At 70.0% G+C, this 56,898-nt stretch carries 51 protein-coding genes and 1 pseudogene (1 of these 52 only partly in view); 16 read left to right on the top strand and 36 right to left on the bottom strand.

From position 1 onward, the window contains the following. The 12 genes and pseudogenes from DFR72_RS43905 to DFR72_RS47805 all read right to left on the bottom strand — a co-directional run. Positions 1-336 carry the 5' portion of a sigma-70 family RNA polymerase sigma factor gene (locus DFR72_RS43905; protein ID WP_090064657.1) on the bottom strand. The gene continues 174 nt to the left of window position 1, outside the view, so 336 of the gene's 510 nt are visible here — the first part of the coding sequence; its start codon is at positions 334-336; its stop codon lies beyond the left edge, outside the window. Positions 337-348: 12 nt separating this feature from the next. Further along, positions 349-1,122 carry an enoyl-CoA hydratase/isomerase family protein gene (locus DFR72_RS43900; RefSeq protein ID WP_090064656.1) on the bottom strand — a complete coding sequence of 258 codons (774 nt, stop codon included), beginning with the start codon at positions 1,120-1,122 and terminating at the stop codon, positions 349-351. A gap of 10 nt (positions 1,123-1,132) precedes the next feature. Continuing rightward, positions 1,133-2,365: a ferredoxin reductase domain-containing protein gene (locus DFR72_RS43895; RefSeq protein ID WP_090064655.1), complete on the bottom strand. Its 1,233-nt coding sequence runs from the start codon at positions 2,363-2,365 to the stop codon at positions 1,133-1,135. Further along, positions 2,362-3,900, bottom strand: a complete 1,539-nt coding sequence (locus DFR72_RS43890; protein WP_211335790.1) for an amino acid adenylation domain-containing protein — start codon at positions 3,898-3,900, stop codon at positions 2,362-2,364. The genes DFR72_RS43895 and DFR72_RS43890 overlap by 4 nt, the downstream gene beginning before the upstream one ends. 548 nt (positions 3,901-4,448) lie before the next feature. Next, entirely contained in the window at positions 4,449-5,534 is a 1,086-nt protein-coding gene (locus tag DFR72_RS43880) for an aldose epimerase family protein (RefSeq protein WP_090064652.1), read from the bottom strand. Between the two features lie 13 nt (positions 5,535-5,547). Beyond that, positions 5,548-8,622 (bottom strand): family 43 glycosylhydrolase, encoded by a 3,075-nt coding sequence (locus DFR72_RS43875; RefSeq protein ID WP_090064651.1) that lies wholly within the window; start codon positions 8,620-8,622, stop codon positions 5,548-5,550. Between the two features lie 37 nt (positions 8,623-8,659). Then, a complete protein-coding gene (gene mmsB / locus DFR72_RS43870) occupies positions 8,660-9,874 on the bottom strand; it encodes a multiple monosaccharide ABC transporter permease (protein ID WP_090064650.1) in 1,215 nt (404 codons plus the stop codon). Then, complete coding sequence (mmsA, locus tag DFR72_RS43865; protein ID WP_090065190.1) at positions 9,874-11,376, bottom strand: multiple monosaccharide ABC transporter ATP-binding protein; 1,503 nt, start codon at positions 11,374-11,376, stop codon at positions 9,874-9,876. The genes mmsB and mmsA overlap by 1 nt, the downstream gene beginning before the upstream one ends. 26 nt (positions 11,377-11,402) lie before the next feature. Then, positions 11,403-12,488 carry a multiple monosaccharide ABC transporter substrate-binding protein gene (gene chvE, locus DFR72_RS43860; RefSeq protein WP_090064649.1) on the bottom strand — a complete coding sequence of 362 codons (1,086 nt, stop codon included), beginning with the start codon at positions 12,486-12,488 and terminating at the stop codon, positions 11,403-11,405. A gap of 399 nt (positions 12,489-12,887) precedes the next feature. Continuing rightward, positions 12,888-15,458: a glycoside hydrolase family 9 protein gene (locus tag DFR72_RS43855; protein ID WP_090064648.1), complete on the bottom strand. Its 2,571-nt coding sequence runs from the start codon at positions 15,456-15,458 to the stop codon at positions 12,888-12,890. A gap of 91 nt (positions 15,459-15,549) precedes the next feature. Next, on the bottom strand, positions 15,550-15,993 hold the full coding sequence (locus DFR72_RS43850) for an RICIN domain-containing protein (RefSeq protein WP_090065189.1): 444 nt from the start codon (positions 15,991-15,993) through the stop codon (positions 15,550-15,552). An 87-nt stretch (positions 15,994-16,080) separates the two neighbouring features. Then, positions 16,081-16,298 (bottom strand): annotated as a pseudogene (locus DFR72_RS47805) (arabinofuranosidase catalytic domain-containing protein); the annotation flags it as partial. A gap of 88 nt (positions 16,299-16,386) precedes the next feature. Here DFR72_RS47805 and DFR72_RS47370 point away from each other — a divergent pair. Together DFR72_RS47370 and DFR72_RS47365 are read left to right on the top strand one after the other, a co-directional pair. Further along, a complete protein-coding gene (locus tag DFR72_RS47370; RefSeq protein WP_245984066.1) occupies positions 16,387-16,536 on the top strand; it encodes an MGH1-like glycoside hydrolase domain-containing protein in 150 nt (49 codons plus the stop codon). Further along, the gene (locus tag DFR72_RS47365) at positions 16,533-16,694 is read left to right on the top strand and encodes a hypothetical protein (protein WP_245984053.1); all 162 of its coding nucleotides are present in this window, start codon (positions 16,533-16,535) and stop codon (positions 16,692-16,694) included. The genes DFR72_RS47370 and DFR72_RS47365 overlap by 4 nt, the downstream gene beginning before the upstream one ends. On the opposite strand, the gene DFR72_RS43835 is transcribed toward DFR72_RS47365, so the two are convergent. The 4 genes from DFR72_RS43835 to DFR72_RS43820 are packed head-to-tail and all read right to left on the bottom strand — an operon-like array spanning position 16,678 to position 20,893. Beyond that, the gene (locus DFR72_RS43835) at positions 16,678-17,859 is read right to left on the bottom strand and encodes a mandelate racemase/muconate lactonizing enzyme family protein (RefSeq protein WP_090064647.1); all 1,182 of its coding nucleotides are present in this window, start codon (positions 17,857-17,859) and stop codon (positions 16,678-16,680) included. The genes DFR72_RS47365 and DFR72_RS43835 overlap by 17 nt on opposite strands. Before the next feature lies 1 nt (position 17,860). Continuing rightward, positions 17,861-18,688 carry a carbohydrate ABC transporter permease gene (locus tag DFR72_RS43830; protein WP_090064646.1) on the bottom strand — a complete coding sequence of 276 codons (828 nt, stop codon included), beginning with the start codon at positions 18,686-18,688 and terminating at the stop codon, positions 17,861-17,863. Continuing rightward, a complete protein-coding gene (locus DFR72_RS43825) occupies positions 18,688-19,620 on the bottom strand; it encodes a carbohydrate ABC transporter permease (RefSeq protein WP_090064645.1) in 933 nt (310 codons plus the stop codon). The genes DFR72_RS43830 and DFR72_RS43825 overlap by 1 nt, the downstream gene beginning before the upstream one ends. A 4-nt stretch (positions 19,621-19,624) precedes the next feature. Then, the gene (locus DFR72_RS43820; RefSeq protein ID WP_090064644.1) at positions 19,625-20,893 is read right to left on the bottom strand and encodes an ABC transporter substrate-binding protein; all 1,269 of its coding nucleotides are present in this window, start codon (positions 20,891-20,893) and stop codon (positions 19,625-19,627) included. 148 nt (positions 20,894-21,041) lie between these two features. Here DFR72_RS43820 and DFR72_RS43815 point away from each other — a divergent pair, with 148 nt between their 5' ends. Beyond that, positions 21,042-21,806, top strand: a complete 765-nt coding sequence (locus tag DFR72_RS43815) for a FadR/GntR family transcriptional regulator (protein ID WP_090064643.1) — start codon at positions 21,042-21,044, stop codon at positions 21,804-21,806. A gap of 3 nt (positions 21,807-21,809) precedes the next feature. Here the strand turns inward: DFR72_RS43815 and DFR72_RS43810 are convergent, their stop codons facing one another. Next, on the bottom strand, positions 21,810-22,409 hold the full coding sequence (locus DFR72_RS43810; protein WP_090064642.1) for a TetR/AcrR family transcriptional regulator: 600 nt from the start codon (positions 22,407-22,409) through the stop codon (positions 21,810-21,812). 86 nt (positions 22,410-22,495) lie between these two features. Between DFR72_RS43810 and DFR72_RS43805 the strand changes: the two genes are divergently transcribed. Beyond that, entirely contained in the window at positions 22,496-23,053 is a 558-nt protein-coding gene (locus DFR72_RS43805) for an NAD(P)H-dependent oxidoreductase (protein WP_090064641.1), read from the top strand. Between the two features lie 45 nt (positions 23,054-23,098). On the opposite strand, the gene DFR72_RS43800 is transcribed toward DFR72_RS43805, so the two are convergent. The 8 genes from DFR72_RS43800 to DFR72_RS43765 form a co-directional block, all read right to left on the bottom strand. After that, a complete protein-coding gene (locus DFR72_RS43800; protein WP_090064640.1) occupies positions 23,099-23,404 on the bottom strand; it encodes a hypothetical protein in 306 nt (101 codons plus the stop codon). Between the two features lie 145 nt (positions 23,405-23,549). Continuing rightward, a complete protein-coding gene (locus DFR72_RS43795) occupies positions 23,550-24,569 on the bottom strand; it encodes a LacI family DNA-binding transcriptional regulator (protein ID WP_090064639.1) in 1,020 nt (339 codons plus the stop codon). Further along, the gene (locus tag DFR72_RS43790; protein WP_090064638.1) at positions 24,566-25,942 is read right to left on the bottom strand and encodes a GH1 family beta-glucosidase; all 1,377 of its coding nucleotides are present in this window, start codon (positions 25,940-25,942) and stop codon (positions 24,566-24,568) included. The genes DFR72_RS43795 and DFR72_RS43790 overlap by 4 nt, the downstream gene beginning before the upstream one ends. Positions 25,943-25,944: 2 nt before the next feature. Further along, positions 25,945-26,757: a carbohydrate ABC transporter permease gene (locus tag DFR72_RS43785; RefSeq protein ID WP_342768732.1), complete on the bottom strand. Its 813-nt coding sequence runs from the start codon at positions 26,755-26,757 to the stop codon at positions 25,945-25,947. Next, the gene (locus DFR72_RS43780) at positions 26,757-27,716 is read right to left on the bottom strand and encodes a carbohydrate ABC transporter permease (RefSeq protein WP_245984051.1); all 960 of its coding nucleotides are present in this window, start codon (positions 27,714-27,716) and stop codon (positions 26,757-26,759) included. The genes DFR72_RS43785 and DFR72_RS43780 overlap by 1 nt, the downstream gene beginning before the upstream one ends. Then, positions 27,716-28,996, bottom strand: a complete 1,281-nt coding sequence (locus tag DFR72_RS43775; protein ID WP_090064635.1) for an ABC transporter substrate-binding protein — start codon at positions 28,994-28,996, stop codon at positions 27,716-27,718. Before DFR72_RS43775 ends, DFR72_RS43780 begins: the two co-directional genes overlap by 1 nt. A gap of 529 nt (positions 28,997-29,525) precedes the next feature. Continuing rightward, on the bottom strand, positions 29,526-30,548 hold the full coding sequence (locus tag DFR72_RS43770) for a LacI family DNA-binding transcriptional regulator (protein WP_425459951.1): 1,023 nt from the start codon (positions 30,546-30,548) through the stop codon (positions 29,526-29,528). A gap of 138 nt (positions 30,549-30,686) precedes the next feature. Further along, positions 30,687-33,329: a glycoside hydrolase family 9 protein gene (locus DFR72_RS43765; RefSeq protein WP_090065188.1), complete on the bottom strand. Its 2,643-nt coding sequence runs from the start codon at positions 33,327-33,329 to the stop codon at positions 30,687-30,689. A 198-nt stretch (positions 33,330-33,527) separates the two neighbouring features. On the opposite strand from DFR72_RS43765, the gene DFR72_RS43760 reads away from it, so the two are divergent. Further along, a complete protein-coding gene (locus DFR72_RS43760) occupies positions 33,528-35,579 on the top strand; it encodes a cellulase family glycosylhydrolase (RefSeq protein WP_090064633.1) in 2,052 nt (683 codons plus the stop codon). On the opposite strand, the gene DFR72_RS43755 is transcribed toward DFR72_RS43760, so the two are convergent. Further along, the gene (locus DFR72_RS43755) at positions 35,563-36,525 is read right to left on the bottom strand and encodes an alpha/beta hydrolase (RefSeq protein ID WP_090064632.1); all 963 of its coding nucleotides are present in this window, start codon (positions 36,523-36,525) and stop codon (positions 35,563-35,565) included. The genes DFR72_RS43760 and DFR72_RS43755 overlap by 17 nt on opposite strands. A 98-nt stretch (positions 36,526-36,623) precedes the next feature. Here DFR72_RS43755 and DFR72_RS43750 point away from each other — a divergent pair, with 98 nt between their 5' ends. Together DFR72_RS43750 and DFR72_RS43745 are read left to right on the top strand one after the other, a co-directional pair. Further along, complete coding sequence (locus tag DFR72_RS43750) at positions 36,624-37,616, top strand: helix-turn-helix domain-containing protein (RefSeq protein WP_090064631.1); 993 nt, start codon at positions 36,624-36,626, stop codon at positions 37,614-37,616. 10 nt (positions 37,617-37,626) lie between these two features. Beyond that, positions 37,627-38,418: a GNAT family N-acetyltransferase gene (locus DFR72_RS43745; RefSeq protein WP_090064630.1), complete on the top strand. Its 792-nt coding sequence runs from the start codon at positions 37,627-37,629 to the stop codon at positions 38,416-38,418. 292 nt (positions 38,419-38,710) lie between these two features. Here the strand turns inward: DFR72_RS43745 and DFR72_RS46590 are convergent, their stop codons facing one another. Together DFR72_RS46590 and DFR72_RS43735 are read right to left on the bottom strand one after the other, a co-directional pair. After that, a complete protein-coding gene (locus tag DFR72_RS46590; RefSeq protein ID WP_211335784.1) occupies positions 38,711-39,052 on the bottom strand; it encodes a hypothetical protein in 342 nt (113 codons plus the stop codon). Between the two features lie 40 nt (positions 39,053-39,092). Continuing rightward, positions 39,093-39,764, bottom strand: a complete 672-nt coding sequence (locus DFR72_RS43735) for a TetR/AcrR family transcriptional regulator (RefSeq protein WP_177224523.1) — start codon at positions 39,762-39,764, stop codon at positions 39,093-39,095. 142 nt (positions 39,765-39,906) lie between these two features. Here DFR72_RS43735 and DFR72_RS43730 point away from each other — a divergent pair, with 142 nt between their 5' ends. Next, a complete protein-coding gene (locus tag DFR72_RS43730) occupies positions 39,907-41,193 on the top strand; it encodes an MFS transporter (protein WP_090065186.1) in 1,287 nt (428 codons plus the stop codon). Here the strand turns inward: DFR72_RS43730 and DFR72_RS43725 are convergent. The 3 genes from DFR72_RS43725 to DFR72_RS43715 form a co-directional block, all read right to left on the bottom strand. Continuing rightward, positions 41,186-42,133 carry an alpha/beta fold hydrolase gene (locus DFR72_RS43725; protein WP_090064629.1) on the bottom strand — a complete coding sequence of 316 codons (948 nt, stop codon included), beginning with the start codon at positions 42,131-42,133 and terminating at the stop codon, positions 41,186-41,188. The two genes, DFR72_RS43730 and DFR72_RS43725, sit on opposite strands and share 8 nt — an antisense overlap. A 194-nt stretch (positions 42,134-42,327) precedes the next feature. Next, positions 42,328-42,669 carry a GNAT family N-acetyltransferase gene (locus DFR72_RS43720; protein WP_090064628.1) on the bottom strand — a complete coding sequence of 114 codons (342 nt, stop codon included), beginning with the start codon at positions 42,667-42,669 and terminating at the stop codon, positions 42,328-42,330. Then, positions 42,666-43,517: an NAD(+)/NADH kinase gene (locus DFR72_RS43715; protein WP_090064627.1), complete on the bottom strand. Its 852-nt coding sequence runs from the start codon at positions 43,515-43,517 to the stop codon at positions 42,666-42,668. The genes DFR72_RS43720 and DFR72_RS43715 overlap by 4 nt, the downstream gene beginning before the upstream one ends. A 166-nt stretch (positions 43,518-43,683) precedes the next feature. Between DFR72_RS43715 and DFR72_RS43710 the strand changes: the two genes are divergently transcribed. The 4 genes from DFR72_RS43710 to DFR72_RS43695 are packed head-to-tail and all read left to right on the top strand — an operon-like array spanning position 43,684 to position 47,397. After that, positions 43,684-44,301 (top strand): M15 family metallopeptidase, encoded by a 618-nt coding sequence (locus tag DFR72_RS43710; protein WP_090064626.1) that lies wholly within the window; start codon positions 43,684-43,686, stop codon positions 44,299-44,301. Next, positions 44,286-45,389 carry an alanine racemase gene (gene alr, locus DFR72_RS43705; protein ID WP_245984047.1) on the top strand — a complete coding sequence of 368 codons (1,104 nt, stop codon included), beginning with the start codon at positions 44,286-44,288 and terminating at the stop codon, positions 45,387-45,389. Before DFR72_RS43710 ends, alr begins: the two co-directional genes overlap by 16 nt. Further along, on the top strand, positions 45,386-46,339 hold the full coding sequence (locus DFR72_RS43700) for a D-alanine--D-alanine ligase family protein (protein ID WP_090064625.1): 954 nt from the start codon (positions 45,386-45,388) through the stop codon (positions 46,337-46,339). Before alr ends, DFR72_RS43700 begins: the two co-directional genes overlap by 4 nt. After that, complete coding sequence (locus DFR72_RS43695; RefSeq protein ID WP_114773993.1) at positions 46,336-47,397, top strand: acyltransferase family protein; 1,062 nt, start codon at positions 46,336-46,338, stop codon at positions 47,395-47,397. The genes DFR72_RS43700 and DFR72_RS43695 overlap by 4 nt, the downstream gene beginning before the upstream one ends. Before the next feature lie 113 nt (positions 47,398-47,510). Here DFR72_RS43695 and DFR72_RS43690 read toward each other — a convergent pair whose 3' ends face one another. From DFR72_RS43690 to DFR72_RS43680, 3 genes are all read right to left on the bottom strand, one after another. Next, on the bottom strand, positions 47,511-47,798 hold the full coding sequence (locus DFR72_RS43690) for an nSTAND1 domain-containing NTPase (protein WP_090064624.1): 288 nt from the start codon (positions 47,796-47,798) through the stop codon (positions 47,511-47,513). 201 nt (positions 47,799-47,999) lie between these two features. Then, positions 48,000-49,121 carry an ArgE/DapE family deacylase gene (locus DFR72_RS43685; RefSeq protein WP_211335782.1) on the bottom strand — a complete coding sequence of 374 codons (1,122 nt, stop codon included), beginning with the start codon at positions 49,119-49,121 and terminating at the stop codon, positions 48,000-48,002. Continuing rightward, a complete protein-coding gene (locus DFR72_RS43680; RefSeq protein ID WP_245984044.1) occupies positions 49,118-50,125 on the bottom strand; it encodes a pyridoxal-phosphate dependent enzyme in 1,008 nt (335 codons plus the stop codon). The genes DFR72_RS43685 and DFR72_RS43680 overlap by 4 nt, the downstream gene beginning before the upstream one ends. Before the next feature lie 69 nt (positions 50,126-50,194). On the opposite strand from DFR72_RS43680, the gene DFR72_RS43675 reads away from it, so the two are divergent. Further along, the gene (locus DFR72_RS43675) at positions 50,195-50,425 is read left to right on the top strand and encodes a hypothetical protein (RefSeq protein WP_090064622.1); all 231 of its coding nucleotides are present in this window, start codon (positions 50,195-50,197) and stop codon (positions 50,423-50,425) included. Positions 50,426-50,537: 112 nt separating this feature from the next. Here the strand turns inward: DFR72_RS43675 and DFR72_RS43670 are convergent, their stop codons facing one another. Continuing rightward, the gene (locus tag DFR72_RS43670) at positions 50,538-51,575 is read right to left on the bottom strand and encodes a glycosyl hydrolase (RefSeq protein WP_211335780.1); all 1,038 of its coding nucleotides are present in this window, start codon (positions 51,573-51,575) and stop codon (positions 50,538-50,540) included. Positions 51,576-51,941: 366 nt separating this feature from the next. On the opposite strand from DFR72_RS43670, the gene DFR72_RS43665 reads away from it, so the two are divergent. Next, on the top strand, positions 51,942-52,967 hold the full coding sequence (locus DFR72_RS43665; protein WP_090064620.1) for a LacI family DNA-binding transcriptional regulator: 1,026 nt from the start codon (positions 51,942-51,944) through the stop codon (positions 52,965-52,967). On the opposite strand, the gene DFR72_RS47650 is transcribed toward DFR72_RS43665, so the two are convergent. Continuing rightward, entirely contained in the window at positions 52,968-53,099 is a 132-nt protein-coding gene (locus DFR72_RS47650; RefSeq protein WP_256238374.1) for a hypothetical protein, read from the bottom strand. 42 nt (positions 53,100-53,141) lie between these two features. On the opposite strand from DFR72_RS47650, the gene ligA reads away from it, so the two are divergent. Beyond that, a complete protein-coding gene (gene ligA, locus DFR72_RS43660; RefSeq protein WP_090064619.1) occupies positions 53,142-55,136 on the top strand; it encodes an NAD-dependent DNA ligase LigA in 1,995 nt (664 codons plus the stop codon). 1,067 nt (positions 55,137-56,203) lie between these two features. Then, a partial coding sequence (locus DFR72_RS43655) for a transposase (protein WP_147290353.1) occupies positions 56,204-56,898 on the top strand: 695 nt, incomplete at its 3' end.

Here is a 56,898-nt window from a genome sequence, read left to right as displayed (position 1 = left end):
GGACAGCGCGTCGGCGACGAGCCAGGCGTCGAGCGTGGAGTCGGTGTGGTCGGCCCGCGAACGTTCGGGCAGGCTCTCCGAGTCGACCTCCCACCGGGCACGGGCGCTGCGCCGCTCGTCGATGGCGTAGTTGCGCGCCACGGCGTAGAGCCACGCCTTGGACGCCGACGAGCCCTGCTCCAGGACCTCGGGATGCCGCCAGGCGCGCAGCAGGGCCTCCTGGACGATGTCCTCGGCCAGTTGCTGGTCTCCGGTCAGCCGCAGGGCGTAGCGCCACAGGGCGGCGGCGTGGCCGTCGTGCAGCTCGCGCAACAGGGCGATGTGGTCGTCTTTGATGACGCACCCCGCCTAGGTGCGGAACACCGGGGAGCGCTTGCCGAGGAACGCCGCTGTGCCCTCACGCATGTCGTCGGTGGTGAAGGCGTGCCGGAACGCCTCGAGCTCGGCGTGCAGTCCCGGACCGACGGGCAGGCCGTCCGCGGCGTTGATCACCGACTTGCACGCGGTGACGGCGGCGGGAGAGTTGGCGGCGATGTCGGCGAGCACCAGCCGTGCGGCGGTGAACATCTCCTCGCGGGTGTCGAAGACCTGGTTCACCAGCCCGGTGCGGTGCGCCTCAGCCGCGTCCACGCGCCGGCCCGAGTAGATCATCTCGCGCGCCCGTGCCACGCCCACCCGCCGGAACAACCTGACGCAGCCCCCGAAACCGGGGATCAGGCCGAGGAGCACCTCCGGCTGCCCGAACACGGCCTTGCGGGTGGCGTAGACGAAGTCGCACGCCAGCGCCATCTCGCAGCCGCCTCCGAGCGCGTAGCCGTCGACGCAGGCCACGACGGGGACGGGGAGCCGTTCCAGCAGGCACGTCACCTCCTGGCCCAGCGCGCCGAACGCCTCGCCCTCCTCGGGGCTCATGGCCGCCATGTCGCGGATGTCGGCGCCGGCGATGAACGCCGGTCCCTCGGAGCCCGTGAGCAGGACCGCGCGCGGGCCGGAGAGCGTCGACAGCAGGTGGCGCAGTTCGGTGAGGGTCCGCTGGGACAGGGCGTTGCGGGCGTGCGGCCGGTTCACGGTCACCGTCAGCACGCCGCCCTGCTCGTCGAGCACGAGGTTCTGGTAGTCCACTGTGGTCTCCTCACGAGTCCCAGATCGCGCCGTAGGCGGGGATTCCCCTGGCCTCCAGCTCTTCGACGACGTGCCAGGTGGTCTGTTTGTTCGAGATGCAGATGACCGCCTCGGCGTCGAAGCGGCGGCAGGCGTCGTGCGCGAGCGCGACCAGGTCCGGTTTGCCCTGGCCGGCGGTGTCCCAGACGACGGCGTCCGGTTGCGCGTCGAGGATCTCGTCGACCAGCGCGTCCCCGTAGGTGCGGCGCGGGTCGCGGGTCGACCACACCAGCGTCGCCGGAGCGGTGCGGGCGAGCAGGTGGGGCAGGCAGGGCCCGATGCCGCTGCCGGTGGCCACCCAGACCACCCGGTGGAACAGCTTGTCGATGTTGCCGACGCCCGCGGTCGGAATCCCTTTCACCCACAGGTGGCTCGGCTGGTCGGCGATGAGCTTCGCCGTCCAGTCGCCGGCGCGGGAGATGGTGAGCCGGAAGCCGGAGCGTCCCGGCGCGGGCACGTTCGCGAACGAGTGCCATTCCAGCAACGGGTTGCGGCTCACCGCCGTCGAGGAGCCCGCGAACGGCGTGACGCCGTGGTCGAACGACACCAGCGCGACGTGCGGGGACGGGCTGACGATCCGCACCGGCACGCGCCGCAGCCGGAGCCAGGGCAGCGCGACGCTGACCACCACGAGGGCGAGCGGCCAGAGGAACACCGGGTTCGAGACGGCGGCCAGCACCGCGAACAGCACGAGCACCGTCCAGCCGCCGAACCGGTGCGACCGCTCGAAGAGGTCGTGGTGGCGCGCGCGGAGCCGGGGGAGCGCGAGCACGGTCATCGCGACGAGCAGTGCGAGGATCGTCCAGCTCAGCGCGATCGGCAGTGCGCCACGCGTGCCGACGGCGAGCGGGAGGAACCAGGCCACGGCGCAGACGGCGGCTCCGACGTGCAGGCCACCGAAGTGGTAGACCTTCCCCAGCGTCCACCGCACCCGCAACGGCCAGTGCTTCGGCGCGCTGGTGGCCAGCCGGAACAGCAGGTTGATCACCAGTTGCTGGCGGACCAGCGCGGCGAGGGCCACGTTGACGACCACGAGCGTGGTCAGCACGTCCTGGTCGCCCCGCCAGTCGCAGGTCACGGCGAAGACCAGGTTCGCGAGCACGACCGCCGCGGCGAGCCGGTTGTGGTGGGTGAAGGGGCGCCGGCGCAGGACGGCGCGGAGGGACCGATCGGCCGGCGGCAGGACGACCTCGTGCAGCGTCATGCCACGGGCTCCCGCCGCAGTCCGTCCACATGCGACAGGAGCGCGCGCCGGTCGACCTTGCCGCGGTCGGTCGTCGGCAGCGTGTCGACCGGGACGATCAACGTCGGCACGCAGTAGTACGGCAGTCGTTGCGAGACCGCCCGCCGCGCCTGCTCCGGCGTCGCGGTGCCGGGGCTGATGAACCCGACGAGCTTCCCGTCGTGCACCACGGTCGTGGCGCGGTCGCAGTCCTCCGCGCGTTCCAGCGCGGCGGTGACCGCGTCCAGCTCGACGCGGAAGCCGCGCACCTTGACCTGGTCGTCGGTGCGGCCGCGGTGCTCGAGCCTGCCTTCGCGCGTCCACCTGGCGAGGTCGCGCGTGCGGAACATCAGGTGGTCGCCGCCGAGGAACGGATCGGGCCGGTAGCGCTCCGACGTGAGGTCTAGGTCGCCCAGATACCCCGCCGTCACGCACGCCCCGCCGGCCCACATCTCCCCGACCGCGCCGATGGGGCACGGCAGCAGGTCGTCGTCGAGCACGTAGACGGTCGTGTTCGGCACCGGCCTGCCGATGGTGAGCTGCCCGGTGCCCGGTTCGTAGCGGTGCACCGTGTTGACGATGGTGACCTCGGTGGGACCGCAGGCGTTGTGGAAGGCCACTCGGCGGGCCCACTCGTCCGCGAGGGCCTGCGGGCAGCGCTCTCCGGCGACCGCGACCGTGCGCACCCGTTGGCACGCGGCGGGATCCAGCGTCGCCAGCACGCTGGGCGTGGCGATCACGACGTCGACCGTGCTCGCCGTCCGCGCGAGGTCGTCGCCGCGGATCACGAGCGTGCCGCCGTTGGCGAGCGTGCCGAGGATCTCCCACATCGCCATGTCGAAGGCGATGTTGAGCAGCTGGGACACCCTGACCCCCGGTGCGACGCCCAGAGAGCCGGGCGCGGTCAGCAGGACGTTGCACAGGTTTGCGTGGGAGACCCGCACGCCGTTGGGGCGCCCGGTGGTGCCGGAGGTGAAGATGACGGCCGCGATGTCCGACTCCGCCGTGATGGTGCGGCAGAACGCGCTGACCTCGGGCAGGGTGTCGATCGTGATGATCGTGGCCAGGTGAGGGGGCAGCGAGGCCGCGTCCGCGGTCGTCGTGAGCACCACGTCGACGTGTGCGGCCCGGACGATGTGCCGCAGGTGGGCCTCCGGTGTGATGCGCACGTCCTGCGGCACGTAGGCCGCTCCCGCCTTGAGCACCGCCAGGATGCCCACCACCATGGAGGTCGACCGCGTCAGGAACAGTCCCACGTGGTCGCCGGGGCGCACACCGCGCCGGACCAGCAGCTCGGCCAGCAGCGTGGCTCTGGCGTCCAGCTCCCCGTAGGTCAGGGACTCGCCGAGGTGTTCCACGGCTGTCAGGTGCGGGCGCCGCGCCGCGTGCGTTTCGAAGGCGTGGTGGACGTGGTCGGACGGAGGGGTCCGGACGGGACCGGCGCCGAACACCTGGAACAGTTCGCGGTCGGTGGGGGACAGGTCGAACAGGGCGGCTTCCTGGAACAGGACTGTCACGACGGGTGCCCTTTCGTGAGCGGTGCGTGGGCAACCGCTTGAACGAGATAGCCCGCCGTGAGGTTCACGTCGTGTCGAATAGCGCGTCGAATCGAAAAGTGCTTGTGGTGTAAAGCTTTTGGCAGTAAAGGAGCTGTCGTGCCCCGTCACCCGGACGGATGATCCGATGCTCCTGCATTTGTCATAGCCGTCTGCGCATATGAGCATCTGTCCTATGACGACTGTCGAGCACGCTCCCGCGGAACTGCACCGCCACACGCACGGTCCCGGCTGCGGCCACGACGCCCTCGTGCACCGTGACCACGTCGACTACCTGCACGACGGGCACCTGCACCGCGAACACGTGACGGATCGCGGTGTGCACTACGACGAGTGCGACAAGTGCAGGTGCGCGCACTGCACGGACTCGTGCGCGCAGTGCGACTGTTCGGAATGCGACTGCCCGACCTGCAACCACGCACAGTGCGCGTGTGACGGATGCACCGACTCGTGCGCGAACTGCACATGTGCCGAATGCAGCTGCCCGACTTGCAGTCACGCGGCGTAGATCAGTCCGCAGTGGACAGTTGGAACACCGTCTCCTGGTGGTAGACGTCGCCCGGCCGCAGCACCGTGCTGGGGAAGTCCTGCCGGTTCGGCGAGTCCGGGAAGTGCTGCGCCTCCAGGGCGAACCCGGCGCCGCGGCCGTACGGGCGCCCGCTGGTGCCGACCAGGTCCTCGGTCAGGAAGTTGCCCGAGTAGAACTGCAGGCCCGGCTCGCTGGTCCACAGCGTCAGCAGACGCCCGGACACCGGGTCGCAGGCCTGCGCGGCGAAGGAGGCTCCGGAGGAGTCCAGCACCCAGTTGTGGTCGTAGCCCCCCGCTGTGCGCAGCTGGGGGTGGTCCGCGCCGATGCGGGAGCCGATCGCGGTCGGCAGCCGGAAGTCGAACGGGCTCGCCTCGACCGGCACGGGCGCCCCCACCGGGATCAGGTTCTCGTCGACGGCGCAGAACCGGCTCGCGTTGAGCATCAGCGACTGGCGGTGCACGTCGCCGCTGCCCTCCCCGGCCAGGTTCCAATAGGTGTGGTTGGTCATGTTGAGGACGGTGGGCGCGTCCGTCGTCGCGCGGTAGGTGATGCTCAGGCGGTTGTGCCGGTCGAGCCGGTACGTCACCTGTGCCTCCACGGTGCCCGGGAAGCCGCCGTCCCCGTGCGGGCTCACCAGTTCGAGCCGCACGCCCACGCTGTCCGTCTCGTGCAGCTCGGTCGCGGACCACACCCGCGTGTCGAAGCCCGCCGGTCCGCCGTGCAGGCTGTTCGGGCCGTTGTTGAGCGGGAGCCGGTGCTGGACGTCGTCGAGGGTGAAGGCGCCGCGGGCGATCCGGTTGGCGTACCGGCCGATCACGGCGCCGAAGAACACCCTGGCCGCGCCGGGCCGGTTGTTCGCGACGTAGTCGTCGAGCGAGGGGAACCCGAGCACCACGTTGGCGGGAACACCGTGGCGGTCCGGTGCCTCCAGCGACTGGATCACCCCGCCGTAGTCCAGCACCCGCACGGTGAGCCCGCCCGGCCACGCCAGGACGTACCGGTGGACGTCGGTGTCACCGGCCCGTCCGAACAGTTCCCGGCGTAGCTCGGGTTCCCGCTGCGACATCGAACTCCTCGTATCAGTTGATCAGGGCCCGGCAGTGCTGAGGCCGGATCCGTTGTGGTGCGACGCTCTCCAGCGTCGGCACGACCGGGACGATGGAACCGTCTCGGCCGAACCTCATCCTGTCGATCGTGGTCTCGCGGTGCGTGCCGTCCCCACCGGGGATGGCGAAGCGGTGGTAGACGAGGTACCAGTCGTCCGTTCCCGGCACCTGCAGCATCGAACTGTGACCGGTGCCCTTGACGCCGAGCTTCAGGTCCTTGCTCAGGATCAGGCCGCGGTTCGTGAACGGGCCGGTCGGGCTGGGCGCGGTGGCGTAGGCGACGCGGTAGTCCTCGCTGCGGGTGTCGTCGATCGACCAGCTCAGGTAGTACGTGCCCTTGCGCTCCACCATGAACAGGCCCTCCCGGAAGTCGGTCAGCCCGGTGAGGCGGGTGATCTTGGCCGGGTCGTAGGAGATCATGTCACTGTTGAGCGGAACGACGTAGGCCTCACCGTTGCCCCAGTACAGGTACGCCTGTCCGGAGCGGTCCACGAAGACGGCGGGGTCGATGGCCTGGCCGCCGCCGGTGGGGTTGCGCGCGATCAGGGGCTGACCGGAGTCGACGAACGGGCCGGTGGGGGAGTCGCTCACGGCGACGCCGATCTTGGCCTCGGCGCAGAAGTAGAAGTAGTACTTCCCGTCGCGTTCGACGATCGCCGGCGCCCACGCGTTGCGGTCCGCCCAGCTCACGCCGGGACCGAGGTCGAGGATGACGCCCTCGTCCTTCCAGTCGACCAGGTTCTTCGACGACCAGGCGGAGAACTTCGTGCCGCTCCAGCCGTCGAAGCCGTCCGTGGTCGCGTAGATGTAGTAGGTGTCGCCGAACGCGACGACGTTCGGGTCGGCGTTGAGGCCCGGCAGCACGGGGCTGCGCATCTCGTGGGCCTCGACCGTCCACACCCGACTCTCGCGACCCGACCGGACGGTGAACTGCCGCGGCTTGCGCAGGTCGACCGGGCCGCTGGGCGTGATGGTCGCGCCGGGAGCCAGCCCGAAGTCGAGCTTGACCCGCCGCAGGTCGGTGCCCGGCCGCACGGGGAGCACGACGCTGCCCGGTTCGATGATCGCGGGTGCTTTGAGCGAGTTGTGCGCCACTGACCGGATCAGGGTCGCGTTGAACGGCAGCGCCGCCACGTCGGAGCCGGAGAGCGCCCGGTTGTACAGTCGGACGTCCTTCATCCTGCCGAGCAGCGCGCGGTCCGCCTCGTAGACGGATCGGCCCAGGTAGTTGGCCGCGGTGATGCCACCGCCGAGGTCGGACGGCTTGGCCGTGACGCCGGTGTTGCGCGCCACCTCCACGCCGTCGAGGTAGAGGACCTCGACACCGCCGCCGATCGTGAGCGTCACGTTCTTCCAGACGCCCCGGGGCAGCGCACGGCCGGAGTTCGCGCCCTGCTCGGTCGTCCAGTTGCCGGTGGCGATCGCGCCGCGGTAGGTGTCACCGGTGCTGAACAGGTAACCGTTGCCGGTGCCGTTCGGTGCGGTGTTGCCGAAGCCGTAGAGGAAGTACGGCGTCTGCTGGGCCGGGTCCACCAGCACGTCGGCGGAGATCGTGGCGGCCTGGGCACCGGTCAGCATGTTGTTCGGCAGCTGGACGTGCCCGCCGCGCAGCGACAGGGACCCCTCGGAGAACGCGGCGTTGCCGGCGAGCACACCGTCATAGCCGTGACCGGTGGCGTCGGCCGTGGAACCGGTGAGCGGCCAGTGCGCGACGAGGCCCTTCGAGTCGGCCTTCACCGGCGCCGGGGCAGCGGTGAGCCGGCTCAGCTCGGCCTGGGTCACCGGCAGCACCGTGCCGTGCCGCGGGGACGCGGGCAGGCGGGCGCCCGTGGACATCGTCCACTTGCCGGAGGCGAGGTCGGTCGTCTCGAACGGCACGTAGCCGCGGCCGCCGTACTCGTCGATGAACAGGTACCACTTGTCCTCGGTGTTGGACTTGAACCCGGTCGGGCCCTCACCGGCGCTCAGGCCGGGGCTGGTCGGGGTGGCCTTGCCGATGCACTCGGCGACGAAGTCGTACTTCGGGTTCAGCAGGTCCGCCGACTTCTCCGCGGTGATGTACTTGCTGCACGGCGAGGACGACGAGTTGTTCCGCTCGTCCTTGGTGTAGCGGTAGTAGGTGCCGCCGTGCTCGATGACCGTCGAGTCGATGACCGAGTAGCCGGGGTCGATCCACACCTTCGCCGGGCTGAACGTCACGAAGTCGCGCGTGGTCGCGTACATCATCCGGTTGTAGCTGTCGCCCGTGTGGCCGGGATCGCTCTCCGCGTACAGCTTCGACGCCCAGTAGACGACGTAGTGGCCGCGCTTGGCGTCCCAGAACGCCTCCGGCGCCCACGTGTTGCCCGCGGTGGGCGGCGAGACCTGGACGCTGCGCTGGCGCGACCAGTTCCGCAGGTCCGTCGACTCCCACACCATCAGCGACCGGCTGCCGCTGCGCTGCGCCGCGTCCCAGCCGCGCCCGCCGTTGATCTTCAGGTCGGTGGCCAGCAGGAAGAACTTGTCGCCCTCGGGCGAGCGCAGGATGAACGGGTCGCGCACGCCCAGCTCGCCGAGGCTCGACTTCAGCACCGGCTGGCCGCCGTTGACCTCGGAGAAGTCCAGCGGGTTGTTGCCGTTGCTGGCGGCGGCGTAGATCTGCTCGCCGATCGGGCTGCCTTCACCGGTGAAGTAGAAGAAGCTGTAGCCCGCCAGCGGCTCCTTGGCGGGCATCGGGACGACGGTGGCGGTGAGGACGCGAGTGGTGCTCTGCTGCCCGCGGCTCACCTTCGCCGTCAGCACGACCTTGGCGGGTTTGCCGCCCGCAGGAGGGCGGCTCACCTCACCGGTCGGCGTGATCACCTTGCCGCTGGACGACTTCCACGTGACGGTCGTGTCGTGCGCACCGGTGGTGGGCAGGGTGAGGTGACCGCGGACGTCGTCGATGTTCGGGACTTCCAACGCGTTCGCCGCTGTCCGCACGAGCGGTTCGGCGGCGGCCGGGGTGATGGGGACCAGGGCGGCCGTCACGGCCACCACCAGACCGAAACGGCGCAGGGATGACAACATCGTTGTTGTTCGCCTTCCGGGGGTGGAGAGGGGGACTTCAGGCGCGTCGCTTGGTCCAGACGTCGTAGGCGACCGCCGCGAGCAGGACGAGACCCTTCACGAGCATCACGCGTTCACTGGGAGCGCCGATCAGCGACATGCCGTTGTTGATGACACCCATGATCAGGCCGCCGGTGATGGCGCCGACGACCTTGCCGACACCGCCCTGGACCGCGGCACCACCGATGAACGCGGCCGCGATGGCGTCCAGCTCGAACGACATGCCCGCCGTCGGACCCGCCTGGTTGAGCCGGCCGGCGAAGATCACGCCGGCCAGCGCGGCCAGCGCGCCCATGTTGACGAACACCCAGAACGTGACGGCCTTGACCTTCACGCCGGACAGCGTGGCGGCCTGCAGGTTGCCGCCGATCGAGTAGATGTGCCGTCCGAACACGGAGTTGCCGGCCATCAGCGAGTAGCCGAGCGCGAGCGCCGCGAGCAGCACCAGCACCCACGGCAGGTTGCGGAAGCGGGCGAGCTGCACCACGACTGCCATCACGACGACACCGACGCCGACGATCTTGAGGACGAACACCGGCATCGGTTCGACGACCTGGCCGTAGCCGAGCCGGGCCGCGCGCTTGCGCCACTGCGACAACGCGAACCCGACCACGAACGCGAGTCCGGCGAGCAGGCTCACCAGGTCGGCGCCGCCGAGCGGGCCGAGACCGATGTTGCCGAGGTAGCCTCCGGTGAAGCCGTTCGCGAGCGACCGGATCTCGTCGGGGAACGGGCCGATGCCCTGGTTGCCCAGCGTCGTCAGGGTGAGCGCGCGGAACACCAGCATGCCCGCCAGCGTGACGATGAACGCCGGGATGCCGAAGTACGCGATCCAGTAGCCCTGCGCCGCGCCGATCATCGCGCCCGACAGCAGCGTCAGCAGCACCGCCACCGGCCACGGCAGTCCCCATTGGACGGTCAGCACCGCGCAGATCGCCCCGGTCAGCGCCACCGTCGAGCCGACCGAGAGGTCGATGTGCCCGCCGATGATCACCAGGATCATGCCGATCGCGAGGATCAGCACGTAGGAGTTCTGCACGATGATGTTCGAGATGTTCTGCGGCTGCAGCAGGGCGCCGTCGGTCAGCACCGCGAACAGGACGACGATCAGCGCGAACGCGACGTAGATGCCCGACTGCCGCAGGTTGATCGAGAACCGCCGGGACCGGGCGGGCGGGGCTGCGGCGGGAGCGGGCGCGGTCTTCGTGGTCATCAGCTCTGTCCTCGCGTCATGTACTGCATCAAGCGTTCCTGCGTGGCCTCTTCGCGGCTGACCTCGCCGGTGATGCGGCCCTCCGACAGCGCGTACACGCGGTCGCACAGGCCGAGGAGCTCCGGTAGCTCCGAGGAGATCACCAGCACCGCGCGGCCCTGGGCGGCGAGGTCGTTGATGATCGAGTAGATCTCGTACTTCGCGCCGACGTCGATGCCGCGCGTCGGTTCGTCGAGGATCAGCACGTCCGGGTCGGTGAACATCCACTTCGCCAGCACGACCTTCTGCTGGTTGCCGCCGGACAGCGTGCCGGTCGGGGTCGACACGGCGGCGGTCCTGATGCCCATCGACTTCCGGAACCGCTCCGCGACCGTGTACTCCTCGTTCTCGTTGACCCACCCGCGGTTCGCGAGCTTGTCCAGCGCCCCCGCGGAGACGTTGCGCTGCACGCCCTCGATCAGGTTGAGCCCGTACTTCTTGCGGTCCTCGCTGACGTACGCGAGGCCGTGCCGGATCGCGCCGCGCACGGTGCGCGTGTCGATCTCCTGGCCGTCCTTGACCACGCGCCCGGAGATGCCGACGCCGTACGAACGGCCGAAGACGCTCATCGCGAGTTCCGTGCGGCCCGCGCCCATCAGGCCGGCGAGACCGACGATCTCCCCGCGCCGCAGGGTCAGCGTGGCGTTGTCCACGACGACCCGGTCCGGCTGGGCGGGGCTGTGCACGGTCCAGTCCTCGATGCGCAGCACCTCCTCGCCGATGTCGGGCGTGCGCGGCGGGAACCGGTGCTCGAGGTCGCGGCCGACCATGCCGGAGATGATGCGTTCCTCGCTGAGGCCCTTGGCGGGCAACGTCTCGATGGTCTTCCCGTCGCGCAGCACCGTGACGGTGTCGGCGATCCGGGTGACCTCGCCCAGCTTGTGGGAGATGATCACCGAGGTGATGCCCTCGTCGCGCAGGCCGTCGAGCAGGTCCAGCAGGTGCTGCGAGTCGTCGTCGTTCAGCGCCGCCGTCGGCTCGTCCAGGATCAGGAGGCTGACCTCCTTGGACAACGCCTTGGCGATCTCGACGAGCTGCTGCTTGCCGACGCCGAGGTCGTTCACCGGGACCGTCGGGTTCTCCCGCAGGCCCACGCGGTCGAGCAGCGCCTGGGCCTCGTGGTTGGTGCGGTTCCAGTCGATGAACCCGCGTCGGGACCTCTCGTTGCCCAGGAACAGGTTCTCCGCCACGGAGAGCTGGCCGCACAGCGCCAGCTCCTGGTGGATGATCACGATGCCGCGGCGCTCGCTGTCGCGAATGCCGTCGAAAGCGCACGGCTCACCCTCGAAGAGGATGTCACCGTCGTACGTGCCGTGCGGGTGCACCCCGGACAGCACCTTCATCAGCGTGGACTTGCCCGCGCCGTTCTCACCGCAGATCGCGTGGATCTCACCGCGCCGCACGGTCAACGAGACCTCGTGCAGCGCGGTGACACCCGCGAACCTCTTGGTGATACCGCGCATCACCAGGATGTCGTCGGACACAGGACCTACTTGAGCTGGTCGGCGGTGTAGTAACCGGAGTCGATCAGTTCCTTCTGGTAGTTCGCCTTGTCCACGGGGACGGGCTGGAGCAGGAAGGACGGCACGACCTTGTTGCCGTTGTCGTAGTCCTTCGTGTTGTTGACCTCGGGCTTGCCGCCCTTGAGCACCGCGTCGGCCATCTTCACCGTGACGTCGGCGAGCAGGCGGGTGTCCTTGTGGATCGTCGAGTACTGCTCACCTGCGATGATCGACTTCACCGAGGCGACCTCGGCGTCCTGACCGGTGACGATCGGGTAGGCCTGGCCGGCCGTGCCGTAGCCACCGCTCTTGAGCGCGGAGAGGATGCCGATCGAGATGCCGTCGTAGGGGGACAGCACGCCGTCGACCTTGGCACCGCCGTAGGTCGAGGTGAGCAGGTCCTCCATGCGCTTCTGCGCGGTGGCGGGGTCCCAGCGCAGGATCGCGACGGTCTTGAAGTCCTTCTGGCCCGACTTCACGACGAGCTTGCCCTGGTCGACGAGCGGCTGGAGCACGGACATGGCGCCGTTGAAGAAGAACGTGGCGTTGTTGTCGTCCGGCGAGCCGGCGAACAGCTCGACGTTGAACGGGCCCTCGCCCTTCGTCTTCAGCCCGGCCAGCAGCGAGTTCGCCTGCTCCACGCCGACCTTGAAGTTGTCGAACGTCGCGTAGTAGTCGACGTTCGGGCTCTTGCGGATCAGCCGGTCGTAGGCGATCACCGGGATCTTCGCGTCGGCGGCCTGCTGCAGCTGCGAGGTGATCGCGGTGCCGTCGATCGAGGCGACGATCAGGAGCTTGGCGCCCTTGGTGATCTGGTTCTCGATCTGGTTGGCCTGGGTCGGGATGTCGTTCTCCGCGTACTGGAGGTCGACCTTGTACCCCTTGCCCTCCAGGGCCTTCTTGATGTTGTCGCCGTCGTGGATCCAGCGTTCGGACGACCGCGTCGGCATGGTGACGCCCACCAGCGCACCTTCGCTGCTGGTGGTCTGCTGGTCGACCGTCTTCTGCGCCGAACCACAGGCGGCGAGGGTGACGGCGAGTGCGGTGGTGGCCGCGATCCTGGCAAGCCTCATTGCTTCTCCTCGATGTCACCGACAGGCAACAATGCTGTAGGCGGCGAGTGTTATCGCTAACAACTAGCTCGTCAAGTTTCATCTGGATAACAGCAGGTTGTGCCTGTTAGCGCTCACAGGGGCCACAAACGTGGAGCGCCCGCTTCGTTTGCCGAGGTCGACGGGCGCGTTCCCGGGGGCCTCGGCCCCCGCTGGCGGGCAATGCCCTGGCTCCTGGGGCTTGGTGGAGTCGCCGAGCTTGTGTCGCGTGCCGCGTCGGGGGCCTGCCAGCGCCCAGAAGGCCGCGTGATCGGGCGTCGTGATCTGGCGACACCGGCGTAGCCGGGAAGCCATGTCCACACCGCGAACGCAGAGCGCCCGCTGTCACCGGAGTGACAGCGGGCGCATCCCTGGTGCGGGTCAGGCGATCTTGCAGGCCTTCCCGTTGATCGTGAAGGCGGTCGGGTCTGTTCCGGTGCCGGAGCCGTTGAATCCGATGTGGACCGACTTGCCCGGTTCGACCTGGCCGTTCCACGGCATGCTGGCCGCGGTCACGTCACGCCCGGTCTGGCTCCACGTCGCCGACCACCCCGCGGTGACCTTCTGGGTGCCGGGGAACGCGAACCCGAGCTTCCACGACGTCCACGCGGTCGTGCCGGTGTTGGTGAGCTTCACCTGGGCCGACAGGCCGTCGTTCCACCTGCCCGCGGTGAAGCCGACCTCGCAGTCCGACTTCGGCGTCGAGGTCCCGGACTTCTCCGCCGCCCAGCCCGAGACCCAGGCGAGCGCGGAGTTCCAGTTCACCGCCACCTCGTTGACCGAGTAGGCGCCGATGTCGTCCACCCAGCACTTCTGCTGCGGGCAGCCCGCGAGCAGACGCTGTGCCACCGGGTCCTGCAGGGCGCTGTTCGGGCCGCCGGAGAGCGAACCGGGCGGCGCGATCGGCAGGGTCGGGTCGTTCTGGTTCGCCCAGAACCGGTGGTGCGCGTTGCGCATCGCCTGGTCGCCGTAGCCCGCCACGTACGAGGTGCTCAGCGGGTTGCGGCCGAGGACGTAGTGCAGCGCCTCGAACACGCCGTCGCGGTACTTGGCGGCACCGGTGAAGTCGTGGGCGAGCGCGAGCACCTGGGCGTTGTTCAGGACCGCGGAGTTCGAGCCCCAGACGTACCCGTCCACGCTGTTGTCGTACGGCGCGGCGTAGCCCATTCCGGCCATGGCGGTCAGGTGCTGGTCCGCGACGGTGGCGAACGCGGACTTGATCGCCGTGACGTCCGCCGCCGGCAGGCCGTTGGGGGCCAGGGCGAGCGTGATGTCACCCAGCGGCGCGGTGCCGCCCCAGTAGAAGCCCGCCCTGCTCAGACCGGCCGCCTTGTAGTGCGGCGAGGCCGTCACGTCGGTCCGGTAGGCGCTGTCACCCGTGGTGGCGTACAGCTCCGACGCGGCCCAGTAGAACTCGTCGCTGACAGTGCTGTCGCTGTAGGCGCCACCGCCGGTGCCGTCGTTCGGGTCGGCGATCTTGGCCGGGTTCGCCTTCGCCGCCGTGTAGGCCTTGCGGGCCGCCGTGAGCAGCGTGGCGGAGTACGTCGCGTCGACGCCCTTCCACAGCCGGGACGCCTGCGCGGCGACGGCGGCCAGGTTCAGCGTCGCGGCCGTGCTGGTCGCGGACAGGCGGCGCGGCTGGTCGTCCAGTTCGGGACGGGTCGGCAGGGCCGTCCAGTTCGCGTCGTGGATCTTGTGGTGCGCCATGCCGTCGGGTGCCTGCATCTTCAGCAGGAAGTCGACCTCCCAGCGCGCCTCGTCGAGCAGGTCCGGCACGCCGTTGGACTTCTCCGGGATGGCGAGCGTGCCGTCGCGGAACGCCGTCGCGTCACCGACGCGGGTGGCCCGCTCGTAGGAGTTGAGCAGCTGCCAGGCCGCGATGCCACCGTTGACCACGTACTTGCCGTGGTCGCCCGCGTCGTACCAGCCGCCGCGCACGTCGAGCGTGTAGCCGCAGGCGAGGTCGGCGCGGCACGGCACGTTGTCGTCGCCCTGGTTCGGCGCGACGTTGACGTGCCCGGCGGGCCGGGAGTACTCGTCCCCGACGTACTGCGCCTCGATCGGCGTTCCGCTGCGCTGGTGGTAGAAGAACGCGAGCGAGTCGTAGCGCAGGCGCTTGATCGGGTCCGCGGAGATGTCGAACGGGAAGCTGCTGTCCTCGCCGACGGACAGCGTGTAGCCGGTGCCTGCCGTGTCGAACGACGAGAAGTCGATCTGGTGCACCGGGTCGCCGGACGTGGCGTCCGCGCCCTTGGGCGTGCTCTGGCCGGTGGCGACGGCCGTTCCCGCGGAGTTCTTGAGCGTCCACGTCTGCGGCGTCGTCGCCGTGGAGACGAGGGTCGCGCGCTTGGGCAGACCCGGCACGTACCCGACCAGGTCGACCTGGACCTTCTTGGTGGGGTTGGGGTTGACGCCGCCGGGCGGCTTCACGCCGCCGACCACGGAGACGTTGTCCACGCAGATCGTGTTGTCGGCGGCCTGTCCGCCCAGCTGGAACGCGACCTGGCCGTTGCCCGCGTCCGGGAAGTCCAACGTGGACGTGAAGGTGAACGTGAACCGCTGCTTGGCCGGGGAGAGCGTGAACTGCTGGCTCGCGATCCCGCGGTACGGGCTCACGCTCTCGCCCGCGGCGGCCGTGATCGGCTGCGCCGTCGTGGCGTGGGCGTCGAACGAGAAGGTGTAGGACTGGCCGGTCTCGAACGGGACGCCGTTCTGGCCGATCAGGGCGTCCCACGGGTTCGTGGTGCCGCCGGTGACCGCCGCGCACAACTCGCCGCCGGTGACCCGGTTGGTCACGCCGGCGCCGCTCCACCAGGGATCGGCGGCGCCGGTGTCGAACGTGCCGTTGAGCACGCGTTCGTAGTCCGCCGCCGCAGCGGCGCCCTGGAATGAGCTCGCTGCCAGCACCGCGAGCAGGGTCGCGGCGAGGAGACGTGGGGGTTGCGATCTCATGCTTAGAGGTTCTCCGTCCTCGTCGACGGTCGATCTGGGAGCGCTCCCAGACCGTAGGCCGAGTTCGCCGACGGCTACAAGCCCCGTTCGTTCACCGGCCCGCTTTCGACGGTCGATTCGACTCGAACCGCCTGGTACGACCGCCGGTGCAGGCACGTCGCCCGGTCGTCCACTGCTGGCTGCCGCCGCCGTGGCACGTCCACAGGATCGTCTTCGTGCCGTTGGCGGTGGCGGCCCCGTTCACGTCGAGGCAGAGGCCCGACTGCGCGTCGGTGACGGTGCCGTTGGCGTTGAACTGCCAGCGCTGTCCGGCTCCGCCGTCGCAGGCCGTGATCGCCACCGCGGCGCCGGTCCGCGTGCCGGACGCGGCCGCGCACCGGGTCGAGTCTCCACTGCAGACGGTCAGCTGACCGGAGGCGGTGCGTGTCCACGTCTGGTTCGTGCCGCCGTTGCAGTCCCAGATCTGCAGTGGTGTCCCCGCCGTGGTGCTGCCCGCGTTGACGTCCAGGCACCGGCCGGCGGCGACTGAACGCATCGCTCCGGTGGCACCGGAGCCGCCGCTGCTGTAGCCGGCCGCGATGATGTTCGCCTGCACCGCGTTCTCGGTCGCGTCGGAGGGGCGGCCCGACACCGTCGCGCCCTCGTAGAACGTGCCCGCGCTCAGGTTGGTGCCACCGTCCGGTTTGCAGCAGGCCCCGCCGCTGCCGAGGATGATCGCGCCCTGCTTCTCCATGGGCTGTAGCCGGGTGGGAGCGCGCCGTCCCACAACGTCGTCACGCCGCCGGACTGCGCGTTGGCTCCCTTGACGGCGAACCGCGAGGTCCCGTTGTTCTTGAGCATCGCCGTGACGAACCTGTTCGGGAAAGCACGCTGGTAGGGGTTCCGGGGGAGCACCTGCCGCGGGAGGTCTTCGACGCCCTGTGCGCCGGTGTCGCCACGCACCTCACGCCCGTCGGCCTGGACCACGGAGGAGCCGAACTCCCCCTATTACGAGCCCGACGGCTACTGGCGCGGACCGGTGTGGGCGCCGGCCACGGCCCGCGCCGCGGCGGCGCGGTGGAGCTTGCGGATCAGGTGAGCGTGCGGTTCCGGGCCACGTGCGAGGAGTCCGGGTTCGCGGAGAACTTCGACGCGCTCACGGGCGAGGGGCTGCGCGACCGCGCCTACGCGTGGACGGCCGGTGCTTACCTCCTGCTCGCCGGGGAGGTCGAAAGCCCCGCTACACCCCGGCGTTGAGAACGGGGCTCTCCTCGCCCGCCTCCACCGCGTACAGGCGCCGTCCCGCGTGCTCTGGCCGGATGTGCGTGCCGCCGGCCGCCGGGTGGGGCAGCAGGTGGCTCGACGCGGCGATGGTCTCCTCGTCGAGCCGCACGCCCAGCCCGGGGCTGTCGCCGAGGACGTAGGCGCCGTCCTCGACGTGCAGGTCGAGTGAGACGCCCACCGCGGGCCGCAGGTCCTGCAGTTCGCTGACCAGATGGTTCGGCACCGACGTGGCGCCGTGCAGCAGGCCGATCGGGCTGGTGCCGATGGGGCTCACCGGCAGGTCGTGGGCGTGCGCCAGGGCGGCGACGCGGAGGAAGTGGGTGATGCCCCAGACTCCGGCGGTCTGCACGACGTCGACGGCGCCGGCCGCCATGAGCGGGCGGTGCTGCTCGAGCCCGGTCAGGTTCTCGCCGGTGGCGACGGAGGCGCGGATCCCGCGCCCGACCGCGGCGTGGCCCTCCACGTCCCAGCGCCGTACGGGTTCCTCGACCCACGTGAGGTCGAAGGTCCGTTCGAGCTCGGCGACGTAGCGGACCGCCTGCTTGCGCGTCCAGGTCTCGTTGACGTCCAGCATCAGGCCCGGCCGTGCACCGCCTCCCGCATCCGTCAGGACGTCCCGCACGAGGCCGAGGCGGTGCCGGTCGCGGTCCACGTCGAGGCCGCCCTTGATCTTCGCCGCGCGCAGCCCGTGATCGGCGTAGATCTGGTACACCGCAACGAGTTCTTCGTCGGTCAGCGCGATGTCCAGACCTGAGGCGTAGGCGGGCACGCGGCGGTCGCGGCCGCCGAGCAACCGCCACAGCGGTTCGCCCGCCGCCTGGGCCTTGATGTCCCACAGCGCGCTGTCGAACGCGCCGATGGTGCCGAACACCGCGCCGGAGTGCCCTGCCTTGAACATCCGGCGCAGCATCCGGTCGTACAGGGCGGTGACGCAGCGCGGGTCCTCGCCCTCGATGGCGGCGAAGACGGCCTCGATCTCCACGTGCGGGCCGAGTCCCACGCCGGTGAGACCCTCGTCGGTCTCCACGACGACGATCGGGATCCGGACGAGGCCGTCGGGGATCACGCCGTTGGCGTCGCCGACCGGACGCCCCCAGTCCTGGACCGTGGTGAGCGTCCGGTAGCCAGTGATGCGCATGTCAGCCCTTCGTGGACCCGGCGGTGACACCGTCGGCGATCTGGCGTTGCAGGAACAGGTAGACGACCAGGACCGGGACCGCGGCGATCAGCACACCCGCGGCGAACGTGGGGATGTCGTCGGAGTACTGCCCGCGCAACGACGTGACACCGACCATGAGCGTGCGGTGCTCCGCGGACGGCATCATCAGCAACGAGATGAGCACGTCGTTCCAGCAGAACAACGCGTTGAGCACACCGACCGACAACAGCGCGGGCGCGCCGATCGGGAGCATGATCCGCCAGTAGACCCCGTAGACGGAGTTCCCGTCGATGCGCGCGGCGTCGACGATCTCCGCCGGCACGGTGGCGTAGTAGCTCGTCAGCAGGAAGATCGTGAACGGCAGGAACTGCGCCACGTACGCGAGCACCAGGCCGGGGTAGGTGTCGATGAGACCGGTGTCCGCCATGGTCCGCGCCAGCGGCACCATGATCACCTGGAACGGTACGAACAACGCCGCGAGGATCCCCAGGAAGAGCGCGGACGAGCCGCGGAACCTCAATCGCCCCAACGCGAAGCCCGCCATCGAGCCGAACAACAGCAGCAGTGCGACCGAGCACGCCACGACGAACACGGAGTTCAGGAAGTACCGGGACATCCCGACACTCGTCCACGCCCTGACGACGTTGTCGAGGCTGAACGAGTCCGCCGGGGAGAACCGGTCGAGGACGTACTCGCGCCGGGTCTTCATGGCGACGTTGGTGGTGAACACCAGCGGGTAGACCGTGGCCGCGGCGAGCGCGGCCATCGGGACGGCGGCCACCCACCTGGCCGGCCGAGTGCCGGACATCAGTCCTCCTTGCCGGCGGCGCGGCGCAGGATCGCGATCTGCGCCAGTCCCACCACGAGCATGATCAGGAACAGTGCGGTCGAGGCCGCGGAGGCGAGCGCGGGCTGGTTCAACCGGCCCTGCTGGATCCAGATGTAGTACTCGGGCAGGTACGTCGACCCCTCCGGCCCGCCGCTCGTCATCACGTAGAGCAGGCCGAACATCGAGGTCAGCATGCCGATCATGGTGGTGACGAAGACGAACTGGATCGTGCGCGTCAGGCCCGGGACGATCACGTGCCGGACCGTCTGCGGGAACGACGCGCCGTCCATCTTCGCCGCGTCGAGCAGCGACTGGTCGAGGGTGGCGAACCCGGCCAGGAAGACGACCAGAGCCATGCCGAACGTCGCCCAGACGTGCACCGCGACGACCACGAAGAACGCCACGTCGGGATCGCCGAGCCAGTCCACGGGCCCGATCCCCAGACCGCCGAGGAACCCGTTGAGCGGACCGTCGAACGCCAGCAGCAGCGTGAAGATCGCGCCGACGATCACCGGGGAGAGCACCGCGGGGAAGAAGTAGACGCCGCGGTAGAGCCGGTGTCCCGGTACGCGCAGGTAGATCAACGTGGCGAGGAGGCCGGGGATCGCCACCGCCACCGGGAGCAGCAGGACGAGCAGCCCGACGTTGCGCAGGGCCGTGCGGAACAGCGGATCGGCGAACAGGGTCGCGTAGTTGTCGAGGCCGACCATCACGCCGTCGCGGTCACCGTCGCCGGTGAACGAGAAGTTGACGCCCAGCACCAACGGCCACAGCCGCAGCCCGATGATGATCAGGACGGCCGGTGCCACGAGCACCAGGGGAGCCAGGCGCTCGGCCCGCGAGCCTGACCGGCGCGGCCTCGCGGGCCCGGCCGGAGCCGGGCGCGCGGGGGAGAGCGTGGGTGCCGCCACGGCGTCAGCCGGTCTTGTCGGAGGCGGCCAGCTGCGCCACCGCGTCGTCCACTGTGGCCGATCCGCTCAGGAGCTGCTGGGAGAGCCGTCCCATCAGGTCGAGGGTCTTGGACGACAGGGCGACGTGCAATGCGGGCTTGCCCGCCTTGATCTCCCCGACGATCGCCTTGACGGCAGGCCCGCCTGAGGAGACTTCGATCGTCGCATCGGACGCGATGGCGCCGCCGTCGGCGTAGAACGCCTTCAGCGCGTCGGCGGAAGTCAGTGAGCGCACCAGGTCCGCCGCCAGCTTCGGGTCCTTGGTCCACTTCGCGACCGCGTACCCGATGCCTCCGTCGAACGGCAGGCTCGGCTTCGCCGCGGTGGTGACGACGGGCGCCCGCATCACGCCGAGCTTCTCCGGCGTGAGGAACTCGGCGAAGTCCTTCCAGTGCCCGACGTCCGACATCAGGCCGATGACGTGGGCGGCCTTGCCGGAGTTGAAGAGCGCGAACGCGTCGTTGAACATCGCCGTGGAGTTGGCACCGTCGGTGTTGAGGCCGGAGTCGGCGGTCTGCTTCCACAGCTCGAAGACCCGCTTGACGTCCGCCGAGGCCCAGTCGCGCTTCCCGGCGATCCAGTCGTCGTACTCCTGCGGTGTCAGGACCGCCGATCCCATGGCGGACAGGAAGAACTGGATGCCGAAGCCCTCCTTGTTGCCCTGTGCCAGGCATTTCGCGCCGGTCTTCGCGGCGATCACACCGCAGTTCCGGACGAAGTCGTCCCAGGTCTTCGGCGGGGCGTCCGGGTCGAGGCCGGCCTTCCCGTAGAGGTCCTTGTTGTAGTAGACGGGATGGCCCTGCAGGGTCACGGGTGCGGCGTAGGTCTTGCCGTCCTTGGTGAACGCGTCCCAGCCGGCCAGCCGCTGCCGGTCGTCGGCGACGTAGGTGTCGATCGGGGCGAGCGCGGCGGCACGGTCGCGGATCTGCCCGCCACCGTTGAAGAGCACGACGTCGGGACCCTTGCCGGCCTGGATGGCCGCGCCGAGCAGGGTGTAGTACTGGTCGAACGGCTGGGCGACGAACTCGACGGCCACGCCGGGGTGCTTCTTCGCGAAGTCGGCCTTCGCCTTCTCCACGTAGGCGGCGGCCTTGGCGTCACCGGACTTCCAGTCCCAGACCACGAGCTTGTCGCTCGAGCCGGTCGAGGAGCCCGGCCCGGACGCGCTGCCGCATCCTGCCGTCAGCGTCAGCCCCACGACCAGGGCGGCGGACCAGAGCGTGCGCTGCTTCATCGCTGGCTCACTTCTCTTCCCGAGAGGGCGCCGGGCTGCGTCGTTCCCGACGGGGTGCCGTGAACGTAAGTCGTATGACGTATTACGTCAATCGCCCGTTCTGCAGTACCCTCGCTGCACCTGCCCGCACGACGCGACCGGAGGATCGATGACCGCGTCAGGCCCGAGACCGGCCGCCGCCACCCCGAGCTGGGTGCGCAGGCCGGCGAGTCTGGCCAGCGCGGTGACCGCCGAGCTGGTGAGCCGGATCGTGCGCGGCGACCACCCCTCCGGGACGTCCCTGCCTCCCGAACCGGCGCTGTGCGAGGCTTTCTCGGTGAGCAGGACCGTCATCCGCGAGGCGGTGAAAGTGCTGCAGGAGAAGGGTTTGGTGCAGGTGCGCCAGGGTGCGGGCACCCAGGTCACCCCGCCGTCGGCGTGGAACGTGCTCGACGAGCTCGTCTTGGGAGCCGTCGTCGCCGAGGACGAGACGCTCGCCGTGCTCGACGACCTGGTGGTCACCCGGCGCCTGCTCGAGTCGGACATGGCCCAGGCCGCGGCCCGCACCGCCGACGAGGCCACGGTCACGGCGCTGCGCGACCTCGTGGAGCTGATGGACCGGCTGACCGGCGACCCGGACGCCTACCGGGAGCAGGACCAGCTCTTCCACGACCGGATCATGCGGGCCTCCGGCAACCGCATCGCCAGGGGGGTGGTGCGCGCGCTGGAGAGCCAGGTGATCAACACCGCCCGCTACACGGGCCGCAGCGACCGAGCCCTGTGCGCCGCCTCGAACGAAGGTCACCGCCGCGTCTGCGAACGGATCGCCGCCCGCGACCCCGCCGGTGCCGCCGAGGCCATGTTCACGCACATCACCGAGGCCTGGCTGGTCCGCCGCAGCGACGTCGGGGATCCCAGCCGCCTGGAGCGGTAGCGGTCAGGTCAGGAGCCGGTCGAGGAGGTCGTGCCACCCGGCCTCGACCCGTGCCAGCGGCATGCCGTGGCCGCGGACGAGGTGGTCGGTCAGCACGACGTCCACCGACGCCAGCAGGGTGTGGGCGAGCAGCTCGGCGTCGGCGGCGGGCAGGAGCGCGCGCACCAGCACGGCCACGTGCCGGTGCCGCAACTGCCGGGCCGGGACCGCGAACCGGCGGCTCGGCGACGGTTCGGCCGCCAGGTAGAGCTCGAGGTCGGCGTGCTCGTGGCGCAGCAGGGCCGGGCCGAACGCCCTGAGCCTCGTGGCCGCGTCCGCCTCCGGTCCGAGCGGCGGCGGTCCGCTGAGGAACGCCTCCTGGAACTGGCTCTCCGAGCGGTCCAGCAGGGCCCGGATCAGGCCGTTGCGGTCACCGAAGCGCCGCGACACCGTGCCCTTGCCGACCCCGGCCTCGGCGGCGACCGACTCCATCGTGATCGCCGCCGCACCCCGTCGTGCCGCCAGCCGGGCGGCGGCCTCCAGCAGCAACGCCCGGTTGCGCACGGCGTCCGCGCGCAGCTGTGGCTCGGCGTCGGCGAGGGACAGGGATGTGCCGTCGATCACCTGGTCAGCGTATCCGGAAGATAACCGGGCCGCGTCCCGTTTAGCGTGTAGTCGTTCAAGCACACAACGCACCTGGGAGTCGCTCCATGGCCGTTCGCATCCTCACGCTCGTCGGCAGCCTTCGTTCGGGATCGCACAACCGCAGGCTTGCCGAGGCGGCGGTCCAGATCGCGCCCGAGCACGTCGAGGTCGGCCTGTTCGAGGGTCTGGACACCGTGCCGTTCTACAACGAGGACATCGACGCCGAGGGCAGCGTGCCCGCCTCCGCCACCCGGCTGCGGGAGGCCGCCGCCGAGGCGGACGCCCTGCTGCTGGTGTCGCCCGAGTACAACGGCACGATCCCCGCCGTGCTGAAGAACGCCATCGACTGGCTGTCGCGCCCCTACGGCGCGGGCGCCCTGTCCGGCAAGCCTGTCGCCGTCGTGGGCACCGCGTTCGGCCAGTACGGCGGCGTGTGGGCGCAGGACGAGGCCCGCAAGGCCGTCAAGATCGCCGGTGGCGTGGTCGCCGAGGACCTGACGCTCTCGATCCCCGAGTCGGTGGTGCGTTTCGCCGAGCTCCACCCGGTCGACGACCCCGAGGTCACCGAGAAGCTGGCCGCGGTGGTCGAAGGCCTCGCCGCTCGCACCGCCGCCACCGTCTGACCACACGACGCTGATGTCCCTCGGCCGCACCGCGGCCGAGGGACATCAGCGCATCGTGACTGCGCGCCAGTGCGCGGAGTCGTCCTGGGTGCCGGGGCGGTTCTCCTGGTACCAGTCCATGATGCGCCGCCGCCCGGCGTCCGTGATGTGGTAGCCGAGGTGGTCGCCGACCGGCGCCCAGATCAGCTCGCTCTTCAGGGCGTGCTCGATGGCGTCACGCCGGCACATGCTCTGCAGCAACCACGGCCACACCATTCCCTGCGCGGTCATCCACAACACGCGCAGCACCGCTGTGTCCGGCAGTTCCGGACCGTCGTCCGGTGAATCGTCGAAGAATCGGCCCGCCTGCATCCGCAACCCCCGCTCTCTCCCACTCGCATGTCGTAATACGGCCTGGTCCTGGCTCTGGTTCAGGCCCGGGAGGAATTACTTCCGCCGCGAATGGGTTCGAGTCGATTCGACGCGGGGCGATCGAACCGTTGGGGTACAAGCACGATCACGCGCTCGAACGGCGCACCAGTGAGGTGGGCAGCAGCATGGACTGCGGCAGCTTCTCCTCGCCGGCCAGCTCCGCGAGCAGCCGCCACGTCAGGGCCCGGCCGAACCCCTCCACGTCCTGCCGCACGGTGGTGAGCGGCGGCACGGCCGTCGACGCGAGCACGGAGTCGTCGAAGCCCACCACCGCCACGTCGTCGGGGATCTTGTAGCCGCGCTCCTGGAGCACCCGCAACGCGCCCAGCGCCATGATGTCCGCCGCCACGAAGACCGCGTCGAGGTCGGGTGCCCTGCGCAGCAGCTCCTCCATCGCGAGCGCGCCGCTGTCGGGCGTGAAGTCGCTGTGCACCACGAGGTCCACGGGCATGCCGTGTTCGGCGAGCCCGCACCGCCAGCCGCTCAGCCGGTCCATGCCGACCGCCATGTCGACCGGGCCGGCGATCGTGGCGATCTTCTCGCGGCCCAGGGAGATGAGGAACCGGACGGCGCCGAGCGCGCCGTTGAAGTTGTCCGCGTCGACGAACGGGACGGAGCCGCCCGCGAGCGGACGGCCGCCCACCACGATGGGCAGCCCCGTCTCGTGCAACGTCCTGGGCAACGGGTCCTCGCCGTGCAGGCTCACGACGAGGGCGCCGTCGACGTGCCCGCCGGTGAGGTACGCGATCTGGTCCTCACCGTCGAGCGGCTGGTTCATCATCAGCAGGAGCTGGACGTGCCGTCCCGCGAGCTCCGCGTGCACCCCGCGCAGCACCCCGGCGAAGAACGGGTCGGCGAGCACCCGGCTGCCCTGCTCGGAGATCACCAGGGCGATCGCGTTCGCCTTGCTGCCCGCGAGGGTGCGCGCGGCGTGGTTGGGGCTGTACCCGAGCATGGCGATCGCACGGTGCACCGCCTGGCGGGACCGCTCGCTCACGTACTTCTCGCCGTTGATCACCCGGGAGACGGTCGACTTCGACACCCCGGCCACGCGCGCGACCTCCTCGATGCGCGGGCCGGGGCGCCGACTCCTGCCTTCTGTCATGAGACGGCTACCAGCGCGTTGTCACGCGCCACCCTGCTGTACCACCTCGCACTCATCTTCGGCGTGCGGATCTGCGTGTCGTAGTCGACGTGGACGATGCCGAACCGCTTCGCGTACCCCTCTGCCCACTCGAAGTTGTCCAGCAGCGACCAGCAGAAGTAGCCCCGCAGGTCCACGCCCGCCTCGATCGCCGCGTGGGCGGCGCGCAGGTGGGACGCGATGAAACCGGTGCGGTCCACGTCGTCGATCGCACCGTTGCCGGAGAAGTCGTCGCGGAACGCTGCACCGTTCTCCGTGATGTACAACGGAAGCCGCGGGTAGTCCTGGTGCACCCGCATCAGCACGGTGGTGAGCCCGTCCGGCCTGACCTCCCAGCCCATGTCCGTCATGGGAGCGTCCCTGGCCGGGAACGAGGCGTGCTGCACGCCGACCCACGGTGACGGACCGGCCTCACCGTTGGGCGTCGAGCTGACGTAGTGCTCGGTGTAGTAGTTGACGCCGAGCATGTCCATCGGCCCCGAGATGACACCGAGGTCGCCGTCCTTGATGTGCTCGCCGAACCCGTACGGCTCGAGGTCCGCGAGGATGTCGGCCGGGTACTCCCCGCGCAGCAACGGGTCCAGGAAGATCCGCTGCTGCAGACCGTCGAGCCTGCGCGCGACGTCGAGGTCCGCCGGGTTGCCCGGGTCCACGGGGATGATCGGGTACATGTTGAGCGTGATGCCCACCTTGGCGTCCGGCTGGGCGGCGCGGATGGTGTCGGCCGCGAGCCCGTGCGCGAGCAGCAGGTGGTGCACGGCCGCGACGGCGGCGGCCGGCTCCGTGCGGCCGGGGGCGTGGTTCCCGCCCGCGTAGCCGAGGAACGCCGAGCACCACGGCTCGTTCATGGTCGTCCAGGTGCCGACCCGGTCGCCGAGCGCCTCGACGGTGGCGGCCGCGTAGTCGGCGAACCGGAACGCGGTGTCACGGTTCGCCCAGCCGCCCACCTCCTCCAGCTTCTGCGGCAGGTCCCAGTGGTACAGCGTCGGCCACGGCACGATGTCGTGCGCCAGCAACGAGTCGATCAACCGCTGGTAGAAGTCGAGCCCAGCCTGGTTGACCTTCCCGCCGTCCGGCCGCACGCGCGGCCAGGCGATCGAGAACCGGTAGGCCTTGAGTCCCAGGTCCGCCATCATGGCGACGTCCTGCTCGAAGCGCCGGTAGTGGTCGGCGGCGGGTTCACCGCAGTCACCGCCCACCACCTTGCCGGGCTGACGGCAGAACTCGTCCCAGATGGAGTCTGTGCGGCCGTCCACGTCGGTCGCACCTTCCACCTGGAACGCGGCGGTCGCGGCTCCCCACAGAAAACCCTGCGGGAAAACAATGTTCTCCATTTTCACCCCTTGACGGCGCCCTGCATCACACCGGCGACGATCTGCCGCCCGAGCACGAGGAAGACGATGAGCACCGGAACCGTCGCGAGCGTGGTTCCGGCGAGAACGAGCGAGTAGTCGACGTAGTAGCCGCTTTGCAGCTTCTCCAGCGCGACCTGCAGCGTCGGGTTGTCGGCGTTGAGCACGACCAACGGCCACAGGAAGTCGTTCCAGGACTGCATGAACGTGAACACGCCCAGCATCGCGGCGGCCGGCCTGGCGGCGGGCAGTGCGACGTGCCAGAACGCGCGCCACAGGCTGCAGCCGTCCATCCGCGCCGCCTCGACGAGTTCGTCGGGGATGGCGTCGAGCAGGTACTGGCGCATCCAGAACACGCCGAAGGCCGTGACGAGGTTCGGCACGATCACGGCTTCCAGCCTGCCGGCCCAGCCGAACTCGGCCATCGCCATGTACAGCGGGATGATCCCGAGCTGGGTCGGCACCGCCAGCGTCGCCACCACGAACAGGAACAGCACGCCCCGGCCGCGGAAGCGCAGCTTGGCGAACGCGAAGCCGGCCAGCGTCGAGAGCAGCACCACCGAGAACGTCACGGTGCCGGACACGACGAAGCTGTTGCCCAGCGCCTTCCAGAACGGCACGGTGTCGAACACCCGTGCCGCGTTGGAGAAGAAGTTCCCACCGGGGATCAGCGTGAAGTCGCCGGTCAGCACCGAGTTGTCCCGGCTGGCGACCAGGAACGACCAGTAGAACGGGAAGGCGGAGCCGAGCACGAACGCGCCGAGGATCCCGTAGATCGCGAAGGAAGGTCGTTTCATCATCGGACGGCCCTCCTGGTGATGAAGAAGTTGAGGCCGGCGACGGCGATCACGATCAGGAACAGCACCCACGCGATGGCGGAGGCGTAACCGAGGTCGAGGCCCTGGAACGCCGACTGGTACAGGTAGAGCACGACGGTCTGGTACTGGTGCTCCGTGCCGCCGCCGCTGCCGCCGGACGGCTCGAACAGCTTCGGCTCGGTGAAGATCTGCAGACCGCCGATGGTCGAGGTGACGATCACGAAGATCAGCGTCGGCTTGAGCATCGGCAGCGTGATGCTGAAGAAGCGCCGCAGCGCGCTCGCGCCGTCCACCAGCGCGGCTTCGTAGACGTCACGCGGAATCGCCTGCATCGCGGCGAGGATGATCAGCGCGTTGTAGCCCGTCCACCGCCAGTTCACCATCGACGCGATGGCGACGTGGCTGCCGAAGGTGCTGGCCTGCCAGTCGATCGGGTCGATGCCGACGATGCCGAGCACGTCGTTCACCAGGCCGTACTGTGGGCCGAACAGGTTGCCGAAGATGATCGTCAACGCCACGAGGCTCGCCACGTACGGCAGCAGAACGCCCATCCGCCAGCCCGTGCGGGCCCGCAGGTTCGCGTTCAGCAGCGCCGCCAGGACCACGGCGACGACGATCTGCGGACCGCTGGAGAGCACGAAGATGCTGAACGTGTTGAACAGCGCGTTCCAGAACTGGTCGTCCTCGAACAGCGTGCGGTAGTTCTCCAGGCCGATGAACCCGGGCTCGTCGGCGCCGACCTCCCAGTCGAACAGGGAGACGTAGGCCGTGTAGAGCAGCGGGAACAGCCCGATCGCCCCGAAGAGCACGAAGAATGGTGCCACGAACAGGTACGGTGAGATCTTGGCGTCCACATCGGACATGCGGTGTCGCCGCGGAGGCCGCGGGCGAGCGTCCTGCGCTCGCCCGCGGTCAACCTTGGAGAGAGTGGCCGTCACTACTTGGCCGCCTTCTTCGCGCCCTCGACGGCGGTCGTCCAGGCTTCGTCGGCGTTCTTGCCCTGCTCGACCGACTGCAGTGCCGGGCTGAACACCGTCTCCTGGATCTGGCCGTCGGCCGGACCCTTGTACTGCGCTGCCTTGATCTTCTTGGCCTGCGTGGCGAACAGCTCGCCGGCCTTCACGCCACCGAAGTAGGCGTTGGTCTGCTCCAGCAGCTCAGGCGCCTCGAGGGCCTTGGTCTGGCTGGGGAAGGTGCCCTTGGCCTTGAACGCCTTGATCTGCTGCTCCGGCGCGGTCAGCCAGGCGGCGAGCTCGGCGGCCTTCTTCGCGTTCTTGCTCTGCTTCGGCACGCTCAGGTACGAGCCACCCCAGTTGCCGCCACCGTTCGGGAACGCGTCGGTGACCGCCCACTTGTCCTTGTTCTCGGGACCGGCCTGCGTCTCGACCACACCGAGCATCCACGACGGGCAGGTCTTGGTGGCGAACTTGCCGAGCTTGAAGCCGGTGTTCCACTCGTTGCTGAACGCACCGAGCCGAGCCGACTGTCCCTTCGCGACGGCCCCGGTCACCGCGGTCCAGTTGGACTTGATGGCGGAGTTGGTGTCGACGACCAGCTTGTCGGACTTGTCGTAGTAGCCGGTCTCGAGCTGGTTGTGCATGGCGTTGTAGACCTGCGCGGCGCTGTCGAACCACGCGACGCCCGGAACCTTGGCGACGAACTGGTCACCGGCGGCGAAGTAGCTGTCCCACGTCGCGAAGAGCGCCTTGACGCCCTCGGGGTCGGACGGCAGACCGGCCTGCGCGAACAGGTCCTTGCGGTAGCACATGGCCAGCGGACCGATGTCGGTGCCGTAGCCGATGAGCTTGCCGTCCTTGGTGGTCATCGCCTGGGTCTTCCAGTCCAGCCAGCGCCCGTCCTCGATCTTCGGGCCGATCTCCTTGAGATCGTTGAACTGGGAGGCCTTCGACATCACCTGGCTGAGGTAGCCCTCTTCGACGCCCTCGATGTCCGCGAGGCCGGAACCCGCACCCAGCTTGGTGAACAGGTTCTGGTGGTGCGGCTGACCCTGGCCGGTCTTGCGCTGCGTGATCTTGACGTCCGGGTGAGCTGCCTCGTACTCCTTGAACAGCTCCTCATAACCGAACTCGTTGAACGTGGCGATCGTCAGCTCGGTGTTTCCATCTGCGGTCTGACTGGCCCCACCTGTCCCGCACGCTGTGGTGGCGGCGGCGGACACGGCGGCACAGATCAGCACGCTGATCCAACGGTGTCGCACGGGAGAACTCCTCTGGTCTCGGCGGCGGGTTCTGGGAGCGCTCCCAGACGTCGAGGAGTGTCGTCCCGGCTTCGAACGTGTGTCAAGACACACTTCGGCCAGTGCCAGGCGCTTTCGGCGCCGGTCGGCGTGGTGACCTCGGGGTTCATGGCTCAGGTCACAGTTTTGAAACCTGGGAGCGTTCCCGGAAAAGTGTCCGATGGGTTAACACTGCGTGCTTCTTCCGGCACTGACCGCGTCGAGCGGGTGGTCGGGACGGGTGTGGACATGTCCGCTCGGGAAACGCGTCAGGTGGCGGATGGCGTCTGTGCGTACAGCGCCATTCGGAGGACGTCGTTGGGCCGGAAAGGGTGGTGTGGGGCGATGTTCGGTGAGACTGCATCAGGCGAGACGACGTCGGCGCACCGCATTCAGCCGGGCCTCGGACGGCTCGGCACACGCCGCACCCGGCACCCGCTGTCCTGCTCGCCACCGCCTCCGGTGGAGCCGCCCGCGCCCAGCAGGCACCGTGCCCGGCCTGCGCGTCGGTTCAGGCGCTCGCGCGGCGCACCAGAGACGTCGGCAGCAGCAGCGAGGGCGGCAGGCCGGCGTCGCCCGCCAGCTCGCCCAGCAGCCGCCACGTCATCGTGCGGCCGAGCTGTTCGACGTCCTGGCGGACGGTCGTGAGCGGGGGAGTCGCGGTCGACGCGAGCAGCGAGTCGTCGAACCCGACGACCGCCACGTCCTCGGGAACGCGCCTGCCCCGTGCGTGCAGCACCTGCAGCACGCCCAGGGCGATGATGTCGGCGGCGACGAAGACGGCGTCGATGCCGGGGGCCCGGTCGAGCAGTTCCGTCATGGCCAGGGCGCCGCTCTCCGGCGTGAAGTCGGCCTCCGCGACGAGGTCGGCGGACAGCCTCGCCTCGCCGAGGCCCCGCCGCCAGCCGCTGAGCCGGTCCAGACCCGCGGCCATGTCGCGCGGGCCCGCCACGGTCGCGATCCTCGTGCGTCCCAGTGAGACCAGGTGTCGCACGGCGTCGAGGCCGCCGGTGAAGTTGTCCGAGTCCACGAACGGGACGGAGCCCGCGGCGAGCGGACGGCCGCCGACCACCACCGGCAGGCCGTACTCCTGGAGCAGGAGCGGCAGCGGGTCGTCGCCGTGCAGGCTCACCAGCAGCGCGCCGTCGACGTGGCCGCCCGCCAGGTAGGCGAGGAGGTCGTCGTGGTCCTCCGGCCGGCTCAGCATCAGCAGCAGCTGGATGCGCCGCCCGGCCAGCTCCGCGTGCACGCCGCGCAGCACGCCCGCGAAGAACGGGTCGCCGAGGACCCTGCTGCCCTGCTCGGAGACGATCAACGCGATGGCGTTCGCCTTGTTGCCCGCGAGGGAGCGGGCCGCCTGGTTCGGGCTGTACTTGAGATGGGTGATCGCCGTGTGCACGGCGTCGCGTGCCTTGGCGCTCACGTACTGCTCGCCGTTGATCACCCGGGAGACCGTCGACTTGGACACTCCGGCCAGCCGGGCGACCTCTTCGATCCGCGGGCCGGGCCGTCGTTGCCGGTCGATCTCCGTCATGACGCTCATCGTAGGAGTCCGCGACCGTCAGATCGAATGTGACGAAACGCCCGCGTGTCCGGTTCGTGAGAGCGCGACCGCGAAGTGGGAACGGGGCGGGACGCCTGTGCCGTGCAGAACGTCCCGCCCCGAAGTTCGTCAGGGCTCGGTGCCCCAGGTGAGGGAACCGCCGGTGTGGGCGGTGACCCTGTCGAAGTCGCTGAGCGCGTTGCTCACCCGGTAGCTGTGGTCGTCGGTCTGGTTGAAAGAGGACCAATCGGACTTCGCTGTCCGCACCTGGATCTCGCCCGTGCTCGCTCCCGCCGCGAGGCTGCCGGAGCTGAAGGAGACCTCGACGTACGCGTCGGCGCCTGTGCGCGCGGTGGCGAGCTTGACCACGCGCACCTGGACGGTGGCGCACCCGATCTGAGCCCAGTCGCACCACACCTGGTACGTCGCCGACGGTGCGTCGCCGGTGAACCAGTACCTGATCGTCGTGGTGGTGAGGCTGACCGGCGCCGTGCCGCGGTTGGTCAGCTGGAGCGTGGCGCCGATCTGGTTCGACGTGGCCGAGCCGGATCCCTTCTGCTGCACCGCGAGAGTGGCGGCGACGCCGGGGAGCGTGCGCGTGCTGACCGGGGTGCTGGCACTGGACGCGTTGCCCGCCGCGTCCCGGGCGCGCACCGAGAACGAGTACGGCGTGTCCGGTGTGAGGCCGGTGACCCGCAGACTGGTCGTGGTCGACGTTCCTGTGACGGTAGTGCCGCTGAGCACGTCGTACCCGGCCACTGCGACGTTGTCGGCGGAGGCGGTCCAGTTCAGCGTGACGCTCGTCGGACCGGCGTCGGAGGCGGTCAGTCCACTGGGGACGGACGGCGGTTCGCTGTCCTCCACGGCGCCGCCGGGCTCGTTCCCCCACAACGTCTTCCCGTCCTGCCGCAGCGTGATCCGGTCGGTCTGGACGACGGTGTTGCCGCTGCCGAGGCCGGTGTGGGACCAGTCGTTGGCCGGGTCCCACGTGCCCGCGCTGGTGATGCGGAACTGGACCTCCTTGCGGAACGCGGACTGCCCGGCCGGAGCCACTCCGGTGCACGGGATCTCCACGTAGTACACCGCGCCGCTGTGCTGGACCGGCGCTCCTGGCGTGCCGCACTGGTTGTAGTTCGTGGTGATCGAGATCTGACCGGGTGTGGTGGCGCCGTCGAGCGTGAAGTAGTAGCGCAGGGTGCCGTTGAACGTCCGCGCCGGCCACGCGCTCTTGTTGAGCACGAAGGCCTTGATCTCGGTGAACTGAGCGGCGCTCTGGTTCACCGACGCCTGCACGGTCAGCTCGGGGCCGTCCGGGGTCTCCGCTGCCGGGAATGAGGCGAGCGGGGTGCCGCCGTACTCCCCGTACAGGCGGGCGAGCGCGCCGGTGAAGCCCGCGTTGTAGTCGAGCGCGACCTCGTTCATCACGTAGTCGCTGCGGCTGTCGGTGTAGGCGTCGTTGTTGGTGCTGGGACCGCCGACCAGCGCGCCGTAGAGCACGTGCCGGCTGACGGCGGGCTCCTGGATGCTGTCGGCCCACGAACCGTGCGCGCCCCGGTGGTGGGGGTTGCGCGGAGGGTTGGCGCCGAACCCGACGACGTAACTCGCGTTGCGCGGGTTGTCGCCGAGGGCGTAGTTGATCTGCCGCACGCCGAAGTCGTGGTAGGTCCTGGCGCGCGCACTGTCGCGGGTGGACAGCCAGTCCGAGTAGGTCAGCGCGGCGAACGCGGTGTTGGCGGCGTACCGCAGCGAACCCCAGCTGTCGAGGACCGCCTGACCGCCGGGGGAGTAGCGCACCCGGTTGCCGTTGTAGCCGGTGGTCCAGAAGTCCAGCCAGCGGTTGGCGTCGTTGACGTAGGTCTGCTCGCCGGTCAGCTTCGCCATCAGGACGTAGGCGCCGTAGGACTTGTCGTCCCAGGCGATGGTCCACCTGTAGGAGCGTTCGGTGCTCTGCGGCTCGGTGCCGAGCTTCTGGTACTCCGCCTTCGCCTTCGTCAGGTAGCTCGCGTCACCGGTGGCGCGGTGCAGCCAGATCGCGCCCCAGACGAGCTCGTCCTGGTAGCCGCTCCAGGAGTTGTAGAAGCTCGCGGCGTCCGTGATGCACGAGCTGTACTTGCCCCGGTAGGTGTCCGCGAACGTGTACAGCTGCTTGGCGTGCGTGAGGAGGGTGGCCGCGTAGGTGGGGTCGGTGTCCTTGAAGACCATCGAGGCCGACGCCATCGCCGCCGCGTACTCGCCGGCGAGGTCGGAACCGGGGCACGAACTGTCCACTTTGTACGACGGACGGGCCATCGGCATGACCTCCGCCGAGCCCCACCACGCGTGGTCGGGGTTGCCCGCGCCGACCTGCCCGTAGACGACGTTCGGGGACGGGTGCGCCTTGATGATCCAGTCCGTGCCGTGCCGCAGGTTCGCCATGAGGTGCGGGAGCTGGCCGGAGCCCGCGTAGGCGGTCCGGTTCTCGACGGCGCCCCAGGCGAGCATCGACACGCTGAACGCGAACGGCAGCCCGAACTTCACGTGGTCACCGGCGTCGTAGAAGCCGCCGGACAGGTCGAGGCCGACGTCGGCACCGTCGCGCATCGCCGAGTCCCCGCGCCAGCTCACCCGGTTGCCGGCGGGCAGCTTCCCCGAGCGCTGGGCGTCGTAGAACCAGACCGACTTCTGCAGCGCCTCGCCGTAGTTGAACGCCGGTGCGGCCGCCGAGGGTGACACCAGCGGACCGGCCGCCAGTGCGAGCAGCGCGACGACGACGGCTGTCACAGCTCTGAACACGCGACCGTGCACGTCAGCCTCCGATGACAGGGGAGCTGGGACTGGGAGCGCTCCCAGATCCAGGACTGTAACGGGCACGAAAGCGATTCGGCAGAGCGATTCCGCGTTCGATTTCGAATCGACGGAACGCTTCCTGGCGTTGTGGGGGATGGCTACAGTGCGGCCATCTGGGAACGCTCCCAGGTCGGGAGGTGTGTCGTGTTCGGAAGACGTTTTGCCGCGCTGGCAGCGGGTTTCGTCTCGGTGGCCGCGAGTGTCGGCCTGGCGGTCGTGGCTCCCGCCGCGGCGGCGCCGGGCTGCAAGGTGGACTACGCGGTACCGAGCCAGTGGAACAGCGGGTTCACCGCGAGCGTGTCCGTGCAGAACCTCGGTGATCGCGTCGACGGCTGGCGCCTGACCTGGACCTGGCCGTCCGGCCAGCGGGTGACCCAGGCGTGGAACGCCACCGTCACGTCGTCCGGCGCCGACGCCACCGCCGTCAACGCCGGCTACAACGCGGTGATCGAGTCGAACGCCTCGGTGTCCTTCGGCTTCAACGCCAGCTGGTCCGGCACCAACACGGCACCGCCGTCGTTCGCCCTCAACGGCGTCACGTGCACCGGCGAACCGGGCACGCCCCCGACCACGACGACCACCACCACGACCACCACCGGGAACCCGGTGCCGGGGGACGCGATGGCACAGGTCGCGGCGATGCAGCCGGGGTGGAACCTCGGCAACACGCTGGACGCCACCGGCGGCGACGAGACGTCGTGGGGCAATCCGCGCGTCACGGAAGCACTGCTGGACAACGTGAAGGCGCAGGGCTTCAAGAGCATCCGCATCCCCGTCACGTGGGGCCAGCACCAGGGCCAGGACCACGTGATCGAGGCGGCGTACCTGAACCGCGTCAAGGAGGTCGTCGGCTGGGCGCTGGCGGACGGCTTCCACGTGATGATCAACATCCACCACGACTCGTGGCAGTGGATCGCGGCCATGCCGTCGAACCGGACCGGCGTCCTCACCCGCTACAACGCGATCTGGACGCAGCTGGCCACCGCCTTCCGGGACTCACCGGGCAAGCTCGTGTTCGAGAGCGTGAACGAGCCGCAGTTCACCGGCAGCTCGGGTGACGCCCAGAACGCACAGCTGCTGCACGAGCTGAACGCGTCCTTCCGCGACGTCGTGCGGCGCTCGGGCGGCAACAACGCGACCCGCCTACTGGTGCTGCCCACCCTGCACACGTCGTCCGACCAGGCACGCCTCGACGAGCTGGCGACGTCGATCAGCGGCTTCGGCGACGCGAACCTGGCCGCGACCGTGCACTACTACGGCTACTGGCCGTTCAGCGTGAACGTGGCCGGAGGAACGCGCTACGACGCGACCGCGCAGAAGGACCTGACCGACTCCTTCGACCGCGTGTACAACACCTTCGTCGCGCGCGGCGTCCCGGTGATCCTCGGCGAGTACGGGCTGCTCGGGTTCGACCGCCACACCGGCACGATCGAACAGGGCGAGAAGCTGAAGTTCTTCGAGCACTTCGGCCACTACGCGCGCACCAAGAAGATCACCACCATGCTGTGGGACAACGGCCAGCACCTCGGCCGCACGTCCTTCCAGTGGAGCGACCCCGAACTGGCCGCGCAGATCAGGTCGAGCTGGACCACCCGCTCCGGCACGGCGTCGTCCGACCAGGTGTTCAGCGCCCGGTCGAGTGCCGTCACCGCCAAGACGATCACGTTGAACCCCAACGGAACCACGTTCACCGGCCTGCGCCAGGGCACGGCGGAACTGGTGCGGGGCACCGACTACACGATCTCCGGCGACCAGCTCACGCTGACCGCCGCGGCGATGACCAGGCTGAGCGGATCACGCGCTTACGGCACGAACGCCGTGCTCACGGCCCACTTCTCCGCGGGCGTGCCGTGGCGGGTCAACCTGATCACCCACGACACACCCGTGCTGTCCGCTGCGACCGGCACCACCGGCTCGTTCGCGATCCCGACCACCTTCCGCGGTGACCTGCTCGCCACGATGGAGGCGAAGTACGCCGACGGGTCGAACGCCGGACCGCACAACTGGACCTCCTTCAAGGAGTTCGACCGGGCGTTCGCGCCGAACTACACCACCGGCGCGACGACGCTGACCCCGGAGTTCTTCGCCGAGGTCAACGACAACGCGCGGGTGACGCTGACGTTCCACTACTGGAGCGGCGCCACCGTCACCTACTACGTCACCAGGTCCGGCAGCACGGTCACCGGGAGTCTGTGACCTTCAGGCCGCGGCGCAACGCCTCCACCTCGTCGGCGAACATCCGGCGTGAGATCTCCGCGCTCTCGACGAGCGAGGAACCGTGGAACGTGCCGGGGTACAGGCGCAGCTCGGTCGGTACACCCGCGTGCGCGAGCCGTCGCGCGTACTCGACGCCTTCGTCGCGCAGCGGGTCGTACTGGCAGGTGGTGACGAACGCGGGCGGGAGCCCGGACAGGTCGGTGGCACGCGACGGGGCGGCGTACGGCGAGACGTCGTCGCCGCCCGGTTCGGTGCCCAGGTAGGCGGTCCAGCTGTAGATCGCGTTGGGACGGTTCCACAGCGGGGTGTCGACGTAGTCCCGCATCGACTCGGTGTCGAGCCGGTCGTCGAGCTCGGGGATGGCGAGGAGCTGGAAGGCGAGCTCGGGGCCGCCGCGGTCGCGGGCGAGCAGCACGGTTCCGGCGGTGAGCCCGCCACCCGCGCTCTCGCCGCCGACACCGAGCCGCGCCGGATCGATGCCGAGCTCACCGGCCTTGGCCGCCGTCCACCGCAGTGCCGCGTAGCAGTCCTCGACCGGCGCCGGGAACGGGTGCTCGGGAGCGAGCCGGTAGTCGACCGACACGACCACGATGTCCAGCTGGTCGACGAGCTTCAGCACGTGCGCCTCGAACATCTCGACGCTGCCGATGATGAACCCGCCGCCGTGGATGTACACGAGACCGGGCATGGGGTTCTCGCGGCCGGCCCGGCCGTACACGCGCACCCGCACGTCCGGGGCGCCGGACGGACCGGGAGCCGTCTCGTCGCGGACGTCGATCGGGTGGGCAGGCTCGTACACCGGGACGAGGTCCGCCAGCTGCGACTGCTGGGTGCGGCCGGCGACCAGCGCGTCGTAGTCGGTCAGGGTCACCTGCGGCAGCATGTCGAGCCAGGGCAGCAGTTCGGGATCCAGGTCGTAGCTCATGGGACCAATCCTCGGCTCGGAACGGCGGTGCGGGCAGCCGACACGTGGCGGGCGATTCGGCCACTCGGCCAGCCACCTGTCGGGGCTATGGTGACGGGATGAAGGGCCTGCTGCTGAGGTTGTCCGGGCTGGACGCCGACGCCGAGAGCGCGGTGAGGGTGATCGGGTTCTTCGATCGCCTGATCACCGAGCGCGCGGGCCTGGACGCGTTGGTGCGCAGCACCTCCGAGCTGGCCGGCTGCCCGGTCGGCCTGCACGCGCCCGGCCAGGGCCTCCTGCTGCGCGCCGACGCCGGGGGCGCCGTCACGGCGGGCCCGGTGCCCGCGAAGGCCTCGGTCCGCGCGCTCGAGGGCGGCGTGGAGGTCTGGGTCGCCCGCCAGGGCGCACCCGCGCCGCTGGACGACATGCTGCTGGAACGGTTCGCGATCGCCGCCGCCGTGCTGCTCGAACACTCCAGCGTGCCCCTGCCGGAACTGGGCGATCCCGCGCTGATCGAGCTCGTCCTGTCCGACGGCGTCGGCACGGCGGAACGCTCCCGCGCGCTGCACCTGCTCGGCATCGCCGCCACGGCGCCGTTGCGCGTGCTGGCGGCCACTGGAGAGGTTCCCGGGCGGTCGGTGCTGCTGGGCCCGGTGCGTGCGGTGCTGACCACTGAGGTCCCCGAGACGGCCGGACGGCTCGGCGTCGGCCCGTCGCTGCCCGCGATCGACGCGGTCAGGTCGTGGCAGGCCGCGCGCACGGCGCTGCGGTACACATCGGACAGTGAGCCGGTGGTGTGGTGGGAAAGGCTTGGCGGCCTTGCGCTTCTGGCCGACCAGGTCGGCCTCGCGGACATCGCGGCGCTGCCTGACGTGTGCGCGCTCGACCGGCTGGCCGCGGAGCCGGGCATGATCACGATGCTGGACGTCTTGTGTGCCACGGATTCGGTGCGCAAGGCCGCGGCGGCGTTGCACCGGCACCACAGCACGATGCCCGCACGGCTTGCCCGCGCGGAGTCGGTGCTCGGGTTCGAGCTCGACTCGGCGGCAGGCCGGTTCCGGCTGCACCTGGCGTTGATGCTGAGGCGGCTGCGGGAGAACGCCGCCGACTAGGCTCCCGAGCATGATCGATTTGACCGAAGCACTGGAGTCCGTGGAACAGCTCACCGTGGGGTGGCGCGCCATGGTGCTGGATCAGAACCCGGAAGCCGACGTGCGCGATCTCCCCGGCGTCGCGGTGAGGTGGGCGGAGTGCAAGTTCCCCTTCTGGAACTGCGTGACGCTCACCGAGTCCGGCATCGGCGCCGACCTGCTCTCGCAGCGCTTCGCCGAGGCCGCGGACGTCATGCGCACGAAGCAGAGCTTCGGTTTCCTGTGGGTGTTCGAGGGCCTGGCGGAGGGTGCCGACCTCGACGCGCTGGCCGACCGCGCCGGGCTCGCGTACGCGTTCCCCGGCACCGGGATGGCAGGCGACCTGCTGCCGATCCCCGAGCCCTCGCACCCGGAGTTGACGTTCGAGCGGGTGACGACCGACGAACAGCTGCAGGCGTACGCGGACATCAACTCCCGGGCGTACGGGTTCGACCTGGAGGCCGGCCGTGACGGCATCGGCGGGTCGGCGCTGTGGAAGAGCGGGGTGCACGCCTACCTCGGCCTCAAGGACGGCGTGCCGGTGACGTGCGCGGGTGCGGTCGAGACGGCCGGGCGGCTGTTCGTGGTGCTGGTCGCGACCGAACCCGGATCGGAGCGCCGGGGCTATGGCGAGGCGGTGACGCGCAAGGCGTTGCACGAGGCGTGGCGTGCCACCGGGATCACCCGCGCCACGCTGCACGCCACGGTCGCCGGAGCACCGGTCTACCCGCGGATCGGGTTCGAGCCGAACTCGCCGATCAGGTTCTACGCGCTGAAGGGCTAGTCGCGTCATCTGACCAGCCCCGCGAGAGAGGAAGACGACCGGATCGGAGCGCGTCGCGCTGCCGGGTCACCCAGTGCTCGACCTGATCCCCGGATTCCGCGACGGGGCGGTCCGTGGTGTCGAGCAGGTGGGTGCGCCACCGCTGGTCGCCGGCGGTCCACCCGGTCCACCGGTGCCAGACCATGGGGGGCCAGCTGTCGGCGACGATGGCGCCGGGCAGGTGCCGGGGATCCTTGGCGTGCTCGCGGTGCCAGGCGGCCCAGCCGAGGAAGGCGTCGACCGCCGGCGCGTCTCACCGGCTCGCGTCGCGCGCGGTGAGCCTGCTGCGCCGGACCTCGTCGGACACGTCGACCAGGCACACCGCGATGCCGTCCAGCAACGGGGCGCTGGGAGCGGCCAGGACCTCTCCGAGCGGGGACTGCCCGGTGAGCAGGAGGTCGACTCCGCGGTCCTGGTGCTCCAGCGCGCGGCGCACCCACATCTCGGTCGTGCGCTGGCGCCACCGGCGATCGGCGCCTTCGGGCACGCCGACCTCGTCGAAGTCGTGCACGGCGAGCCGCCCCAGCCGGTCGCCCACGGAGCGGGCGAGCGTGGTCTTGCCCGAACAGCTGGACCCGGTCAGCTTGAGCAGCACCACACCAGGGTGGCAGTTCGGGACGGTGTCCTCGAACGGTTCAGTCGCTGACGGGAGCGCGCCACAGTCCGGCGAGCGCGTCGACCAGCCCGGTCGCGGCCTCGGGCCAGCTCGCCCGCGGCGTCGGGGTGCCGTCGGCGAGGGCGCGCTCGCGTTCGGCGATCATGTGGACGAGCAGCTGGCGCGCCATGTCGTGGCGTTCGGCCCGCACGTCGTCCGGCAGGTCGGCCAGGCAGGCGTTCAGGCCCGCGAGGATGCGCACCTGGGACGGCGACGAGCGCGTCTCCTCCACGATGATCGGCCGCAGCGTCGGGTCCGTCATGACCTGCGCGCCGAACCGGGCGAACCAGGTGGGGCTGCCGACCGCGTCCAGGTGCTCGGTGACCGGGCGCACCAGGCAGTCGAGCCAGTCGCGCAGGCAGGGGGAGTCGCCGAGGTCGGAGACCATCCGCTGCCTGATCTCCTCGACGTGCGCGAGGTGCTTGCGCGCGATGGCCCGCACGAGGTCGGCCTTGGTGCCGAAGTGGTAGCCGACGGCGGTGTTGTTGCCCTGACCGGCCGCTTCGCTGACCTGGCGGTTCGAGACGGCCACGACGCCGTGCTCGGCGAACAGCCGCTCGGCCGCCGTGAGGATCAGCTCGCGGGTGGCGTGCGCGCGCTCCGTCTTGGACTGGCCGTCCACCTTGTTCACCGTCACCTCCGCTTCGGACATCCGGGACATCCTTGCACCACCCGATGTTAAGTCAAGTGACTGACTTAGACTCGGGGACGTGCTCCTCGAAGAAACGCCCCCGGTGACCCGTCCGAACGTCGTCGTGGCCGTCCTGGCGCTGGGCGGCATCACGGTGTCGCTGATGCAGACGCTGGTCATCCCACTGCTGCCGAGGTTCCCCGCACTGCTGAACTCCTCACCCGGCGACACCGCCTGGGTGATCACGTCGACCCTGCTGGCCAGCGCGGTCGCGACGCCCGTCGTCGGCCGGCTCGGCGACATGTACGGCAAGCGCCGCATGCTGCTGGTCAGCCTGCTCATGCTGGTCGCGGGCTCGGTGATCGCCGCGCTGAGCTACTCGCTCGTGCCGTTGATCATCGGCCGCGTGGTGCAGGGGCTGGCGGTCGGCGTCATCCCGCTCGGCATCAGCATCATGCGCGACGAGCTGCCGCTGGAACGGCTGGCCGGGGCGACGGCGCTGATGAGCGCCTCGCTGGGCGTCGGCGGCGCGCTCGGCCTGCCCGCGGCGGCGTTGCTGGTCGAGCAGAGCGACTGGCACATGCTGTTCTGGACCTCGGCCGCCGCCGGTGTGCTGGTGCTGGTCGCGGTCCTGGTCGTCGTGCCGGAGTCGCCGGTCCGCGGTGGCGGGCGGTTCGACTTCCTCGGCGCGCTGGGGCTGTCGGTCGCGCTGATCTGCCTGCTGCTCGGCGTGTCGAAGGCGTCCACGTGGAGCGGCGCGACCACCACGGGCCTGTTCGTCGTCGCGGCCGTCGTGCTCGGGCTGTGGGGCTGGTGGGAGCTGCGGTCGCCGCAGCCGCTGGTCGACCTGCGCACCACGGCCCGGCGTCAGGTGCTGCTGACCAACATCGCGTCGGCGGTGTTCGCGTTCGCCATGTTCGCGCAGTCACTGGTGCTGCCCCAGATCCTGCAGCTCCCGGCCTCGACCGGCCACGGGCTCGGGCAGTCGTTGCTCGTCACGGGCCTGGTGCTGGTGCCGTCCGGTCTGGTGATGATGGCGACGGCGCCGTTGTCCGCGAAGATCTCGAACGCGCGGGGCCCTCGCGTCACGTTGATCCTCGGCGCGCTCGTGGTCGCCCTCGGTTACGGGGCAGGGGTCTTCATGCTGACCGCGGTGTGGCAGCTCGTCGTGGTCTCGGCCGTGATCGGCGCGGGCATCGGCCTGGGCTACGGCGCGATGCCCGCCCTGATCATGGGTGCCGTGCCGACGTCGGAGACGGCCGCGGCCAACAGCCTCAACACGCTGATGCGCGCGATCGGTACGTCGGTGTCGAGCGCGGTGGCCGGTGTCGTGCTCACGCAGGTGGGCGTGCCGTTCAGCTTCCAGCTCATCATGGGCCTGGGGGCCGCGACCGCGCTGCTGGCAGTCGTGGTCGCGGCGTTCATCCCCCCGGCACGTCCGGTCAGCTGAAGAACCGTGTGATCTCGCGGGCGACGGTGTCCGGCTGCTCCTCGGCGAGCCAGTGGCCGGACCCGTCGACGCGCACGACCTCGAACTGGTTCGCGACGTTCGGCAGCGCGCCCAGGAACTGGTCGTAGGACGAGATCGAGGCCAGGCCGAGCACCGGCGGGGTCAGCTTGGCGTAGGTCTTGCCGTCCGCGATGTCCTGATGGAACGCCTGGTACCAGCCGTTGCTCGCGCGGATGGCCTCCGGCGAGTTGTAGTTCTGCGCGTAGATCCGCCGGGAGCGCTCGTCGATGGCGGACGGCGTGAACGCGGTGTTCGCGAACAGCCAGTCGACGAGGTGGCGGAACCGGCCGGCCAGCAGCTGCTCGGGCAGGCCCATGACCTGGTTGAACGCGAACCACCAGAGGCTGAATCCGCCCGGTGGGGGCAGCAGCGGGATCTGGTAGAAGCTCTCGTCGGGGTGCAGCACGTCCATGAACGCGACCTTCTTCGTCGCGGCGGGGAAGTTGGCCGCGAACGCGAACGCGACCATGCTGCCCAGGTCGTGCCCGACGACGTTGACCTGGTCGTACCCGAGCTTCTTGACGAGCTCGTGGATGTCGGTCGCCATCGTCTTCTTGTCGAACCCGCCCGCCGGCTTGTCCGACCCGCCCTGGCCGCGCATGTCCACCGCGATGACGCGGAACTTCGTCGCGAGCGCGGGCATGATCTTGTTGTACAGCCACCAGGTCTGCGGCCACCCCGGCAGCAGGAGCAGCGGCTCTCCCCGCCCACCGGTGACGTAGTGCAGCCGCACCCCGTTGACCTGCGCGTAGTTGTGCTTGAAGCCGGGGAGGTTCGGCTCGGGTGCCGTCCTCCCGGCGTCGGCACCGGCGGTCCCCGTGCCCGCGGCGAGCGCGGCGCCCGCACCCAGCGCGAACACTCTGCGCCTGTTCAGCTCCATGGTCCCTTGCCCCCATCCGTTGCTCGGCGCGGACATCCGAACAAGCGGCGCTCGAACACCAGTGGAGATCAGGGAACGAGGTGGTAGGCGACCGTCGGCCAGATTCCGCCCTTGACCTCCCGGTCCTCGTCGCGGGCGGGATCGCGGACGAACCCGGCGCGCTCGGCGACCTTGCGGGAGCCGGTGTCGTCCCGCTACGACCTCAGCTCGCCGACGGTGCGATGGGCGAGGATCCACGCGACGAACTCGCTGAGCGACTTGGTCGCCAGTCCTCGGCCACGCGCGTGAGCGGCCACGAGGTACGACACGTGGCCGATGCCGTCCTCGAAGTCGACGGCCACGTTGCCGCAGCGTTCACCCGCGTCCTCGATGCAGAACGACGCGGTGGCGGGGTTCGTGGACAACGACCTGATCGCGTCGGCGACCTGTGCCTCGGTGATCGTCGGCGGGTCGGTCGTGTAGCGCTGGACCTCCGGGTCCCTGGTGGCTTCCGCGTACCAGGCGGCGTCCTCGACGGTCCACTCGCGCAGCCTCATCCGAGTTCGGCGGAGTCGGTGAGCCGCAGCTTGCGCCGTGCCCGCTGGTAGAACGTCGTCATCCCGAGCCGCACCACCCGCGCGGCACCGGCACGGCCGCGCAACGACACCCGCCGGCCCGGCTCGACGTAGCCCGCGACCATGCCGTCCACCTCCACGGCCAGTCGGCCGCTGGACGGCAGCAGGTCGAGGTCGACCTCGTCGTTCACCGACAGCACCACGCCCCGGCTGTAGGCGGAGTGCGGTGCGGCCGGGGTGACGAGCAGCGCCTCGACGGACGGGCTGGTGATCGGGCCGCCCGCGGAGAAGCTGTAGGCGGTGGAACCGGTCGGGGTGGCGACGATGACGGCGTCGGCGGCGTAGCTGACGAACGGCTGGCCGGCCACCCGGACGGCGACGCGGGCGCTGCCCTCGCCGGGGATGCGGACCACGGCGACGTCGTTGAACGCGGTGACCGTCTGGTCGTTGAAGCGCGCGTCGACGGCGAGGCGGGGTTCGACGGTGAAGTCGTGGGCGTCGATGGCGCTCAGGGCGGCGGGCAGGTCCGGGACGTCGACCTCGGCCAGGAAGCCGAGTTTGCCCAGGTTGACGCCGAGGACCGGGGCTCGTTCGCCGTCGGCCATGCGCATGGCGCGCAGCATCGTGCCGTCACCGCCGAGGCTCACCAGCAGGTCGGCGCGGCGGCCCAGTTCCTCCGCGGTGACCGGGGTGGCCTCGCAGCGCAGGCGCTGGATCTCGTCGGAGATGCCGAGGATCTCGACACCGCGTTTGGTCGCCCAGCCGAGGACCGCCTCGACGGCGGCGGCGGAGTCTCGCCTCGGGTGCAGCACCAGGCCGGCGGCGTGCACGTCAGATCGTCCTCTGTCGGGTCACGACACCAGTCTGCCGAAATTGCGCGCGCCGTGCGTCCCTCGTCCGAACGGCTGATGTCCACGCCTCCGATTCGGTCGTTCGGCGGGAGGGCGTGGCCTGGAGGAGGAGTCCTACGTGGACGCTCGTTCCTAGGTTGGCTGCATGACCATCCTGCTAGCCGATCCGGTCGTGCGCGCCGTCCGCGTGCTCGACAACGGGGATCCTTTGGTGCCATTGGACTACGCGCTCGGTGTGCTGGTGCGCGAAGGGCTCGCGCGGCGGCTCGACGTGGCCCGCGCGCTGCTCCCGTCCGGTGTGGACCTGCGGGTGGTCGAGGGGCACCGCACCGCCGCCGGCCAGAGCGCGATCATCGAGCGGTACAAGGCCGAACTGCGTGGGCTCCACCCCGCCGCCGACGAGGTCGAGCTCGACCGGTTGTCCAGCCGGTTCGTGGCACCGCTGGCCGTCGCGCCGCACGTCGCGGGCGCGGCCGTGGACCTGACGCTGGTCACGAGGTCGGGTGCGGAGCTGTGGATGGGCACGGAGGTCGACGCCACTCCCGAGGAGAGCGACGGCGCGTGCTTCTTCGGCGCGCCGGTCGACGACGAGGCCCGCCACAACCGGACGGTGCTGGCCGGTGCGCTGGCCGCCGCCGGCCTGATCAACTACCCGACCGAGTGGTGGCACTGGTCCTACGGCGACCGCTACTGGGCGTTGCTGACCGGCGCGGACCACGCCGTCTACGGACCGGTGGAGGTGCCTGCGTGGGCGCGCGCGTGACGAGCCTGCGCCACGCGGCCTCGGAGCCGGTGTTGCAGGTCGACCTCACCGCGGTGGCCGACAACACGAGACGGTTCGTCTCGTGGGCCCGTGGCGCGGTGATGGCGGTGGTGAAGGCCGACGGGTTCGGGCACGGGCTCGGCGACGTCGCGCGAACGGCGGTGGCCGCCGGTGCCACGTGGATCGGGGTCACCTCGCTGGCGGAGGGCGTGCGGGTGCGGGAGTCCGGTGTGGACGTTCCGGTGCTGAGCTGGCTCAACCCCGTCGACGTGGACGTGCGGACGGCCGTCCGGTACGGGATCGACCTCAGCGTGCCGAGCCTGGAGCACCTCGCCGCGCTGGAGGGCGGGGTGCGGGTGCACCTCCAGCTGGACACGGGAATGGCGCGGGACGGGGCCGCGCCGGAGACCTGGCTGTCGCTGATGTCGGCGGCACGTCGTGCGGAGCTGGCCGGGAGGGTCTCGGTCGCCGGAGTGATGGGACATCTGCCTTGTGCCGGCATGCCTGGAGCGAATGAGCACGGCAAACGGGCGCTGGCGCGGGGCGTCGAGATGGCGCGTCAGGCGGGGCTGCGGCCGCCGGTGCGGCACCTGGCGGCCACGAGCGCCGCGCTGACCGACCCCGGCACCCACCTGGACGTCGTCCGGATCGGGGCCGGGCTGGTGGGCATCGACCCGTCCGGGACCACCCGGCTGCGCTCCGCCCTGCGGCTCACGGCGCCGGTGGTCCAGGTGCGGCGGGTCCAGGCGGGGACAGGGGTCGGCTACGGGCACGCGCACGTCACCGAACGCGCGACGACGCTGGCGTTGCTGCCGGTGGGCTATGCGGACGGCCTGCCGCGCACCGCGTCGGCCCGGGCCGAGGTGTGGCTGGCCGGTCGTCGCCGGCCGGTCGCCGGGGTGATCTCGATGGACCAGGTCGTGGTAGACGCCGGGGACGACGAGGTGCTGCCGGGGGACGAGGCGGTGGTGTTCGGGCCCGGCGACCACGGCGAGCCGACGGTGCAGGACTGGGCCCGGTGGGCGGGGACGATCCCGCACGAGATCGTGACGGGCATCGGGGCGAGGGTGCGGAGGAACGTTCGATGAGGGGGATCCGCGTCGCCGTGATCGGCGGCGGGCAGAACTGCGAGCACGACGTCTCGGTGGCGTCCGCGAAGTCGGTCCGCGAGGCGCTCGACCCGGCGAAGTACGAGGCCGTGGCGCTCACGATCGGCCGCGACGGCCGGTGGCACGGCCAGGACGGCCAAGTGCTCGACACGCTGACGTCCGGCAGTCTCGCCGTCGCGCTCGACGTGCTGGCCACCTGTGACGTGGTGCTGCCGCTGGTCCACGGGCCGCTGGGGGAGGACGGCACGCTGGCGGGCCTCTGCGCACTGGCCGGCGTGCCGTACGTGGGCTCCCCGCTGCGGGCCGGTGCGCTCGCGATGGACAAGTGGGCCACCAAGCTCGTCGCCGAGGCGGTCGGGGTCCGCACGGCGAAGGGCGCGCTGGTCACCAACGCGTCCACTGTGGACTTCACAGGTCCGGTCGTGGTGAAGCCGGTGGCGGCGGGGTCGAGTTTCGGGGTGAAGCTCGTCGAGCGCGAGGAAGATCTCGAACCCGCCGTGCTCCAGGCGCTGGAACTGGACGACCGCGTGCTGGTCGAAGAGGTGCTGGACGGCCGGGAGATCGACATCGCGGTCCTCGACGACCCGGACGAGGGCCGCCGGACCGGGCCGCCGCTGGAGATCAGGGTTCCCGGCTTGTTCGACACGACCGTGAAGTACGACGGCAGCGCCCAGTTCGTGATCCCGGCGCCTCTGGCCGACACCGAGCTCAAAGCGTTGGAGGACGCGGCACTCAGGGTTTACGAGGCACTTGGCTGCCGTGGGCTCGCGCGGGTCGACTTCTTCCTCACCGGGGACGGGTTCGTGCTCAACGAGGTCAACACCATGCCGGGCATGACGGCGGAGTCGCAGGTGCCCAAGATGTTCGCGGCCACCGGACTGTCCTATCCGGACCTGCTGGACAAGCTCGTGCGGGGAGCGATGCGGTGAGGCGCATCGCCGGACTGGACGTGGTGCGGGGTATCGCGATCCTTCTCGTGATGCTGCGCCACGCGTTCCCCGACGTGTTCCCCGGTGCGGGCGTGGTCGGCGTCGTCGTGTTCTTCACCCTGAGCGGCTACCTGATCACCGGCGTCCTGCAGAGGGAGCTCACGAACACCGGCCGCGTCGACTTCAAGAGGTTCTACCTGAGGCGGGCGCGCAGGCTGCTGCCCGCGCTGGCGGCGCTGATCGTGGTCTTCGCCGTCGTCACGCTCGTGTTCGACCCGTTGGGGGAGCGCGACAAACTGCTCAGGACCGTGATCGTGCTGGTGACGTTCACGGGCAACCTGCCGATCAGCGGCGTGAGCCCGGCGGCGTTCCACGGCTGGACGCTCGCGACCGAGGAGCAGTTCTACCTGCTGTGGCCCGCGTTGCTGGCGTTCGCCCGGGTGCGCGACCGGACCGGCGCGGTTCTCGTCGTCACGGCTCTGGGCGCGCTCGCGGCGTGCACGGCGACGCTCGTCTGGCTGTGGCCGAACGCCGACAACGCCTACGCGCTGCCGACGTCGTGGTTCGTGTGCTTCGTGATCGGCGCCGCGACCAGGCTCAGGCTGACCACCGCGCCACGCTGGGCCGTGCCGATCGCCCTGACCGGGCTGGCGGTGCTCGCGGTGGTGCCTCTGCGCGGCCACGCGCTGACCTACCTCGTGGCGGGCCCGGCGATCGCGGCCTGCACGGCCGTCCTGCTGCTGGTGTGGTCGAAGTGGGAGCGGGTGGCGACGCCGGTCCGGCCGCTGGTGGCGCTGGGCGTCCTGTCCTACGGCGCCTACCTGTGGAACTACCCGCTCACCCTGTGGCTGCGCCCGGAACTGGGCGCCGCCGCCGGACCGGTCGCAGCGGTGCTCACGGTCGTGGCGGCGGCGCTCAGCTGGCGTTGCGTCGAGGAACCGGTCATGCGGCGCGGATCGCGGTTGTTCACCGTTGTTTCTTCAGCTCGCAGCCTCGACCGTGAAGAACCCCCTCCCGCTACGACAGGTGGCGAGGGAAGGGGGAAACATCATGAGTGACGAGGTGAAGCTGCCGCGGTCGTCCATCTGACGACGGTCAACGCGGGCAGGGCGGGGTGAGGTCGACGTCCGGGAAGTGGCGGTTCCGGTCGGGGCGGCGACATCGTCGGTGCTCATCGGGCCGACGGTGGGCTGGGCCCTGCCCATTGCCTCGACCAGCGCGGGAAGTCCGTGCAGTGGCCGTAGAAGTCGGCCCGCACGCCCAGCACCACCCGGTGCGCGGTCAGCCGGTCGACGAACCGCCTGCGGGTGTCGCGGTCCTCGCAGAGGGTGAAGATCTCCTCGAACTGGTCGACCACGAGAACGGTGTCCTCGCCGGCGTCCCGCAGAGCTCTGTCGCACTCGTCCAAGGGGCTGGGACCGGGCGCGAACAGCACGGCCTGGTCGCCGAGCCGGGGCATCAGACCGGCCCTGAGCAGCGACGACGCCGCCTCCGAGTAGTGCGTCAGCGAGCTGAGCCGCCGGTAGGTCGGGCTGCCCGCCCGTCCCGCGACGACCTGAGCTCCCGCGCGAACGCGAGCACCGCCGAGTCACCCGTGTCCAGCGGCCGTTCCTTGAGTGGCATCCCCGGTTCTACCCCTCGTGCTTCCCCAGGGGAGAACCTAGAGGCAGAAGTCGGTGATCGTGCCGGTCAGGACCTCGGTGAGCCGGTCCAGGGACGCCAGGTCGACGTACTCGGTGGCCGCGTGCGCGCCCGCGCCGTCGACGCCGAACAGCAGGCAGGGGATGCCGGCGCGGTCGAGCAGGGCGCAGTCGGTCCAGAACGGCTCCGCGCGGATGACCGGTGGTTCGCCGAGGTTCGCGATGAGGGTGCGGACGATCTCGGCTTCGGGGTCGGCCTCGAACGGGTCCCTGGCGAGGCCTCGGGTGAGTGTCGCGGTGAAGTCCGGGACGGTCGCGGTCAGGTGGTCGAGGATCGTGCGCAGCTCGTCCTCGGTCTGCTGCGGGGACTCTCCCGGGACCGTGCGGCGTTCGAGGGTGATCCTGCAGGACGACGGGTAGGTCGAGGCCTCCTCGCCGCCGCTGATCAACGACGCGTGGACCGTGCCGGTGCCGAGCAGGTGGTGTTTCGGGCCTGCGCTGAGGTCTTGGCCCAGCCGTTCCAGCACCACGAGGAAGTGGCCGGCCTTGGCGATGGCGTCGATGCCCAGTTCGGGGCGGGAGCCGTGGGCGGCCCTGCCTTCGACCTCGACGTCGAACCAGACGAAACCCTTGTGCGCCAGCGTGACTTCGAGGTGGCTCGGTTCGGTGACGATGGCGGCGTCGGCGGTGAAGCGTTCGAGCACCTCTTCCGTGCCGAAGCTGCCGTGTTCCTCGTCTGCCACGCACGCGACGATGACGTCGCCGCGCAGCGGGCGTTCGGTGGCTTTCGCGGCGGCGACCATCATGGCCGCGATGCCGCCCTTCATGTCGAACGTGCCGCGGCCGAACATCCTGCCGTTCTCGATGCGCGGGTTCAGCGGGTCGCCGTCGTAGCCCGCGAGGCCGACCGTGTCGACGTGGCCGTTGAGCATCAGGGACTTCCCGCCGCCGGTGCCCTTCCTGACGGCGACCAGCGACGGTCTGCCCGGACGTCGTTCCAGGCGGTGCACCTCGAAGCCGTGGGCGCGGAACCAGGTGGCGAGGAAGCCGGCGATCTCGTGTTCGCCGTTGCCGCCGGGGACGAGGTCGGGGTTGACCGAGTCGATGGAGACGAGTTGGGCCAGCAGGTCGCGTGGGTTCACGGGCGTCCTTCGGTGCTGATGAGAACGACGGTGTCGAGGTGGCCGAACTCGCCACGCATGGCGCGCAGTCCGGCGAGAGGTGCGGCGCCGCACGGTCCTGAATGGACGTTCTGTGCGTGGAGGTCCTGCATCGCTTTGGTGCATTCGGATTCGGAGATGGCCACGGCGGCGTCCAGGCCGTTGCGCAGATAGGGCCAGGAGGTGGCGGACGGTGTGCCGCAGTTGAGTCCGGCCATGATCGTGTCGCCGGTGGGCACGGTCCTGAGTTCGCCCGCTTTCAGGCTTGCGAGGACGCACGCGGCGCTGTCCGGTTCGACGGCGAGGATCCTCGTGCCGCAGTCGCGGCCGCGGTAGTGGGTGATCACGGCCTGCGCGAACGAGCCGACGCCGACCGGGACGACGACCAGGTCCGGTTCGCGGTCGAGCTGCTCGTCGATCTCGTGGCAGAGCGTGCCGTAACCCTCGACGATCCAGGCCGGAACCTCCTCGTAGCCGGGCCGGCCCATGTCCTGCACGAGGACCCCGTCCGCCTCGGCGGCTCTGGCGACCGCGTCGTCGTACGTGCCCTCGACCACCGTGACCTGGGCGTTCTCGGTCCGGATGGCCTCGATCGCCGGTTCGGGCACGGTGTGCGGCACGAAGACGTGGGCGCGCTGGCCGCGCAACCGGGCCATGCGCGCGACCGCCCGGCCGTGGTTGCCGTCGGTCGCGGTGGTTAGCGTGACCTGGGCCGTTCGCCGCTCGAGAACGCGGTGAACGGCCCAGGAAGCGCCGAGTGCCTTGAAAGCGGGCAGGCCGAGCCGGGAGGATTCGTCCTTGACGAACAGGCGGCCGATCCCGAGTTCCGCGGCGAGGGCCGGCACTCCGGTCAGCGGAGTGGGTGCGTAGCCGGGCAGCCCGGTGTGGAAGTCCCGTGCCCCGGTGGGCGCGGGAGGGCATCGCCAGCTGCGGGCCTCTGGCCGCGAGAACTTCATGCGGGACAGCGTGCGGGTGGTCCGGATCATCGGTCCAGCACATGTTCGTGACGTGTACCGGTGGAAGAATCCGACGAGTTGCGGTGAGGAGGTACTCCGGTGAGCGACGAGGAGCTGATCGTCGAGTTCGCGCTGGTGCGTCTCGACAACCCCGGCCTCGACCTGGAGGAGGTCGCCGCGCTCGTGGTGCGGCGGGTAGGTCCGGAGCGGATGGTCGAGTTCGCCGGGCAGACCCTGGTGCACCGCGACGAGCTGCGGGGAGCGGTGTTCCCGGCGGCCGTCGAGCACGTGCTGCGGGTGGTGCTGGAGTTGCGCGGGCCGCGCGACTGAGCCTCGTCGTGCTGGATTCGGTCACCACACCCATCACGACGAGGCCTCCACCAGCAGGCGCTTCGCGCATGTCTACGCGTCGAGCTGACTCCTGCCCGCTACCTCAAGCCGGTCACGGTGCGGCGCCGGGAATGGTGAACTCGCCTTGGTTCAGCGTGCGCGGGTGGAAGTAGCCCGCCTGGACCTCCGCCGGGGTGTTGTTGCCGCGCAGCTGTTCCGACCACACCATGAAGTAGCTCCAGCGGGTCTGGCTGTTCAGGAACGCGGCGTTCGGCACCTTGCCGGTCTCGGCGAGCGCGATGGGCTTGCCGCCGGCGACGTTCTGGATCTGCTGGTAGTCGCCGGAGCTGGGCAGCCCCTTGTACCAGACGTCCAGCGAGACCACGTCGACGTACTGGGCGCCGGGGTAGTACGACGCCCAGTTGGCCGTGGGGTTGTCCTGGACGTTCCACACCCAGATCAGGTTGTCGAGCCCCTTGGACACCAGGTGGTCGTGAGTGATGCGGTAGAGCTTCGCGCCGCCCTCCGGCCCCGGCCGGTTGCCCCACCAGTTCCAGGCTTCGTTCATCTCGTGCAACGGGCGGAACAGCACCGGCACGCCCGCGTCCTTGAGCTGCCGCAGGTACGGCACCGCCTCGTCCAGGCGGCGCTTCCACGCGTTGTTGAGCGCCGTGCCGTCGGTGACCACCTGGGTGAACTGGGCCTGGCTGATCTGCGTCTTCACACCGCCCTCGAACTGGCAGGTGCTGCCGCCGGTCGGCGTGCACACGTGCCAGGTCAGCGCGACGAGGGAGCCGTTGGCCCACTCGGTCTTGGCCTGGTCGACCACGCGCTGCCGGTTCGCCACGTCCTCGGGCCTGAACATCAGGTCACCGCCCCACAGGCCGGGGTACTGGCCGGTGATGTCCTTGACCTGCTGGGTGTACTGGCCGGGGTTGTTCGCCGGTTCCTTGTTGTGCTGGCCGGACACGACGTTCCTGCCGGTGATCGAGTTCAGGTAGTTGATCACGTTCTGCCGCGACGACCTGGGGAACGCCTGCGCCTGCGGCGAGACCGCGACGACGACGCCCAGGAAGGTCAGTACCGCGGCCAGGACCGCGCCGAACCGCTGTGCCACGCGCCGTTGAAGCGCTGTGGTGGTGTGTCGCACTTGCTCCTCCTCGTCAAACCCACTCTTCGTCGGGTGGGACCACGTGGCGGCTGCGGCGGCAAGCCAGTGATGCAGAGAACTAAAGCGCTTAATCTACTTCCTTCCCTCAACATAGAGGCGCGTTGCCGTGGATGTCCATAGAGCGTTTTAGTGCCGGAATCCGGAACCGGTTCAGCGGTGCGGTCGACGACCGCGGGGGCCAACCGAGGGGAATGCGTGCACCGCTACCCACCGTGAGCGCTCCAGGAGTCGTGGTCGCACGGTAACTCGCTCAAACGCTTTAGTTGTTGTGGTGGAACAGCATGTCCCCGACCGCTTGATCATGTGCGCTGCTATGTTGGGCTCTTCGAGCCGAGGGGGGTTCGCGTGAAGCGGCCGACGATCTCCGACGTCGCGCAACGCGCGGGAGTCTCGATCAGCGCCGCGTCGTTCGCCCTCAACGGGCGGCCCGGGGTCTCCGACCGGACCCGGCAACGCATCCTCGACGCCGCCGACGAGATCGGATGGCACCGCAACAGCGCGGCGCGTGCGCTGTCCGGCGGCACCACCAACGTGATCGGCATGGCGATCCCGCGCCCCGCCACGACCCTCGGCGTGGAACCGTTCTTCATGGAGCTGGTCAGCGGCATCGAGTCGGTGCTGGCGGTATCGGGTTACGCGCTGATGATGCAGGTGGTCGCGGGCGTGGACGCCGAGCTCCAGGTCTACCGGTCCTGGTGGGGCGGCCACCGGGTCGACGGGATCATCGTGGTCGACCTGCGCGGCGACGACCCCCGGATCGCCCTGCTGGAGGAACTCGCGCTGCCCGCCGTCGTGGTCGGCGGCCCCGCCGACGTGGGATCACTCCCGCACGTCTGGGCGGACGACGCCGCGGCGGCCACCGAGACCGTCGGCTACCTGGCCGCGCTGGGCCACCGCCGGATCGGACGCATCGCCGGCCTGCCCGACCTGCTGCACACGCGGCGCCGCGACGAGGCCTTCAGGCAAGCGAGCGCCACCTACGAGCTCGACTCGATCGACATCGTGCACACGGACTACACCGGACTCGAAGGCGCACAGGCCACGCGCAGGCTGCTCAGCTCGCCCGGACGCCCGACGGCGATCCTCTACGACAACAGCATCATGGCCGTCGCGGGGATGTCGGTCGCCGACGAGATGCGGCTCTCGGTACCCGAGGACCTGTCGATCATCGCCTGGGACGACTCGCAGCTGTGCCAGGTGATCCGGCCGGCGATCACCGCGCTCGCGCGCGACGTCACCGCCTACGGTGCCCGCGTCGCGCGACTGCTGCTCGACGTGGTGGGGAAGAACGGCGACGTCGAGCAGCGCGGAGTGCAGGTGCCGGCTCCCCGGCTCGTCCCGCGTTCGAGCACGGCACCTCCGCGACGCTGATCAGAGGTCCTCGACGGTCTGCCCGGTCAGCTCGACGACGCGGGTGGCACGACCTGCCGCGTCCGGCTCCCTTGCCTCGCCGCTGTCCGATGTGGAGCGCCTCCACCGCGACTCGAGCGGGGCTCCAGGCACGACCGTCCATTTTTGTCGGTGGTGCCCGGTAACGTCCCCTCCATGAGTGCTGCTGGGGATCGGATTCAGGAGCTCGCCGGCCGGATCGTCGAGCTGCGTGACGCGTACTACCAGGGTGAACCGCTGGTGGCGGACGCGGAGTACGACGCGATCGAGGACGAGTTCCGCGCCCTGGTCGCGAAGCACCCGAAGCTCGCGCCGAAGGACAACCCGCTCGACCACGTGGGTGCGCCGTCGGTGCTGCACGCGCCGGTGCGGCACTCACGGCCGATGTTGTCGCTGGAGAAGGCGAACAAGCCCGAACAGGTCGAGTCGTTCTTCTCGCGGTTCCCCGGTCAGCCCGTGGTGGTCATGCCGAAGCTCGACGGCCTGTCGCTGGCGCTGGTTTATGAGAACGGGCGCCTTGCGCGCGCGGTCACCCGTGGCGACGGCACGACGGGCGACGACGTCACGTTCCTCACGCGTGCGCTGTGCGACGGCGTGCCGGACAAGGTCGAGGCGCCGGGGCGGGTCGAGGTGCGCGGCGAGTGCGTGATGCTGCGCTCGACGTTCGACGCGTACAACGCGGCACACCCGGACAAGCCGTTGATCAACCCGCGCAACGCGGCCGCGGGCACGTTGCGCGCCAAGGACCCGAAGGCGGTCGAGGGCCGGCGCATGCAGTTCTTCGCGTTCGACCTGACGACGGAGCCGGAGAGCGCCGACTCCGACCTCGACGCGGGTCTGCGCAAGCTGGGGTTCAGCGTCGCGGAGATGGAGCACTGCTCCACCGCGGCCGAGGCCCAGGAGTTGATCGGCGGCATCGAGCAGGCCCGCAACACGCTCGACTACGACCTCGACGGCGCCGTGCTGCGCCTGGCGAACCGCGACGCGTTCGCCGCCGCGGGCACCCGTTCGTCGTCCCCGCGCGGCGCCATCGCGTACAAGTTCGCCGCCGAGGAGAAGACGACGGTGCTCAAGGACGTCGTGTGGGACGTGGGCAAGACGGGCAAGATCGCCCCGGTCGCGTGGCTCGAGCCCGTGTTCGTCGGCGGCACCACCGTCACCCGCGCGACGCTGGCCAACCAGGAGGTCATCCGCTCGCGCGGCATCAAGATCGGCGACACGGTCCTGGTCCGCCGCGCCGGCGACGTGATCCCGTTCGTCGCGGGCGTGCTCGACGAGTCGAAGCGCACCGGCTCCGAGAAGGAGATCGTCCCGCCGTCGGAGTGCCCGTCGTGCGCGCAACCGCTGACCGAGCAGGGCAACAGCCGCGAGCTGTTCTGCACGAACGCGGTCTGCCCCGCCCAGACCGTGCGCCGCCTGATCCACTGGTCGTCCCGCGCCGCAGCAGACATCGACGCCATCGGCCAGGTGTGGATCGAACGCCTCGCCGAGACCGGCGACCTGGTGAACCCGTCCGACTTCTACACGCTCACCAAGGAACGCCTGCTGGAGTTCGACCGCGTGGGCGAGGTCTCCGCGACGCGCATGATCGAGTCCATCGACCGCAGCCGTTCCGTGGGCCTGCGCCGCGCGATGATCGGCCTCTCGATCCCGATGGCCTCCGAGGGCACCGCGGCCCGCCTGTGCCGTGCGGGCTTCGGCTCCCTCGAAGCGGTGGCCGACGCGGGTGTCGAGAAGCTCGTGGCCGTGGAGGACATCGGCCAGAAGGTCGCCGAGTCGATCAACTTCCACCTGGCCCGCCTGCGTCCGGAGATCGAACGCCTGCGGGAACGCGGCGTCTCCCTGGAGGTGCGAGAAGAGGACCTGCCCCCGGTCGTGGTCGCCGGCGCACCCCTCGAAGGCAAGTCCGTCGTGATCACGGGTTCCATCAGCGACCCGCGCTCCGGCGAGAAGGTCACCCGCCCGACGTTCCAGAAGATGTGCGAACGGGCCGGCGCCACCGCCGCCTCCTCGGTCTCGGCCACCACCGACCTGCTCATCACGGGCGAGGGCGTCGGCGCGGGCAAGCTCACGAAGGCCGAGAAGCTCGGCGTCGAGGTGGTCGACCAGGGCGAGATCTGGACGAAGCTGATCGCCGCCGGAGTCGCCTGACCTCGCAGATACGAGGAAGCCCCCACGCTGCCTGGGGGAGGACGGCAGCCTGGGGGCGAGTTGAGGTGGTCGGTGCGGCGGTCGCCTCTCGGCGGTGTGCACGACGCGGTTCCGGGTGAGCGGTGTGCCGCGAGGGCTTCTGTGGTGGGGCCCGGGGACTCGTTCCGCACCGACCGTCTCGTACAACGGCGCGGGGTTCCGTTGTGTTTCCCGGTGATCTGTGTGCTCGCTCACCGGGTGACGTTGTGGCGTAAGGGATTGCCGGAAGAGGAAGGGCCCTCGGGCCGTCTGGGGGTGTACGGCTCGAGGGCTTGGCCTGGTCGGGCCCTGCGGCCCGTTGCACGCCGACCATCTGGCTCAGTGGTGCGGCGTAAAGGGATTGCGTTGGTGGGAAGGCCCTCAAGTCGCCGAGGGGGGTGTGCGGCTTGAGGGCGTGGTCTGTTGGTCGGTGCGGCGGTCGCCTCTCGGCGGTGTGCACGACGCGGCTCCTGCCGAACGGTGTTCCGCGAAGGCTTTGTGTTGGGGCCCGGGGACTCGTTCCGCACCGACCACCCCGTACAACGGCGCGGGGATCCGTTGTGTTCCAGGAGGATCTGTGTGGCCGGTCACCGTCGGCCACCTCGATCTTCTTGCTGTGCAAGAAGATCGAGAAGAACGGGTGGTCGGCGCGGCAGGAGAGGTCCGCGCCGACCGGACGCCCTCGAGCCATCCGTCGGGGGAGAGTGACGGCTCGAGGGCGAGTTCGGGAAGGCCGATGCGATCGGTCGCCTCTCGGCGAGTTGCTCGACGCGGTACCGGTTGTGCGGTGTTCCGCGAAGGCGATGAGGTGAGGCCCGGGGGACACGGACCGCACCGACCAACACGTATAACGGCCGCGGTGCCCGGAGTGTTTCCGGAACGGGCTGTGGGGTCGCTCACCGCTGTGCCGGTATCCCGCTAAACCCTGGTTCGCTTGTACTCCGGGGGAAAGACCAAGTGTGCGTGCAGGCTGTGGACGACGCTACGGCCCTGCGAATGTCTGGTTCCGGCCCCTTTGAGGTGACCCAGGCCGATGTACGGTCTGCTTCGTGAAGATCGTTGTGCAGGTGAAGCTGCTGCTGGACGCCGTGCAGGTGTCCGCGTTGGTGGCGACTCTGCATGGCTGCAACGAGTCTGCGGACTGGGTGTCGCGGGTCGCGTTCGAGCACGGGGTGTTCCGTGAGTACGCGTTGCGCAAGCACACCTATGCGGAGTTGAAGGCCCGCGGTCTGGGCGCGCAGTCAGCCCAGCACGTGATCAAGAAAGTCGCGGACGCCTACGCCGCGCTGCACGCGACCATCCGGTCCGGGAACCTCGGCAAGCCTGGCTCGAAGCGCCGGGTGAAGGCCGAGTCGAAACCGATCGGGTTCCGGCCGGATGCGGCGCAGCCGTTCGACGACCGGTGCCTGTCGTGGAACCACGACGCGGGCACGGTGTCGATCTGGACCACGGCGGGCCGGATGAAGGACGTGCGGTTCGCGGGTTCTCCGGATCAGCTCAAGACCCTGCGTGAGTACCGCAAGGGCGAGAGTGATCTGGTGCACCGCGACGGCATGTGGTTGCTGATCGCGACCTGTGAGGTGCCCGAGGGGCCACTGTTCGAGCCGGTCGACTGGCTCGGCGTGGACCGGGGCATCGTGAACCTCGCGACCACCAGCGACGCGGACGACTTCCAGGGCCGCAGGCTGGGCCGCTACCGGCGCTGGCACGCCCGCGTGCGCACCGAGTTGCAGGCCAGGCGAAC

Origin of the sequence: Lentzea flaviverrucosa (genome assembly GCF_003350445.1) — a bacterium.
GTDB lineage: Bacteria > Actinomycetota > Actinomycetes > Mycobacteriales > Pseudonocardiaceae > Lentzea > Lentzea californiensis.
The sequence above is the reverse complement of the archived record's forward strand: the minus strand, read 5'-3'. Positions and strand labels throughout refer to the sequence as shown.

Coding starts and splice junctions, on each gene's coding strand:
- DFR72_RS43745 (WP_090064630.1), top strand. CDS start 37,627: ATGATCGATTTGACCGAAGCACTGGAGTCCGTGGAACAGCTCACCGTG.
- DFR72_RS43730 (WP_090065186.1), top strand. CDS start 39,907: ATGCAGACGCTGGTCATCCCACTGCTGCCGAGGTTCCCCGCACTGCTG.
- DFR72_RS43735 (WP_177224523.1), bottom strand. CDS start 39,764: ATGTCCGAAGCGGAGGTGACGGTGAACAAGGTGGACGGCCAGTCCAAG.
- DFR72_RS43750 (WP_090064631.1), top strand. CDS start 36,624: ATGAAGGGCCTGCTGCTGAGGTTGTCCGGGCTGGACGCCGACGCCGAG.
- DFR72_RS43725 (WP_090064629.1), bottom strand. CDS start 42,133: ATGGAGCTGAACAGGCGCAGAGTGTTCGCGCTGGGTGCGGGCGCCGCG.
- DFR72_RS43720 (WP_090064628.1), bottom strand. CDS start 42,669: ATGAGGCTGCGCGAGTGGACCGTCGAGGACGCCGCCTGGTACGCGGAA.
- DFR72_RS43855 (WP_090064648.1), bottom strand. CDS start 15,458: ATGAGATCGCAACCCCCACGTCTCCTCGCCGCGACCCTGCTCGCGGTG.
- DFR72_RS43755 (WP_090064632.1), bottom strand. CDS start 36,525: ATGAGCTACGACCTGGATCCCGAACTGCTGCCCTGGCTCGACATGCTG.
- DFR72_RS43895 (WP_090064655.1), bottom strand. CDS start 2,365: ATGACGCTGCACGAGGTCGTCCTGCCGCCGGCCGATCGGTCCCTCCGC.
- DFR72_RS43795 (WP_090064639.1), bottom strand. CDS start 24,569: ATGACAGAAGGCAGGAGTCGGCGCCCCGGCCCGCGCATCGAGGAGGTC.
- DFR72_RS43800 (WP_090064640.1), bottom strand. CDS start 23,404: ATGCAGGCGGGCCGATTCTTCGACGATTCACCGGACGACGGTCCGGAA.
- DFR72_RS43785 (WP_342768732.1), bottom strand. CDS start 26,757: ATGAAACGACCTTCCTTCGCGATCTACGGGATCCTCGGCGCGTTCGTG.
- chvE (WP_090064649.1), bottom strand. CDS start 12,488: ATGAGGCTTGCCAGGATCGCGGCCACCACCGCACTCGCCGTCACCCTC.
- DFR72_RS43700 (WP_090064625.1), top strand. CDS start 45,386: ATGAGGGGGATCCGCGTCGCCGTGATCGGCGGCGGGCAGAACTGCGAG.
- DFR72_RS43875 (WP_090064651.1), bottom strand. CDS start 8,622: ATGTTGTCATCCCTGCGCCGTTTCGGTCTGGTGGTGGCCGTGACGGCC.
- DFR72_RS43830 (WP_090064646.1), bottom strand. CDS start 18,688: ATGTCCGGCACTCGGCCGGCCAGGTGGGTGGCCGCCGTCCCGATGGCC.
- DFR72_RS43680 (WP_245984044.1), bottom strand. CDS start 50,125: ATGATCCGGACCACCCGCACGCTGTCCCGCATGAAGTTCTCGCGGCCA.
- DFR72_RS43815 (WP_090064643.1), top strand. CDS start 21,042: ATGACCGCGTCAGGCCCGAGACCGGCCGCCGCCACCCCGAGCTGGGTG.
- DFR72_RS43835 (WP_090064647.1), bottom strand. CDS start 17,859: ATGCGCATCACTGGCTACCGGACGCTCACCACGGTCCAGGACTGGGGG.
- DFR72_RS43850 (WP_090065189.1), bottom strand. CDS start 15,993: ATGCGTTCAGTCGCCGCCGGCCGGTGCCTGGACGTCAACGCGGGCAGC.
- DFR72_RS43710 (WP_090064626.1), top strand. CDS start 43,684: ATGACCATCCTGCTAGCCGATCCGGTCGTGCGCGCCGTCCGCGTGCTC.
- DFR72_RS43790 (WP_090064638.1), bottom strand. CDS start 25,942: ATGGAGAACATTGTTTTCCCGCAGGGTTTTCTGTGGGGAGCCGCGACC.
- DFR72_RS43820 (WP_090064644.1), bottom strand. CDS start 20,893: ATGAAGCAGCGCACGCTCTGGTCCGCCGCCCTGGTCGTGGGGCTGACG.
- DFR72_RS43690 (WP_090064624.1), bottom strand. CDS start 47,798: ATGCCCCGGCTCGGCGACCAGGCCGTGCTGTTCGCGCCCGGTCCCAGC.
- DFR72_RS43805 (WP_090064641.1), top strand. CDS start 22,496: ATGGCCGTTCGCATCCTCACGCTCGTCGGCAGCCTTCGTTCGGGATCG.
- ligA (WP_090064619.1), top strand. CDS start 53,142: ATGAGTGCTGCTGGGGATCGGATTCAGGAGCTCGCCGGCCGGATCGTC.
- DFR72_RS43770 (WP_425459951.1), bottom strand. CDS start 30,548: ATGACGGAGATCGACCGGCAACGACGGCCCGGCCCGCGGATCGAAGAG.
- DFR72_RS43880 (WP_090064652.1), bottom strand. CDS start 5,534: ATGTCGCAGCGGGAACCCGAGCTACGCCGGGAACTGTTCGGACGGGCC.
- mmsB (WP_090064650.1), bottom strand. CDS start 9,874: ATGACCACGAAGACCGCGCCCGCTCCCGCCGCAGCCCCGCCCGCCCGG.
- mmsA (WP_090065190.1), bottom strand. CDS start 11,376: ATGCGCGGTATCACCAAGAGGTTCGCGGGTGTCACCGCGCTGCACGAG.